The sequence below is a fragment of the Bacillus sp. SM2101 genome (genome assembly GCF_018588585.1).
Taxonomy (GTDB): Bacteria; Bacillota; Bacilli; order Bacillales; family SM2101; genus Nanhaiella; species Nanhaiella sioensis.
In genome coordinates this window covers 1-57,671 of the sequence record NZ_JAEUFG010000009.1, presented here as the reverse complement: position 1 = coordinate 57,671, position 57,671 = coordinate 1, and the positions used below count along the sequence as shown (strand labels likewise).

At 32.7% G+C, this 57,671-nt stretch carries 54 protein-coding genes and 1 pseudogene; 18 read left to right on the top strand and 37 right to left on the bottom strand.

Features of this window, described 5'->3' with window-relative positions:
* The first annotated feature begins 684 nt into the window (after window positions 1-684).
* On the top strand, window positions 685-1,116 hold the full coding sequence (locus JM172_RS10550; RefSeq protein WP_214482263.1) for a hypothetical protein: 432 nt from the start codon (window positions 685-687) through the stop codon (window positions 1,114-1,116).
* Between the two features lie 289 nt (window positions 1,117-1,405).
* Here JM172_RS10550 and JM172_RS10545 read toward each other — a convergent pair whose 3' ends face one another.
* The 6 genes from JM172_RS10545 to JM172_RS10520 all read right to left on the bottom strand — a co-directional run bounded on the left by JM172_RS10545 (window position 1,406) and on the right by JM172_RS10520 (window position 7,216).
* The gene (locus JM172_RS10545) at window positions 1,406-1,807 is read right to left on the bottom strand and encodes a hypothetical protein (protein ID WP_214482262.1); all 402 of its coding nucleotides are present in this window, start codon (window positions 1,805-1,807) and stop codon (window positions 1,406-1,408) included.
* A gap of 313 nt (window positions 1,808-2,120) precedes the next feature.
* Entirely contained in the window at window positions 2,121-2,945 is an 825-nt protein-coding gene (proC, locus tag JM172_RS10540; RefSeq protein WP_214482261.1) for a pyrroline-5-carboxylate reductase, read from the bottom strand.
* A 597-nt stretch (window positions 2,946-3,542) separates the two neighbouring features.
* On the bottom strand, window positions 3,543-3,815 hold the full coding sequence (locus JM172_RS10535; RefSeq protein WP_214482260.1) for an alpha/beta fold hydrolase: 273 nt from the start codon (window positions 3,813-3,815) through the stop codon (window positions 3,543-3,545).
* A gap of 55 nt (window positions 3,816-3,870) precedes the next feature.
* The gene (locus JM172_RS10530) at window positions 3,871-4,578 is read right to left on the bottom strand and encodes an alpha/beta fold hydrolase (protein WP_214482259.1); all 708 of its coding nucleotides are present in this window, start codon (window positions 4,576-4,578) and stop codon (window positions 3,871-3,873) included.
* A 988-nt stretch (window positions 4,579-5,566) separates the two neighbouring features.
* Window positions 5,567-6,022, bottom strand: a complete 456-nt coding sequence (locus tag JM172_RS10525; protein ID WP_214482258.1) for a nucleoside deaminase — start codon at window positions 6,020-6,022, stop codon at window positions 5,567-5,569.
* Window positions 6,023-6,826: 804 nt separating this feature from the next.
* Window positions 6,827-7,216: a hypothetical protein gene (locus JM172_RS10520; protein ID WP_214482257.1), complete on the bottom strand. Its 390-nt coding sequence runs from the start codon at window positions 7,214-7,216 to the stop codon at window positions 6,827-6,829.
* Between the two features lie 1,255 nt (window positions 7,217-8,471).
* Between JM172_RS10520 and JM172_RS10515 the strand changes: the two genes are divergently transcribed.
* The gene (locus JM172_RS10515) at window positions 8,472-9,506 is read left to right on the top strand and encodes a cytochrome D1 domain-containing protein (protein ID WP_214482256.1); all 1,035 of its coding nucleotides are present in this window, start codon (window positions 8,472-8,474) and stop codon (window positions 9,504-9,506) included.
* A 219-nt stretch (window positions 9,507-9,725) separates the two neighbouring features.
* Here the strand turns inward: JM172_RS10515 and JM172_RS10510 are convergent, their stop codons facing one another.
* Window positions 9,726-10,088, bottom strand: coding sequence for a hypothetical protein (locus JM172_RS10510; RefSeq protein ID WP_214482255.1), 363 nt, complete (start codon window positions 10,086-10,088; stop codon window positions 9,726-9,728).
* A gap of 495 nt (window positions 10,089-10,583) precedes the next feature.
* Between JM172_RS10510 and JM172_RS10505 the strand changes: the two genes are divergently transcribed.
* Window positions 10,584-11,612: a YncE family protein gene (locus tag JM172_RS10505; protein ID WP_214482254.1), complete on the top strand. Its 1,029-nt coding sequence runs from the start codon at window positions 10,584-10,586 to the stop codon at window positions 11,610-11,612.
* Between the two features lie 415 nt (window positions 11,613-12,027).
* Here JM172_RS10505 and JM172_RS10500 read toward each other — a convergent pair whose 3' ends face one another.
* Complete coding sequence (locus tag JM172_RS10500; protein WP_214482253.1) at window positions 12,028-12,279, bottom strand: hypothetical protein; 252 nt, start codon at window positions 12,277-12,279, stop codon at window positions 12,028-12,030.
* A 342-nt stretch (window positions 12,280-12,621) separates the two neighbouring features.
* Window positions 12,622-12,912 carry a hypothetical protein gene (locus JM172_RS10495; RefSeq protein WP_214482252.1) on the bottom strand — a complete coding sequence of 97 codons (291 nt, stop codon included), beginning with the start codon at window positions 12,910-12,912 and terminating at the stop codon, window positions 12,622-12,624.
* A 773-nt stretch (window positions 12,913-13,685) separates the two neighbouring features.
* Between JM172_RS10495 and JM172_RS10490 the strand changes: the two genes are divergently transcribed.
* On the top strand, window positions 13,686-14,714 hold the full coding sequence (locus JM172_RS10490; RefSeq protein ID WP_214482251.1) for a YncE family protein: 1,029 nt from the start codon (window positions 13,686-13,688) through the stop codon (window positions 14,712-14,714).
* Window positions 14,715-14,845: 131 nt separating this feature from the next.
* Entirely contained in the window at window positions 14,846-15,364 is a 519-nt protein-coding gene (locus tag JM172_RS10485; protein ID WP_214482250.1) for a hypothetical protein, read from the top strand.
* A 382-nt stretch (window positions 15,365-15,746) separates the two neighbouring features.
* Here JM172_RS10485 and JM172_RS10480 read toward each other — a convergent pair whose 3' ends face one another.
* Both JM172_RS10480 and JM172_RS10475 read right to left on the bottom strand, forming a co-directional pair.
* Entirely contained in the window at window positions 15,747-16,022 is a 276-nt protein-coding gene (locus JM172_RS10480; RefSeq protein ID WP_214482249.1) for a hypothetical protein, read from the bottom strand.
* Window positions 16,023-16,242: 220 nt separating this feature from the next.
* Window positions 16,243-16,713 (bottom strand): hypothetical protein, encoded by a 471-nt coding sequence (locus JM172_RS10475; protein WP_214482248.1) that lies wholly within the window; start codon window positions 16,711-16,713, stop codon window positions 16,243-16,245.
* Window positions 16,714-17,753: 1,040 nt separating this feature from the next.
* Here JM172_RS10475 and JM172_RS10470 point away from each other — a divergent pair.
* On the top strand, window positions 17,754-18,758 hold the full coding sequence (locus tag JM172_RS10470) for a cytochrome D1 domain-containing protein (protein ID WP_214482247.1): 1,005 nt from the start codon (window positions 17,754-17,756) through the stop codon (window positions 18,756-18,758).
* Between the two features lie 561 nt (window positions 18,759-19,319).
* On the opposite strand, the gene JM172_RS10465 is transcribed toward JM172_RS10470, so the two are convergent.
* The 6 genes and pseudogenes from JM172_RS10465 to JM172_RS10445 form a co-directional block, all read right to left on the bottom strand.
* Window positions 19,320-21,287, bottom strand: coding sequence for a GTP-binding protein (locus tag JM172_RS10465; RefSeq protein WP_214482246.1), 1,968 nt, complete (start codon window positions 21,285-21,287; stop codon window positions 19,320-19,322).
* 317 nt (window positions 21,288-21,604) lie between these two features.
* Entirely contained in the window at window positions 21,605-23,092 is a 1,488-nt protein-coding gene (locus tag JM172_RS10460; RefSeq protein WP_214482245.1) for an amidase, read from the bottom strand.
* 98 nt (window positions 23,093-23,190) lie between these two features.
* Entirely contained in the window at window positions 23,191-24,057 is an 867-nt protein-coding gene (locus tag JM172_RS10455) for a GyrI-like domain-containing protein (protein WP_214482244.1), read from the bottom strand.
* A gap of 264 nt (window positions 24,058-24,321) precedes the next feature.
* Window positions 24,322-25,941, bottom strand: coding sequence for an ABC-F family ATP-binding cassette domain-containing protein (locus JM172_RS10450; RefSeq protein ID WP_214482243.1), 1,620 nt, complete (start codon window positions 25,939-25,941; stop codon window positions 24,322-24,324).
* A 552-nt stretch (window positions 25,942-26,493) separates the two neighbouring features.
* Window positions 26,494-26,949 (bottom strand): lamin tail domain-containing protein, encoded by a 456-nt coding sequence (locus JM172_RS24765; RefSeq protein ID WP_352223331.1) that lies wholly within the window; start codon window positions 26,947-26,949, stop codon window positions 26,494-26,496.
* Window positions 26,950-28,134 (bottom strand): annotated as a pseudogene (locus tag JM172_RS10445) (Ig domain protein group 2 domain protein); the annotation flags it as partial.
* Window positions 28,135-28,689: 555 nt separating this feature from the next.
* Here JM172_RS10445 and JM172_RS10440 point away from each other — a divergent pair.
* The gene (locus tag JM172_RS10440) at window positions 28,690-29,580 is read left to right on the top strand and encodes a GNAT family N-acetyltransferase (RefSeq protein WP_214482241.1); all 891 of its coding nucleotides are present in this window, start codon (window positions 28,690-28,692) and stop codon (window positions 29,578-29,580) included.
* 209 nt (window positions 29,581-29,789) lie between these two features.
* Here JM172_RS10440 and rraA read toward each other — a convergent pair whose 3' ends face one another.
* Entirely contained in the window at window positions 29,790-30,272 is a 483-nt protein-coding gene (rraA, locus tag JM172_RS10435; protein WP_214482240.1) for a ribonuclease E activity regulator RraA, read from the bottom strand.
* A gap of 391 nt (window positions 30,273-30,663) precedes the next feature.
* On the bottom strand, window positions 30,664-31,401 hold the full coding sequence (locus JM172_RS10430) for a metallophosphoesterase family protein (protein ID WP_214482239.1): 738 nt from the start codon (window positions 31,399-31,401) through the stop codon (window positions 30,664-30,666).
* Between the two features lie 375 nt (window positions 31,402-31,776).
* On the opposite strand from JM172_RS10430, the gene JM172_RS10425 reads away from it, so the two are divergent.
* The 3 genes from JM172_RS10425 to JM172_RS10415 all read left to right on the top strand — a co-directional run bounded on the left by JM172_RS10425 (window position 31,777) and on the right by JM172_RS10415 (window position 33,858).
* Window positions 31,777-32,703, top strand: a complete 927-nt coding sequence (locus JM172_RS10425; protein WP_214482238.1) for a CobW family GTP-binding protein — start codon at window positions 31,777-31,779, stop codon at window positions 32,701-32,703.
* 185 nt (window positions 32,704-32,888) lie between these two features.
* Entirely contained in the window at window positions 32,889-33,029 is a 141-nt protein-coding gene (locus JM172_RS10420; protein WP_214482237.1) for a hypothetical protein, read from the top strand.
* A gap of 328 nt (window positions 33,030-33,357) precedes the next feature.
* A complete protein-coding gene (locus JM172_RS10415) occupies window positions 33,358-33,858 on the top strand; it encodes a sigma-70 family RNA polymerase sigma factor (RefSeq protein WP_214482236.1) in 501 nt (166 codons plus the stop codon).
* Between the two features lie 179 nt (window positions 33,859-34,037).
* On the opposite strand, the gene JM172_RS10410 is transcribed toward JM172_RS10415, so the two are convergent.
* Window positions 34,038-34,232 carry a hypothetical protein gene (locus JM172_RS10410; RefSeq protein ID WP_214482235.1) on the bottom strand — a complete coding sequence of 65 codons (195 nt, stop codon included), beginning with the start codon at window positions 34,230-34,232 and terminating at the stop codon, window positions 34,038-34,040.
* 373 nt (window positions 34,233-34,605) lie between these two features.
* On the opposite strand from JM172_RS10410, the gene JM172_RS10405 reads away from it, so the two are divergent.
* Complete coding sequence (locus tag JM172_RS10405) at window positions 34,606-34,794, top strand: YkvS family protein (RefSeq protein ID WP_214482234.1); 189 nt, start codon at window positions 34,606-34,608, stop codon at window positions 34,792-34,794.
* A gap of 490 nt (window positions 34,795-35,284) precedes the next feature.
* Here JM172_RS10405 and JM172_RS10400 read toward each other — a convergent pair whose 3' ends face one another.
* The 4 genes from JM172_RS10400 to JM172_RS10385 form a co-directional block, all read right to left on the bottom strand.
* Window positions 35,285-35,458, bottom strand: coding sequence for a hypothetical protein (locus JM172_RS10400; RefSeq protein WP_214482233.1), 174 nt, complete (start codon window positions 35,456-35,458; stop codon window positions 35,285-35,287).
* Between the two features lie 145 nt (window positions 35,459-35,603).
* Entirely contained in the window at window positions 35,604-35,756 is a 153-nt protein-coding gene (locus JM172_RS10395) for a hypothetical protein (protein ID WP_214482232.1), read from the bottom strand.
* Window positions 35,753-36,901 carry an AimR family lysis-lysogeny pheromone receptor gene (locus tag JM172_RS10390; protein WP_214482231.1) on the bottom strand — a complete coding sequence of 383 codons (1,149 nt, stop codon included), beginning with the start codon at window positions 36,899-36,901 and terminating at the stop codon, window positions 35,753-35,755. The genes JM172_RS10395 and JM172_RS10390 overlap by 4 nt, the downstream gene beginning before the upstream one ends.
* 252 nt (window positions 36,902-37,153) lie before the next feature.
* A complete protein-coding gene (locus JM172_RS10385) occupies window positions 37,154-37,324 on the bottom strand; it encodes a hypothetical protein (protein ID WP_214482230.1) in 171 nt (56 codons plus the stop codon).
* Window positions 37,325-37,706: 382 nt separating this feature from the next.
* On the opposite strand from JM172_RS10385, the gene cspD reads away from it, so the two are divergent.
* Both cspD and JM172_RS10375 read left to right on the top strand, forming a co-directional pair.
* Window positions 37,707-37,907 carry a cold-shock protein CspD gene (cspD, locus tag JM172_RS10380; protein WP_214482229.1) on the top strand — a complete coding sequence of 67 codons (201 nt, stop codon included), beginning with the start codon at window positions 37,707-37,709 and terminating at the stop codon, window positions 37,905-37,907.
* Window positions 37,908-38,705: 798 nt separating this feature from the next.
* Entirely contained in the window at window positions 38,706-40,349 is a 1,644-nt protein-coding gene (locus JM172_RS10375; protein WP_214482228.1) for a hypothetical protein, read from the top strand.
* 248 nt (window positions 40,350-40,597) lie between these two features.
* Here the strand turns inward: JM172_RS10375 and JM172_RS10370 are convergent, their stop codons facing one another.
* The 4 genes from JM172_RS10370 to JM172_RS10355 form a co-directional block, all read right to left on the bottom strand.
* Entirely contained in the window at window positions 40,598-41,470 is an 873-nt protein-coding gene (locus JM172_RS10370) for a GNAT family N-acetyltransferase (protein WP_214482227.1), read from the bottom strand.
* Between the two features lie 53 nt (window positions 41,471-41,523).
* A complete protein-coding gene (locus tag JM172_RS10365; RefSeq protein ID WP_214482226.1) occupies window positions 41,524-41,862 on the bottom strand; it encodes an NIPSNAP family protein in 339 nt (112 codons plus the stop codon).
* Between the two features lie 413 nt (window positions 41,863-42,275).
* Window positions 42,276-42,968 (bottom strand): hypothetical protein, encoded by a 693-nt coding sequence (locus JM172_RS10360; RefSeq protein WP_214482225.1) that lies wholly within the window; start codon window positions 42,966-42,968, stop codon window positions 42,276-42,278.
* Window positions 42,969-43,234: 266 nt separating this feature from the next.
* Window positions 43,235-43,633, bottom strand: a complete 399-nt coding sequence (locus JM172_RS10355) for a VOC family protein (RefSeq protein WP_214482224.1) — start codon at window positions 43,631-43,633, stop codon at window positions 43,235-43,237.
* A 194-nt stretch (window positions 43,634-43,827) separates the two neighbouring features.
* On the opposite strand from JM172_RS10355, the gene JM172_RS10350 reads away from it, so the two are divergent.
* Window positions 43,828-44,265, top strand: a complete 438-nt coding sequence (locus JM172_RS10350) for an immunoglobulin-like domain-containing protein (protein WP_214482223.1) — start codon at window positions 43,828-43,830, stop codon at window positions 44,263-44,265.
* A gap of 121 nt (window positions 44,266-44,386) precedes the next feature.
* On the opposite strand, the gene JM172_RS10345 is transcribed toward JM172_RS10350, so the two are convergent.
* From JM172_RS10345 to JM172_RS10335, 3 genes are all read right to left on the bottom strand, one after another.
* Window positions 44,387-44,659, bottom strand: a complete 273-nt coding sequence (locus tag JM172_RS10345; protein WP_214482222.1) for an HU family DNA-binding protein — start codon at window positions 44,657-44,659, stop codon at window positions 44,387-44,389.
* 382 nt (window positions 44,660-45,041) lie between these two features.
* Window positions 45,042-45,626 (bottom strand): TetR/AcrR family transcriptional regulator, encoded by a 585-nt coding sequence (locus JM172_RS10340; protein WP_214482221.1) that lies wholly within the window; start codon window positions 45,624-45,626, stop codon window positions 45,042-45,044.
* Window positions 45,601-46,389, bottom strand: coding sequence for an alpha/beta fold hydrolase (locus JM172_RS10335; RefSeq protein WP_214482220.1), 789 nt, complete (start codon window positions 46,387-46,389; stop codon window positions 45,601-45,603). The genes JM172_RS10340 and JM172_RS10335 overlap by 26 nt, the downstream gene beginning before the upstream one ends.
* A gap of 568 nt (window positions 46,390-46,957) precedes the next feature.
* Between JM172_RS10335 and JM172_RS10330 the strand changes: the two genes are divergently transcribed.
* The 3 genes from JM172_RS10330 to JM172_RS10320 all read left to right on the top strand — a co-directional run bounded on the left by JM172_RS10330 (window position 46,958) and on the right by JM172_RS10320 (window position 50,546).
* Window positions 46,958-47,143: a hypothetical protein gene (locus JM172_RS10330; protein ID WP_214482219.1), complete on the top strand. Its 186-nt coding sequence runs from the start codon at window positions 46,958-46,960 to the stop codon at window positions 47,141-47,143.
* 945 nt (window positions 47,144-48,088) lie between these two features.
* Window positions 48,089-49,375 (top strand): S-layer homology domain-containing protein, encoded by a 1,287-nt coding sequence (locus JM172_RS10325; protein WP_214482218.1) that lies wholly within the window; start codon window positions 48,089-48,091, stop codon window positions 49,373-49,375.
* A gap of 817 nt (window positions 49,376-50,192) precedes the next feature.
* Window positions 50,193-50,546, top strand: coding sequence for a hypothetical protein (locus tag JM172_RS10320; RefSeq protein ID WP_214482217.1), 354 nt, complete (start codon window positions 50,193-50,195; stop codon window positions 50,544-50,546).
* Between the two features lie 63 nt (window positions 50,547-50,609).
* Here the strand turns inward: JM172_RS10320 and JM172_RS10315 are convergent, their stop codons facing one another.
* The 5 genes from JM172_RS10315 to JM172_RS10295 form a co-directional block, all read right to left on the bottom strand.
* The gene (locus JM172_RS10315; protein WP_214482216.1) at window positions 50,610-50,885 is read right to left on the bottom strand and encodes an HU family DNA-binding protein; all 276 of its coding nucleotides are present in this window, start codon (window positions 50,883-50,885) and stop codon (window positions 50,610-50,612) included.
* A 239-nt stretch (window positions 50,886-51,124) separates the two neighbouring features.
* Window positions 51,125-51,712, bottom strand: coding sequence for a TetR/AcrR family transcriptional regulator (locus tag JM172_RS10310; RefSeq protein WP_214482215.1), 588 nt, complete (start codon window positions 51,710-51,712; stop codon window positions 51,125-51,127).
* Window positions 51,713-51,727: 15 nt separating this feature from the next.
* Window positions 51,728-52,042, bottom strand: coding sequence for a DMT family transporter (locus JM172_RS10305; RefSeq protein WP_214482214.1), 315 nt, complete (start codon window positions 52,040-52,042; stop codon window positions 51,728-51,730).
* Between the two features lies 1 nt (window position 52,043).
* Window positions 52,044-52,382, bottom strand: a complete 339-nt coding sequence (locus tag JM172_RS10300) for a DMT family transporter (RefSeq protein ID WP_214482213.1) — start codon at window positions 52,380-52,382, stop codon at window positions 52,044-52,046.
* Between the two features lie 383 nt (window positions 52,383-52,765).
* On the bottom strand, window positions 52,766-53,482 hold the full coding sequence (locus tag JM172_RS10295) for an endonuclease/exonuclease/phosphatase family protein (protein ID WP_214482212.1): 717 nt from the start codon (window positions 53,480-53,482) through the stop codon (window positions 52,766-52,768).
* A gap of 558 nt (window positions 53,483-54,040) precedes the next feature.
* Between JM172_RS10295 and JM172_RS10290 the strand changes: the two genes are divergently transcribed.
* Window positions 54,041-55,852 (top strand): glycoside hydrolase family 16 protein, encoded by a 1,812-nt coding sequence (locus JM172_RS10290; RefSeq protein WP_214482211.1) that lies wholly within the window; start codon window positions 54,041-54,043, stop codon window positions 55,850-55,852.
* A 350-nt stretch (window positions 55,853-56,202) separates the two neighbouring features.
* Here JM172_RS10290 and JM172_RS10285 read toward each other — a convergent pair whose 3' ends face one another.
* Entirely contained in the window at window positions 56,203-56,670 is a 468-nt protein-coding gene (locus tag JM172_RS10285) for a hypothetical protein (protein ID WP_214482210.1), read from the bottom strand.
* Window positions 56,671-57,671: the final 1,001 nt, after the last annotated feature.

Below are 57,671 nucleotides of genomic sequence, written 5' to 3'. Positions count from 1 at the left end.
ATCAATGAACAACATATATTCATCTGTATCATGGATAATGCTAGGTCTTCATATCTGTATCGTATGATCATAGCAAGTTAATGGCTATATGTACTAGAAAAAACAATTTTAATAAAGTTCATGTCTATAATTCTACATCTCTCATTAATTTATTATTATTACTAATTTAACCTTGTTGTTTCTAATAACTGTTTTCGTATTCGATTGTTGTTCCCAAATAGGTACTAAACGTACACAACTATATGAGGGCATTTTTCTCTTATGTACAATGCAAAACGAAGATTTAAATACTATTTCTAACACTGATATTTGGTAACAATAGCAACAATCGTTGTAATATAGTCGTTTTATTTCTAGTCCTCAAATTCGTATAACCTCGTCCTAATTTAAGGGTGAGATCGATAGTTGTTTCATTATAGGAATGATCAAGATTATAGAAATAGAATCATAAAGTTGTTAAAATTATGTTAATCAGAAAATAGCGCTTGTTTGTTGAATAGCATTTAATTAATAAACAGAACTCAACTTGTGTTTTGGGGTACTCAATTTGTAATAACCTTTTACTCAAAATATTAGGAAATAGTTAATTGTTTTCTTTAAGACTCTTTTCGATAAGATTGTTATTTTTATGTAAGTTCTCTATTTTATATAATTTGGTAAAACAATATCAAGGAGTGCGTTGATATGCTAAAAAGAAAAATTTTAACATTGATTTTTGCTTCTTTGTTATCTATTTCACTTATCGCTTTTTGGTTTGTATTCACAGATGGAGAAGAACTGATAGCTTTTTTTCCATTAGCGCTTTGGATTAGTTTAATTGCAATTCCTGTAATATTAATTTATGGGCTTCCTGTATCATTTTTGTCAGAAAAATTAACTAAACAATTTACAAATAACAAACGAATATTTTGGGCTCTTGTTATCCACGTTGTCTTTGGTTTCGGATTTGTATTTATCGCTGGGCTAATATTTGAAACTGAAATGTTAATATGGGATTTCATCCAATTCTGGCGAAAGTATGAAGTGTTTTTATTCCCCTCGTTAGTCACTTCTATATGTTTTTGGGGAGTAGATGAAGTAATCAGGTTTTACTCATTAATAAAAGATACAAAATAAATTTTCGTATCATTATTTATATTTGAGGTATTTTTTAAGCACTCCTTAGCATCTCAACTGTATAATGGCTCGATTTTTGACACAATGAATAAGCACTTGTTCTACTCGTTTAATTCATAACTACTTTCCTTTACCACCGGAAGGCCCAATTTCTCCTCTTAATTTGTTACAGCATTCCCAATTTCGAAAGCAAACAATCTATAAAAAGTAAAACATAGTTCCAATTATTCATTTCTGAAAAACAGGAACTATTCTTCTCAATAATCATTGTGTTGAATAAAATTGTAAGTTAATGTGTTTTACAAGGAACTGTCATCCCATCAATAATCAATTGCCCCATACACATACCATCTGGCCCTTGTACTTGACATGTCGCTTCTACTTTCGTTACGTTTTCAAAGGAAAAAAGTTTGTTAAAACTAACTGTATCTAGCGTTACGGTTTGTACTATACCGTTTGTAGTAAAATTTACGTCTAATTCTCCTCCTTGTACTACATTGCCCACCAAATTGAAACAGACTTCACCATGAAGGTCTACCGCCCTACCATCGTAAATTTGAGCTGTTTGCCCTTGTTGCAGCATGTACATTATAACAGCATCTTCCACGATTAACTGACACGGACAATCACACTTATTTTCTTTTTGAATCGAACTTCCACAACAAGAACTAACTTTCTTATATTGACTCATCATTTAACCTCCAAATTCACAGATTAATATGATATCTTATGTCTATATTCATAACTTGACTGGGTGTATGATGCGTCAATACTTTTTTCATGTTTTATCATTGAACACAGTTTTTAATATGTTTACTTAATAAGAGTCACAATATTCCACAATACAATTACGCGATTACAAGGTATAATAAGACCCCTTAATACTCTAATTTATCCTCGTTTTTCTGAGACGGATAATTCATCCCATTTCTTTTTATATTCATCAGTATCACTTTTTTCTAATTTGCGAACCATGTTTATGAAAAGATGAACTGCTCCTACATTTATAGATACTCTTTATTAATTTCCTTTGATCGTTTTGCAGCTGTTTTGACTGCTTGCTTAATTGCCTTGCCCCCGCCAAATTTTTGTAACGCATCTAACCCAGCTTGTGTTGTTCCATTTGGAGATGTTACATTTTCTCTTAATTTTGATGGAGATTCGTCTCGTTCCATAATCATTTTGGAAGCACCTAGCATTGTTTGAACACTAATTTTTCTTGCTGTTTCTTCTTCTATACCCCCGTCAACTGCTGCTCGTTCAATTTGTTCTATTAAATAGTAAAAATAAGCTGGACCACTGCCGGCAATTCCAGTAAATAGATCCATTTTCTCTTCCTCAATAAAGTAAACTTCACCAAAGCACTCTAATATTTGCTTTACTATCATTACTTTGTCCATTTCAACATTAGATCCAGTAGACACCCCTGTTGCCGATTCTCTTACCATACTAGAAGTATTTGGCATTACTCTTATTACTTGCTGTCCTTCATTTAATCGTTCCTCTATAAAAGCTGTTGAGATACCTGCCATTACTGATAAAATAACTTGATTCGGTTTTATTTTATTCTTTAAAAATGTTAGAGCTGATTCCGCATCTTTTGGCTTCATAGCTAAAACAAAAAAATCTATTTCAGAAAAATTGATATCACCCTTTGTATCTCCACGAATCCCGTATCTATCCTCAAGTGTGCGTAGTCTTTCCATATTACTTTTATTACTTACAATGATATGGTTATTTGGAATCTTCTTTGTATAAATCAGCCCTGATATCATAGCTTCCGCCATTGAACCAGCGCCTAAAAATGCAACCTTTTCGTTTTGTAACATCTACTCTTACCACTCCAGTTTTTATTAAAAATGTTTATTTTAGGTCTCTTTCAAAAGATACAGTTAATAGTCTACAGAACTACTTAAGTTTGAGAAAACGCCATTTACACGCCTAACTAGCAACCTCATTGAATTGAATACGATCATTAATACTCATATGAGCGATTCTTACAATTGCTAGCAAATGCTTCAACATCCTACCAAACATATATTGTAAACGCTCTATATCACCGATATGCCATATAAATGTTTTAAATTTCTATATAAACTAAGGTTCTTTTCGTAAACTTTGTTGCTATATAGATAAAAACGTCGTTTTACTCAACAGTCATCGTTTATAAAAGTAAAGATGCCACGAAACCTAGTTGTATACGAGTTTATTTTTTTGTATAAAAACTGTCTAAACTAAAAAGCAGACCTTCAAAATTTAAAGTCTACCAATGATGTTTCTTTTTATTAACAATTCAAAAGAATTTACGGAATGAAAAAGCCATCCCTATATGGAACGGCTACTTTTATAAAACCATTAAAGAGCTCTGTTATGGTTAATGCAAATTTAAACCTGTACATTTAATAAAGCTCACTCCTTTATATAGTTTATATTTCACCAGCCATTTTCAAAATAGCTTCAATAATTGCATCAGGTTGGTCAAACATCATATTATGACCGCTATTCGGAACTAAAATAAGCTCACTATTATTTGATAAATCGGTTTGTTGTTTTTGAGCATCTTTCCATTGCTGATCAATAATATTCGCCTCTTCTTCTGAAAATCCTAATCCGATTGTACCTAATATCATTTCTCTATCTATATCACTTGGTGTAATAATTAGTAGGGGCTTATCATCTAGGTGTTGAGTATCCTTCAATAGCTTCTCTAATGATCTTAATTGTTTGAATTCTTCATCGGTTATTTTGAAAAAATCAGAGTCGTATTGAACATTGACCTGCTTTTCTGCTGAAAGGTAATCGGGAATTGCATCGCCAAGCATTGCCTCCCCAAATAGGCGTATAAATCCCAAATTGAGATAATATACGATATACTGTTTGATCTTGTGACTCAAAATACACATCATTAAATGTTGTAGCTTTTTCTGTAAAATATTCATTTCGTGCATCAACAAGAATTAATCCTGAAACCTTTTCAAGATATTTATCTGCAAAGAGACGAGAATAAAGCCCTCCAAGTGAATGACCCACTAATATTACTGGGGTATCAATATTAGAATATTCGATAATTTCACTCAAATCATCTATCGTCGTATCGATATTGTATCCATTAGGATGTGGCTCACTCCACCCAAGCCCTGCTCGGTCATAAGTAATTACTTCAGTATGCTTTGCTAGCTCTTTCTGGACGTATGACCAATCATAGGACCATGAACCAGCTCCTGCTTCAATAACAATAGATGGTAGATTCGTTTTTTTCCCTTGAATATTCACATGTATTTCTCTATCTCCTACATCAACCATTTCTCCATCTGGAGGAAAGTTGTTTTTAACATTTTTGTAACTCGTATATTCATACAAAAAACCTGCTACCAATGTAAGTAGAATGATAGTAATTAAAGTTATACCTATTAATTTTAACTTTCTAAATGATTTAGTAGCATTCCTATATTTAATTTCCAAATTTATTACATCTCCCTTAACTAAGCTACTATTTTATAGCTTATTATGCCTCTTATTTCATAACTTTTCTGAACCACTATTTGTTTCACTATCCGTTAGAAAAAGCTCCTATGTACAGTTGCAAAAATACTAATAAGTAATTGTCGCCTTGTTACACTCTTCTTTCGATGGCTAATACTTATTTCTTCGAACAGAATCGTAAAGTTTCAAATCACCATAATCCTTTTAAGAAATAATCGTTCCTACCCTTTCTTTTAGTAAGGCTCTTTTCGTAAACTTTGTTGCTATTATTATCAATTAAATACAAAAAAAGTGGTTATTATATTGTTAGTCATCGTTGTACTGAAGAAAAAATGCCACGAACTCTAGTTGTGTACTGTTCTATTTCTTAATACGAAAAACAACAATCAATCGAAAACAGTCTTTAGTAATTTGCTATCCACCTTTTCACCTCTTTTATATTATTGTTAATAATTATCTATTCTAGAATCTTCCATATATCCCTGTATTAATAGTTATCATACTTCGCAATGTAATCTGGGAATATTTTGCCCTTCTGCTTTGTTATCCAATGATACAGCTACATACTATGGGTAGGATAAGCAAAAGTGGCTATAAAGCGTTAATAAAATTACAATATTAAAAAGCCCAATCTCTCATTATTAAAAATGAGAAAATGGACTTTTTTCGTTACTAAAGAAAAAGTTTAGTTATTTCTGGTTGACGTATTAATATGTATTATTTTTATGGAAGTTGCAATAAGAACATTACTAATTCCACTTTATCAAGAATGCATTTTCTATATAGAATTGATATAGCGATAGCAAATTTTCAAAAAATAACTGACCCTAACAATTAGATTGTTATTTGCCACCTATCTAGTAACAATATAGTTATACAGTCCGCAAACAATAATGTATCGTGTAGAAAACAAGTCTATATTTTGAAGGTAGGTCACTCTGGTATCTTTCTTTTAGATGTTTCTAATTTAAAACTTATATCCTTCAAATACTTTTAATCCCTCTTCATTTAATATTTTCTCTACCACTACTGGTTTTTGAGGACTTTTATCAAATACTTCTTTGCATGATATCATAATGTTACTACCTGCTATTTTTGCTAATTGATCATGAGATACACTGTATACTATTTTTCCGAGATTCGACCAAACCATAGCTCCAGAGCACATTACACAAGGTTCACAACTGGTATAAAGACTATATTGTCTTAGATCAAAAATATTATGTTCAGAACAAAATTTTCTAATAAGTCCAATTTCAGCATGGTGAGTAGGATCACACAAAGTATTAATTTTATTTTCCCCAATCATCACTACTTCATCACCTTTTACTAATATAGCTCCAAAAGGTTCATTTCCTGCCGTTCTAGCTTGAAAAGCGATATCCAGTGCTTGTTTCATAAAATATTCATCATTTTTCGTCATTTTATTAAACCTCCATCCAAATGTTGAGAACTACTTATTTTCTATTATGGTTTCCAACGTCAATTTTTACTTAAGATTTATTAATAGAATATGTAAAGTAACTAAGGGTTTGCTCTAAGATTAGAATTATATAGTTCTTCAAGCTCTTATCTTGTCAAAAATTTCACTCACATGACTTCCTGATGTAGGGTTTGTGTAATATGCTAGCTTTTATTAAATACCCATACATCATAAATATCATTATTAACATCCTAGGTCCTTTCCAAAAAAAAACTTTTCATTAAGGGCCATTTCGTAAAAAGCGCAATGTTAGTTCATTCCTTCAATTTTGCGAAAACTCAATAATTAATCCATTTAGTTACGGTATAAAAAATTTCTTTCGTATTTGGGTCGTGCTCTAAATATCCTCCATAACGTCAAACTAATAGACCATAATCAAACGTTCTACTAAAAAACCAAATATCGTAATAATTTATACTTTCTCATAGAACTTGAAGGTTCTTCATTATCCAGTTTCCATCCTCAATAAATATTGGACTATTATCTATACCTAAATAAAAGTATGATTCATTGAAAACAGTGTATTACTTCTTGTCCCCATATGTATCACTAAAATGAAAAAGAGGCTTACTTTTTTTCATTTTAGCACTATAAAGATGAGGCCAGTCAGTCATTTCTGTTTATAAATTCTTTTAAGCTATTAGTCTAAAAGTAGCAAAGATAGTATTACATTCTTGTGCACGATAATTGAATGTCATTATATTTTTCCACACTGACAAAATATAAATATGGTAATCTCCTACCCTATGATAAAGAAACCATTAAACATAATATAAATGCAATACTTGATAAAGGTGTCATTACATATCTTTCTTTTTTACTCTTGGATATTAGATTTTTTATCGTATTTAAGCCAAGATAAACTGTTATTACCCAAACTAAAATATTTGTAGGAAAAAAATTAAAGATATTCAAAAAGTTAGTATGCTGTAAAAAAACAACTCCCATAAACAAAAGAATGATAGCATTGATAAAACTTATAATACGTAATTTTTTAGGTAAAACTTTATAAAATCCACCCATCGCAAATTCGCCTAACGGTACCCCTAGTGCAAGTAACACTTGAAAAACAGCAATAAAAGCAAACATTATAGCAACAATAATGGATAATACGTAGAAAATATCCCCGTCCATAAAATTCTCCTCCTCCAAATATTATACTTCCTATAATACTCAGATTCTTCAGCTGGCAGACTAAAATAATACAAATTCCAGTAACAATTCAGCTTATGAAGTTGGATCGACACTTTTTGAAAAGAAAGGACACGCCTCTATTTACAGACACGCTCCATAGTATTGAATAGCATTTAATTATTAAACACAACTTGTGTTTACTTCTACCCAATTTAACAATAACGAATAACAAGTTCTTTAGATATATTTTTCCCAACACCCCCTCTGTTCCAGATTCTTTGAACAGAGGTTACTAATTTTCATACTCCTAAAAGGAGCAAAGGGTGCTTCGCTTCAATATACCGCAAAGTAGATTGATGATTATGTAAAAATTCTTCATTACTGAAGTACTGGAACTAATCGACTCACTAATCATTGAGTCTTAAAAAGTGTTTTTTGACCTATCACATTAATACAAGCTTAAATTAAATACTTACATAACATAAAGTACACCCTTTATTATCACTCTCCCCTCTCTGGTTGGTTCATTCCTCCTTTTGTGAGCCATAAGGGAAGGCTACTAATTTTCTGGAACTCTTTATTTGTATCTATTTCTGGCTGGTTGACATTTAGGTATCCAATTTCAATTATTAATGATCTTTCTATTAACAAAGTAATGGAAGCAAGAAAAATCCCACTAATACTAAAAAAATCTTATCTATGATACTTTATGTCATCTCTCCCTATTGATTCTACTGTTGCACGTTTTTTCTATAGTATTTTTTATAATTCTATTTTTACAATTCAATTAATTGTTTAACCGTTTTCATTTTATTTTTTACACTCAAAAGAATAACTACTTGTTATGTACTCGTGTATCTCTAGTACCACTTCTCCACCAGATTCATAGCACTTTGAAGTCAGTAAACTTATTTCCTTATTATTAAAATAACCAAATGAAATAATTAGAAAAGATACTACCAATATGAGGATTACTAGTATTATTAATAACCCTATAATGTGTCTGCTATGTAAAATTGACATTTTACATCCCTCTTTTACGATAAAATAATGGATCAATATTTTTGTTTATTGAAGCGGTAATTCATGCATATACCAATGCACCTTTAATGGCTTATCTTGTATGTTGGCACCACCATGTTTTCTATAATTTTTTATAAACATAATATCACCATTGTTTCATAAAAAGTATCACCCACACTAACTTTTTTCATATCTATATAGAAAGTATACTCGATGAGAAAGAGGCGGTTTTTTGACGACAACGGTAATTGATGTCAAAACACATAACGTGATCACTACTATACCTGTTGGAGATAATGTTGTATCTGCCCAACCTATCTTTACTCCTGATGGAAAACTGGCTTATATAGCTAATAATGATTTAGAAACTGTTTCTGTCATTGATGTGAAAACACATAGTGTAATTGCTACTGTTCAGGTTGGAGACAATCCAGAACTTGTCGACTTTACACCCGATGGAAAACTGGCTTATGTAATTAATGAGCGGGGGAACTCTGTTTCTGTCATTGATGTGAAAACACATAGTGTAATTGCTACGGTGCAGGTTGGAGAAGAACCTAGAGATGTCGCCTTCACTCCTGATGGAAAACTAGCTTATGTGGCTAACATGGATGAAAACACTGTTTCTATCATTGATGTAAAGACACATAGTGTAATTGCTTCTGTTCAGGTTTTGGATGAACCTAGAACTGTTAGCCTAACACCTGATGGAAAGCTTGTTTATGTAACTAACCGGAACGAAGATCCTGGTCTTATTTCAGTTATTGATGTGAAAACGCATACCGTGATTGCTACTGTACAAACTGTGGGAGACTCTAGAGATGTCGCCTTCACTCCTGATGGAAAACTAGCTTATGTGACTAACCGCCTTTTCAATAATAACATTGTTTCTGTCATTGATGTAAAAACACATAGTGTAATTGCTACGGTGCAGGTTGGGGAAGAACCAAGAACTGTCACCCTAACACCCGACGGGAAACTTGCTTATGTGGCCAATCGAGACGATGTCTCTGTGTCTGTCATTGATGTGAAAACTCATAGTGTGATTGCTACAGTGAGGGTAGGGGAAGAACCTGGTGTTATCGCTTTTACACCCGACGGAAAACTTGCTTATATAATCAACCGGGACGATGATCCTGGCACTGTGTCGGTCATTGATGTAACAACGCATAGTGTGATTACTACTATTCAGGTTGGAGAAAATCCAGGAGTTGTCGCCTTTACTCCAGATGGAAAACTAGCTTATGTAGTTGAGGGTTCCTCTTAATTAAATGCTATTGTTTTTTGCTCTTGATTTTTGTTAAAACAATAAACAAAATAAGACTTATAACTAAATCATTCACGTCTTCATCCACAAGGTCTTAGCTAATTCTTATAGCACGTGTTGGCTGCTTTTCCTAAGTATAGAATTTTAAAAATCCCACTTCTGTAACGAAGATGGGATTTCATTATTTTTCAGTATATTTACAGGAGAAATCCAACCTTCTCACTTGATACAATAAGAATCAATTCTTTGCAGTTCATTTTTATCATTAAAAATATAGACATCACAGGCTGAAACAAAAGATAATTGTTCACCATTACGAATAAATTCAGCTGTTCCATTCACTGCAACGCAATTTTTTTCAGAAATTACATTTAATGTAGTGAATTTAGTGGTAATCGTTTTGAAATAATTTGAAGTTTGCTTGCATTCATCTAATACAGCCTCCCTACCTACCAAGGTTTTGTCACCTACGATATTCCATTCAATTATTTTCGCTAGAAATGGAAAAGCAGGCTCAAAATTACCATTAGAAAACGACTCTGCAATTTGTTTTTGTGTGAGAACATGACTTTCTGAAGCCATAGTTCAATTCCTCCTTTAATAATTAGTTTAGCTAACATTTAATAATTAGTTTAGCTAACAGATGTCTTACCACTATTTGCTGTATTAAATTAATACACAGAAAAGGAATCCTTTTTGATTCATTTAGCTGTTTTATAACTTCCATAAATTCATCATAATTACCTTCATTTATAAAATAATTGTTGTATAACTCTTGAAACTTTTTCGGAATTGTTAGAGGTTCCTATTATAAATACTAGAAAATAACATACTGCTATACTGTACAGTCATGATATACAATCAAAGTAATTACATCAAATTTGATATCCGATTATTTTATTACTTTAAGGTGTATGTACATGATGGACATTTTGCTTGATATACTTCCCCTTCTTTTATCATCTAAATATCCCCTTATCAAACACAATAATCTTTAGTTTATTAAAAACGTTGTATCAAACGAGTTATTTTTACATATTTTTGTTATACGAATTAATTTATTGAGGTGATTTTATTTTGACAACCGCTGTAATTGATGTAAAAACCCATAGTTTGATAACTACAATACCAACGGGGTTTAGTTCTTCATCTGCCTTTACACCTGACGGTAAAATTTTTTATGTGGCTAATGGCTCTAATTCAAATTCTGTTTCAGCTATAGATACAAAAACTCATTCAATTATTGCTTCCATTGCAATCGGTAGTATACCAATAGTAGTAGCTATTACTAAAGATGGAAAACTGGTTTATGTTATTAACCGTGACGATAATACTCTTTCTGTTATTAACTTGAAAACTCATTCTCTTATTTCTACAGTTTTAACCGATGAACAGCCTGAAGGTATTGTTTTCTCTCCAGATGGGAAATTAGCTTACATTGTTAACTCTAATCCAGCCGGTACCATTATTGTCATGGATGTTAGCACACATTCTATTATTTCTACTGTATCTATTGGTGACATTCCTATTGGTGTTACTTTCACTCCTGATGGACAGCTAGCATACGTGACTATTCGTGACTCCAATACAGTTTCCGTTATTAATGTAACTACTCATTCGGTTATTGCTACTACCACTGTTGGTGTGCAACCGAATGTAGTTGCTTTTACTCCCAATGGAAAAATAGCTTATATTGCTATTTCTAACATTAATGAAAATCTTTATGTCATTGATGTTAAAACTCATTCTGTTATTGCTACTGTTCAAATCGATGGTGATCAAACCGATGTTGCTTTTACTCCGGATGGCAAACTTGCTTATGTTGTAAGTAATTTTACTGGTATTGTTTCTGTTATTAGTGTCAAAACTCATTCTGTTATTGCTACAATACCTGTTGGTACCGAACCGATATTTGTCGTCTTTACTTCTGATGGCAAGTTAGCCTACGTAAGTAATAGTAGAGGTAAATCCGTTTCTGTCATTGATACTAAGACACATGCAATTATTGCCACCATTGACATGCCTTTTAATGAATTATCTGGTTTTATTTCCTTCACACCTGACGATAAATTAGCCTACGTCGTCGAACTATCCGATGAAGCATAGTTAATAAATAACAGGTATAACTTACATTATGTTTACTAACCATCAACAAATTAGAAATAACTTATAATTACTAAGTGTTATTAAACATGTTATAAATATCCATATAGCGGTGTATTATGTCAGAAAAACCTCCTAACAAAGAAATTTAGAACCTTAACATAGAGGAACTTACAAACACTTCGTCTATTTCTTATGTTTTCATTCTAGTTTTTTCCTTTTTATTGATTTTTTTCCTTTTGAGTGACTAGGTTTATGAAGATTAATCATTAGTGTATTTTTTTGTTTAGGAAGCATAGCTTTTTGTAAGGATCTGTATGGCTTTCATCAACAATTGACTTAGTTCATGTTAGAGAGTAGGTAATTTCATAACCATTAAAATAATAGTTTTATATACAGGATTATCGCGCTTGTATACTCAATGTACATCTTTTTCAAGTGTACTTTTGTTATAATAGACAATATGTTTATTTTTCACATCAACTTTTTTAACAGGAGTGTGTTTTAAAATGAGATTTGATGCATTTACACCAATGATTGGGTTATTTTTTAATTTCCTTTCTTTTATAGTCGGAATGGTTATTTTATATTGGGTGATTAAACTTGCTGTTAAGAACGCCATCAATGAATCAAAAATTAATAAATAGAAAACAAGTAGCGTTTTTTTCACCTTCAGATTTTTTTAGGTGTTTTTATCAAACATTTTTGCTATTAAGTCTGATAAAACTTGTGTGTTTCATCTAGTACATACATAAGTTATTTGCATAACATATTGTAAGGCCATCTACACTCATATATGAACCTCCCTAAGGCAAGCCTCCTTTCTCAGACCGGAATAGGGAGGTTACATATTTTTAAAAGGGATATGACATTAATACAATTGTTTTTTAGCACAGTTTCATATAGAGTAGTAAGTCCTTTTTATTGGACATCATCTCTCTACTCATCTTCCGCGTCCAGAGTAGAGAGTATTTTTTAATTATGATGAGGTTTATAATACTAACTACGTCAATTATGGTTTTTCCACGTATGATATGTTACAAATGTTCGTTAAAAACAAGTTCCCATTGTTTGACTCTGTTTTTAATACATTGTTTGATATCTCTAAAAAACTATGGTTATTAAGTTCGTCTCCGCTGTTTGTAGAAACATTTATTGTATCTGTTGCCATGAAATTATCATTGATCTCCGTGATCATACCTATTGTACAACAATCGCAAATAGTTAGTTCATCGGGAAATTCACATTGGCATATACAAGTACATGTTGGACAAGTTCCAGAAAAAAATATATCTTTTGACAAGGTATCACCCCCTCTAATGACTAAAATATCTTATGCTATACAAAGTATTTATATATGGAGCCTTTATATTTTTTAATTTGACTGTTTTTGTTTGTTGCAATTGTTATCCAATTAGTACCAATAAAAAGTGGTTTTACATGGTTAGCCATTGTTATACAAAAGAAAGTTGCCACGAACATTAATTATGTACATGTTTGACTCTTTAGTACGAAAAGCAACAATTAATGAGAATACAGCCTTTAATTAACTCCATGCTTATTTAGTTTCATAAATTCACACATTAACTTACTTGATTAATCCAATTCTTCATTAAAGCTAAATATTTCAAAGGAATTTATTAACATTTAAAGAATTATATAGTGATGAATGTAAAGAAAGGACTTTATTAAATGTTTAATTCTCTCGAGAAAGTAGCCACCATTTTTCTTAGCCTGTGGGGAATTGTTATCATTATTGGATTCATTTTCAACCTAGGAGTAACAAATTATCCTATATTCGATAACCCCATATTTGGTTTAGTTTCATTATTTTTTCTTGTGGTTTTTATATTTTCAAAAATAAAAAAGTTGTTAGTTAAAAAAGACAAGGAACTAAAAAGCCTATAATTTGATTTTATGGGCTTTTTCATATTCAGTTATACATGCTTGTTATCAAGTAACCTCAATTTACTCTTGTGTTTCATAAAATTTTTTCCTAAAAATATATTTTTGAATTATCCCAATAAACTCCTCATACCTTGTAATAATAACTACTTTGAAGAGGGTGGATTTGGTTTGACTACTACTGTGATAGATGCAAAAAACCATAGTGTGATAGCAACTTTACCTGTTGGAACAGCACCTTTTTCTTTTGTACAGTCTGTTGCCTTTTCCCCTGATGGAAAAGTCGTTTATGTAACTAATAATGACGATCGTACAGTTTCTGTTATTGATGTCAAAGTTCATTCCGTGATAGCTACTCTTTCTGTCGGAAACAACCCCTCTGGTATCTCCTTTTCTCCTGATGGAAAATTTGTTTATGTAACTAATACTGGAGATAACCCTGGTACTGTTTCGGTCATAGAAACCAAAACACATTCCGTTATTACTACCATTTTGGTTGGGGGAAATAGTCCATTTGTTGTATCCTTCTCCCAAAAGGAGAAATTCGCTTATGTGACTAATCCCGAAAGTGGAATAGTTTCTGTCATTGATACCAAAACACATTCTATTATTTCTTCTATATTGATTGATAATGCACCAGTAGATGTAGTTTTCTCAGCTGACGGAAAATTTGCTTATGTCACTAATAATGTTGACCCTGGTACTGTTTCGGTCATTGATGTCAAATCTCACTCACTAATGTCTACTATTTTGGTTGGAAACTTTCCACTTGCTATCGCGTTATCTCCAAAAGAAAAACTTGCTTATACGGTTAATAACGATAACCCTGGTACAGCTTCAGTTATTGATACGAAAACACAGTCTCTAATTACTAGTATTTCAGTTGGAAGTTTTCCACGTGATGTTGCCTTCTCCCCTGATGGTAAACTCGTATATGTCACTAATGAATCTGGCACTGTTTCGGTCATTGATGTGAAGACTCATTCCGTGATAGCCACTATTATAGTTGGTGGGAGTCCTATTGATGTTACGTTCAACAATGAGGGGAAATTGGCGTATGTTACTAATTTTGGCGATAGCACTATTTCGGTCATTGATACCAAAACTCATTCCGTAACTTCCTCTATTTTTGTAAACACTCCTGTAGCTGTTGCATTCTCTCCTGATGGTAAACTTGCTTATGTAGTTGAAGGGAATTAAGTTCATTAACCTTAATTACTCTCAAGTATCCTTAAATAAATATGTTTGTTGTAATGGTCATTTATCAGTTTCATCTTCATACTTTCTGCATTTACTAATAACAACTAATTCTGTATAGGGACTGATTAACTATGACTAACTGTAAATGTAAAGACGATAAATGCCCTGAGTTATTAAAAGTTCAATCCAATCAAGAAATTGACTACGAAGAAGCTATAAATCCAATTGATTTACTCCAATTACCGGTATTGATTAAATCTAAGAACACTGAAGTAAAACTTGATTCAACTGTTGAAATTTTCACAAGTATTATAAATCGTGACCGAGATAATATCGGTTTTGCATCTTTCTCTTACGAATATATCCTTCAACGATCAACAAACGGTGGTAACTTCACAACCCTTGCAACTATGACTCCCGCACAGAGTCTCAATGTAATACCTGCTTCGGGCGCCGGACCAAGTAACTATAGTGGATCTCTAGTTACTAATCTTACATGGGTAGATAAACCAGAAATAGGTTGTTATATATATAGAATTCTTATAGACAAAGGACCAGCACAAACCTTTATAATCCAGGCCCCCGCCGATCTTTCCCGCATGGTTAAAACCCGTTCTCTAAACGCTTCGGTATTTACTCACCAAACATAAATTTTGTTAGTAACCACAATACAAAATAAGTCATATCCTTCACGGCTTCATCCACAAAGTCTTAGCTGTTACTTATATACCTAGTTTGACTACTTAATCTGAGGAAAGAACTTTAAAAATCCTTCTTCCTATTACCGAGATGGGATTTGATTTTTTTATAGTCTGAACAAGCTAATTATCCTACTAAATATACTGCAATTTATAACCTAGTAAATAATTAATCAAAGAAATTTTTTGTTCCACAATATGGCCCAAATCATAAATAACGGCGCATCTCATAAAGAAATGCGCCAGTTCTGTTGAGTTAATTAGTAAACAGAACTTAACTTGTGTTTAGTAGTAATTAATACAATAGTATACTTCTGTATCTCATTAAAAACTATTATGGTTTATTTATTGATTTATTGGGATCTAATAAAGTACATATGGAGTACCTAAATTCTACATTACCCCCTGAGTTATTAAACACCTTGATTTCCTTTATATTTTCAAAAGGAACTGTTATTGACTGATCATTATCTAAAGGTACAGGTATTTCAATTCCAACAGTCAGGACAAAAGTTAGATTTATAGCATCCCCTCCATCTTTCTTCTTAGATACCATTCCTGTTTTGCCCTCACCAAAGATATCCTGGAAGTTAATATATGTTGTGCTCAAATGAAATTTAGATTGTTAAAGGAATTCTATATAGAATTGATCAGAGAGGTGAAATGAATCTAATCGGTCAGTTAGGTAAGTTGTTTATCTGAGGCTGAAATTGCATGTTTAATTTACTGTGCACGGTCAATAATGTGATGATTATTCATTTTTTAATCCTCTTCTTTTTTCCCTAAGTTATAATAATCTGAGGTTTTTTCTTCTACACTTGATCACAAAGTTAATTTAGCAATAAGGCATTCATTGATCTACTATTTATAAATGCTCCAGCCACACCACCCTGCGTCTCAACTACAGATGCCATAAGCACAAGGTCTCCTGCTGCACATGGTACTGAAACTGTAAAATTTGGATTTGTGTTATGTTCTACATTAAATTCAGCAGGCTGTTGTACTCCACTTACAGTGTCCAATAATAAAGGAGAAGCCGGTGTATAGTTTGCTTCAGTTGATTCAACCATAACTTGATAAGCTACTTCATATTTGTATGATAGACTTGACTGCTCTGCTGTATTTTCCAAACCAACTACAAAGAAATTAGACTGAAAAAAACCATCAAGCTTTGTCTGTCTTCCATATAAATGTTTAGGTATTCTTAACCTTAGTAACTCAACTCTAGTTCCGTCTAATGGTAATTCTATGGGCTTGGTCTCTTGTGTAGAGAGAAATTCTGTACAATGATTTTTTGTCATTTTTCCACCCCCTGTCCCGTTCAAAATTTGCAAATTTCCATAGTGTATAAACTGATTCATTGGAAAAGGTTCTCAGAATATGATATTCATAGAAATACGCAATGCTTGGATTAACTTCTTAGATCATAAATGGAAAAATATCAGAAAAGAAACTCACTTAACCTTTAATTATCTAATAAGATAAAAAAAGGTTAATTTAAGCTGAAAATGAAATATGAGTGATAACATTAAAGTAGATTTAAATAACGTATACGACTACGAAGAATTCCCAGACAAGCTGGTAGCAGCTGTAATAATTGCAAATCCACTAGTTTTAATTGCTCTGTAGAAGAATTATTTTTTCATACGTGTGTGTATTAATTATGGGAAGAGTTTCTAACCCTAGATAATAGAGCTATTTTAAATAAACTATGGTTGATGTAAATAGAACATAATCCACTTTTATATATCCCTCTATAAGGAATGGCTTATAATGCGCTATTTTTATTTAGCCACTCTTCATTATTCTATTCAAAAGGCTGTCCTTTCAGGCACTATCTCTGATAAACCGTCATCAAATGAATTTAGGATTCCCCCATAATAGTTTGGGAGTCTAGGGTCTATGCAAGTTCATTATGATAGTCGTTATATTCTCAATTTGAACAGTCAAAAACATATAAATCAAATCCTTTACACTGTATATCTGATATGAATTTATCTAGTATTACTCCATATTAACTTAACTGAGCCATTTTGCAGAAGGTGTCTCCATAATTCCCTCATTAATACATTCTTTAATCTTACATAATTAGATCACAACTCGTATTATTTCCCCTTCTTAAATATAGGAATTTAGAAAGCATCCATATTTCATTGCGGATTTGATAAATTTCGTGTAATCGAAGTTACATCATCATTAAATTCTCTTGTATTCTATAAAAATATTCGTTGGTTTTAAATAGGTTGTAATCACATTATTCCTAAGTTTCATAGTTAGCGAATTAACTAGTTCACTTTTCCATATCTTTGTTATAACAAGTATTGAAAAGAGGTGGTTTTGATTGACAACAACCGTGATTGATGTAAAAACACATAGCGTGATTGCAACGTTGCCTGTAGGTGATACAGATGAATCCTTTCCTGTTGCGTTTTCACCTGATGGGAAACTCGCTTATGTGATAAACATTAGTGGCAATATTTCAGTCATAGATGTAAAAACTCATTCTGTTATTGCTACATTGCAAGTTGGAGGTCTTCCAAATCGTGTCGCTTTCACATCAGATGGGAAGCTTGCCTATGTGACGAATACTGCAATCGCTAATGTATCAGTTATAGATGTAAAAACTCATTCTATTATAGCTACTGTGCAGGTTGGAGGAGTTCCAAACGATGTGAATTTCACTCCAGACGGGAAACTCGCTTATGTGACGAATACTGATATGCCCACTATATCGGTTATAGATGCAAAAGCTCATTCTGTTATAGTTACTGTCCATGTCGGGGTAAATCCACAAAATATCTCTTTCACGCCAAACGGGAAACTCGCTTATGTGACGAATTTTGATGATGCCACAATATCGGTTATAGATGTAAAAACTCATAATGTGATTACTACTGTGCGGGTTGGTAATGGTGCAACGGATGTTGCTTTCACTCCGAACACGGAACTGGCTTATGTGGCGAATGAAGGTGATGCCAATATATCGGTTATAGATGTAAAAGCTCATTCCGTTATTGCTACTGTCCAGGTTGAGAACCAACCAAAATCAGTCACCTTCACACCAGATGGGAAACTCGCTTATATAACGAATTCTGGGGATGCTACTGTATCGGTTATAGATGTAAAAACTCATTCTGTTATTCATACAGTGCAGGTTGGAGAAGATCCAAACGATGTCGCTTTCACGCTAGACGGGAAACTCGCTTATGTGACGAATACTGGTGATGCCACTGTTTCAGTCATAGATGTGAAAACACACTGTGTGATCGCCACAATACAAGTTGGGCTTTTTCCATGTATTGTCGCTTTTACACCTGACGGAAAAATCGCTTATGTAACTGAATAATGAACACAATGACCTTGTGTCTTATAGAATTTTAAAAATCCCCCTCCTGTAACGGAGAGGGGATTTGAAATTTAGTATTTAAGTGTAAGCACGTTAATTAAGCATGTCTAGGTTTAGGAACATTCCTGCAATTTTAAATCTACAAAATGATTAATTTTTATTTATATGACAGTTGTGATGTTAGGTAAATTATATCTCTTTCTGTCATTTATTCAGGTAGTCATTAGAAAATATGTCATTTATTAACATCATCTTACATATGTGATGTTCGTCTACTCATTGACTTTGTAAATAAGGGTTTTACCCCACCTAACTGAAACCACCTAGAGGTTGGGGGTGAAATAAATTCTACAACTAACGTAAACAACAAAATTTAATTAATATGATGTAACTATAATTTATAAGAATTTTTTTTGTTCTAAGAAATGATCAAATATACAATAAAGACTGGGATATTTCCCCTTCATACTTCCATGCTCCTATTTAACAAAGTTTACAAAAAGAGCCTTACGATAAAATCCTTAAAGAAAAATAAATTATCGGAAACTTAATTTTTTCATGTTACGACAATGCCTTCCTTACACTTAAAATATACTTGGACTGATCTAATGGATTAACTCCTCTTCGAGTTCTTGTAGCTAACACTTCTTCGGGACATTCTTGATAACTATGAAAATGAGTCGTAATTGTCCCTTGGCCTTTTGTATAAGACGCTAATTGAACCGCATATTCCATAGAAGTTGCCAAAGGTATTATTCCTTCTATGATCATTCGATCTTCAAGTTGATTTGGTGAATCAAATGTTGCACGCATTAATGATAGATCATGAAGAACCTTTCCTCCAAATTGTTCTGGCACAGATATTCTAAAGTTCAACATAGGTTCTAGTAACTTCGTACCTGTATTACTTAACCCTTGCATGATACCCATAGGTGTCGCGACAGCAAAATCCAGTGGATGTGTGTGGACAACATGATGTTCTCCTTCAATTAAGGTAATTTTTAGATCCACTACATTCCAACCACATAACCCTTGCTCCAAAGCCTCTGGAATTCTTCTGGCAACCTCATTTTGATAGCGTTCTAATAACTCTTCTTTACGCACAACTGAATGATAGGTTACCCCACTTCCTCTTTCGCCTGGCTCTATTTTAAAACGCAATACAGCCCAGCATGGTTTAGGCATCGTATAGCGGATAAGTCCTTCACCTGAATTTTTCGGTGTCTCCTGATAAATAACAGCAGGCTGTCCAAATCCAACTTTCAGCTGATATCGGTTTTCCATAATAGATTTAAGTATCTCGAGCTGAATGTTACCCATCACTTTAATATGTAGCTCTCGATCCTCTTGTTGCCACTGTAGATTTAATAAAGGATCCTCATCAACAAGTTCCTGAAACGCTTTTACAACAGCAGGATAATCCTCCACTTTTTCCCATTCAACTTTTACAGTCAGAAGAGGTACCGCCATACGAGGATGTTCTGGAATCCCTTTTGTATCCCCTAATATATCACCTATCATCACATGATTTAATCCAGTGAGCGCAGCTATATCACCTGCTTGAAGCTCTCGTAAATCTTCACTTTTGTTACCCCTGACTTTACGAATTTGAGTCACTTTCTCCTCAATATTTTGAGTAACATTTGTGATCGTATTCCGATTTTGTATACTTCCTTCAAAAAGCCTAACGTACGCTAGTCTGCCTAATTTCTTATCTCTTTCTATTTTAAATACCACCCCAGCCAAAGGGGCATCCTTTGATCCTTTTGGCTGAGGTAGGTAATCGACCATGGCATCCATAAGTTCCTTTATCCCAATACCTTTATTTGAGGCACCAAACAAAATAGGAAATAAATCACAGCGTGCAGATAACAAATTGATTTTCTCTTTTAAAAGGTCGTTTGTTATTTCTTCTCCTTCTAAAAATTTATGTAAGATCGAATCATCATGTTCTGATACAGCTTCAACAAGCTGCTCATAAAAATCATGTTCATGGTTCATTAGCAAAGAGGTGATACCTGTAAAAGTGTGTTCATACCCTTGCACAAACTGTATAGGTACACAAGAATTAGTTAAGTTACGTTGAATTTCAGCCATAACTCGACGAGGATTTGCTCCAATTCTGTCAAGTTTGTTAACATAAATTAATGTTGGAATGTTAAGCTTCCGAAGTGCATGCCAAACAACTTCTGTTTGAGGTTGAACACCTTCTACTGCGCAAATGATAAGTATTGCTCCATCCATAACTCTTAGGCTACGTTCAACCTCTGACAAAAAATCAACGTGACCTGGAGTATCAACAATATTTATAACCGTATCTTTCCAAGTCAATTCCGTTGCTGCAGCAGTAACTGATATACCTCTTGCTTTTTCAACTTCTAGCCAGTCAGTTTGGGTTGTGCCTGTATCAACACTCCCTAAGGAGCGGATTTGACCACTTTGATATAACATCTGTTCTGTTGTAGTTGTTTTCCCGGCATCAATGTGTGCAAAAATACCGATATTTCTTCTTTTCTGAGAGGTTAACAATTCTAGATCACCTATTTCATCATCTTATTACTTCGCTGTTATCACATGTATCGTTGTTCTTAAAAGAAAATTAATGTATAAAGCGTATATTTTAATAGAAATCGTGGACTCTTTTCTTCATTAAAACGATGAAACTTGCATCAAATCCTATAATATAGAAACAAGAGCAACAAAGTTTACGAAAAGAGCCTTTGACTAATATATCTTCATTTCATATTGTATCAACAGTTAGTAGACAATGTCATTGTGAAACAGCTTCATATCGGTATTTTTTCTCTTCTAAATTTCCTATTAACCTAACCTGTGTATCCCTTGTTCTAAAATGAAACTTTGGGAATATCTATATTTAACTCCATCACAAGCTGTTTTATGATGTGTAATAATTGATAATCATTCCACCTTTTCCCCACACACTGTACGCCTATCGGTAGGTTTTCATCACTTAACTGAAGAGGAATCGTAACTACTGGATTTGCTAAAACATTAAATAAATTCGTATATGCAGTTGTTGCTTGCCAATATTCCATCGGTTTGTCATCAACATACACAGGTGTTTTATATATCGGTTGATACCCTATCATTTTTTCTTTTGTAATATGTTGGAATGCTGGTGTAACACTAACAGGTAAAATAAACATATCATAAGGGTCAAGAAACATATCAAATGATGTAATGAGATCTTCTCTTTGAGTTAACGTTCTCATATAGTTTTTAAAGTTTAGTGGCATCAACTTACTAGATGTCGGGTATTTCCGTTGAATTTTTTTAGTAATTAAATGTTCAAGCATCCTTAGTAAAGCAGGTTGATTTGAATTCAGTTCAGCATCGATGATTTTCCCCCACGTTTCCCAAACTTTAATAGTATTGACTGGAAACTGCTCTATTTTAACAGTTTGTATGCCTAAGGATTCTAGCTTTTTTACATATTGATGGATGGAAGTTTTCACTTGCTTACTGACAGGAACATCTGGTAGTTCATCCATCCAGGCTATCTTAACGTTTGCTAGCTTTACATCAACCTGTTTTTCAGTAACTAAATTGGGTACCTTCACGTCATTACTGTCTGTCCCAGCAATAATACCATAAGATAAAATTAAGTCATCAATAGACCTTGCTATCGGTCCGTAACACGCTAAATGCCTTGAAGAACGATAATTTGGTTGCGTTTTTACATTTTCCATAGGTAAGTGGCCGAAGGCTGACACTGAGTGCTCTGTAGGTTTTAAGCTATACACTCCACAAAAATGTGCAGGTACTCTTAAAGACCCTCCTATATCACTTCCAATATCTAAATAGCTAAAACTAGCTGACACTGCGGCAGCTCCACCACCACTACTTCCCCCAGGGGTACGTTCCAAGTCCCAAGGGTTATTGGTCCTTCCGTAAATATCGTTATCTGTTTGTAAATCCATTAGTAAAGGTGGGACATTTGTTTTACCTATAATAATGGCTCCTGCTTTTTTTAACCGACGTACAACAGTAGCATCAAAATTTGTCTCATAATCTTTGAGTGGAGTAAAGCCACTTGTTGTTTTCATTCTTTTGACTGCATACGATTCTTTTAATGTTATTGGAACACCATGTAAAGGTCCAAGCTTAGTACCTTCTTTCATTAGTTGATCTGCTTTTTTGGCATCATTTATAAGTTGATCCATATTTACATTCACAACTGCATTTACTTTCACATCAAATTGTTGAATTCTTCGAATGATCGCACGTACCACCTGCTCAGAAGTCAACTCCCCATTTGCAATTAATTTAGCAATCTTATTTGCTGATAAAAATAAAAAATCATCTCGTCTCATGTTTCTCTCTCCCTTCATATTAAAGATAAAGGTTACAAGAAACAAAAACTTGATGATTAATGCTAAAGTGACCATATTATGCATAAGTATAAGGCACGTTACTTACTTGTAATTGGAATACATATTTGTATCGCATGCTTTGTACCTTCCTCAAAAGAGCGATATCTCTCAAAATCATATAAGCCATTAGCAACATATTTAGACTTTGGTAACCATACACCATAAATGTATTCATACGATAGTGGTAACGCCTCTGCGGATCCTTGATGATTAAAAATGAGATAAGTACTTTTAGGCAAGGTAATCTCCTTTAATTCTTGATTAGGAAGTTGTGTAATTTCATCTTCCTCCACAGCAGCTATATATTCAAAATCAATTTCTAATCCAAATGACTCAGGATAGTGCAAAACGCCATAAAGATACGTATCTGTTTTATCATATTTATCGATATCCCTACGTAGTTTAGACCAGCTTGCATATATTTCTTCGTGTGATGTATTTGATGCCATATAGCCTTTAACTCGAAGATCTTCCAACGTGACTTCCTCAATGTCTCCTAATAAATTCTTATTTTTATTTGTAAGATATTGTACATCAATTGGATTTTTGTAGATAAATTCTGTTGTTACTCCAAGTTGTCTAAATTGATACGGACTCATTTTATACCTTTTATTGAAAGCCCTAGTGAAAGCTTCATGTGATTCATACCCGAGCTCTAAAGCAATTTGCAAAATATTCATAGAATCGTTCACTAAAAGGGTTGCCGCTTCGGATAATCTTCTATTCATGATATATTGACCTACAGTTTCCCCAACCACTTGATGAAAGAGTCTTTGAAAATGAAATTTTGAGTAACCGCTATAATGGCTAATATCTTCTATCGTTAATTTGTTTGTTAAATTATTTTCTATGTAAATAATAGTTTTTGAAAGGTTTTCTATATATTCCATAAACAATCCTTTCATATAGAATTTTTTTATATGAATTTATCAGCAAATTATGAAAGGTTGGTTTTTATTAATTTTTATATTTCGTAATAAAACACTAAACACGTATCAATTTTACCTTCACACCATCTTTTTTTATTTGAATATAATGGTTACCGATACAATCACCAATTAGCTGTGCCAATTTAGTTTCAATTACAACAAGGTTTACGACAAGAACCTAAAGAAAAAAAGGATAGATGTTTATATTTTATCTATCCTTTCCACTCCTATCTTATACAATTATTTATACATAGTTGCAATTTGACGTTGCAACTCAACATCTTCAATATATTCATCAAAAGTAATTTGTTTATCGACAACTCCGCTCGGTGTCACCTCAATGATGCGATTTGCAATCGATTGAACAAATTGATGATCATGTGACGTGAACAACATGGATCCTTTAAAGGCAATGAGGCCATTATTGACTGCTGTAATAGATTCTAAGTCAAGGTGATTCGTTGGCTCATCAAGAATTAATACATTTGCACTGCTAAGCATCATTTTTGACAACATACAGCGAACCTTTTCTCCTCCAGATAAAACACTAGCCTTTTTCAATACTTCTTCACCAGAGAATAGCATTCTACCTAAAAAACCGCGTAGGAAACTTTCACTTTCATCTTGTGGTGAAAACTGACGTAGCCATTCAACTAAATTAAGATCACTGTTCTCAAAAAAAGCTGAGTTATCCTTAGGGAAATAGGCTTGTGAAGTAGTTACTCCCCATTTAAACGAGCCGCTATCAGGCTCCATTTCACCCATCAGAATTTTAAGTAATGTCGTGTTTGCAACTTCATTACGACCTACTAGTGCAATTTTATCATCTTTGTTCATTGTAAAGCTAACGTTATCTAGTACTTTTTCACCATCAAGTGTCTTTGTCAAACCTTCTACTCGTAGCAGATCGTTGCCTATCTCTCTTTCTGGAGAAAAGCCAACAAACGGATATCTTCTAGATGAAGGTTTAATATCATCAAGTGAAATTTTGTCTAATAGTTTTTTCCTAGAGGTAGCTTGTTTTGATTTAGATGCATTTGCACTAAAACGTGCAATAAAGTTTTGTAATTCTTTAATTTTTTCTTCTTTTTTCTTATTAGCATCCTGAGCCATTTTTAAGACAAGTTGACTAGATTCATACCAAAAATCATAGTTCCCTACATAAATTTGGATTTTCCCAAAGTCTAAATCTGCCATATGTGTACAAACCTTATTTAAAAAGTGACGGTCATGTGAGACAACAATCACGGTATTTTCAAAATTAATTAAGAATTCTTCTAACCATTGGATCGCTTTCATATCAAGGTGGTTAGTAGGCTCATCTAGTAATAGAACATCAGGTTTACCAAAAAGTGCTTGCGCTAGTAAAACCTTTACTTTTTCTCCACCTGCTAAATCACTCATTTTCTTTGCATGAAGGTCTTCACCAATACCTAGGCCATTTAATAATGTTGCTGCTTCTGACTCTGCTTCCCAACCATTTAGTTCAGCAAACTCACCTTCAAGCTCTGCCGCCTTGATACCATCTTCATCTGAAAAATCAGCCTTCATATAGATAGCATCCTTCTCCTGCATCACTTCATACAAACGTTCATGCCCCATAATAACAACTTTTAAAACTTCATGTTCTTCATACTCGAAGTGATTTTGCTTTAACACCGCTAGACGTTCACCTGGTGTCATGTGTACATCACCAGTTTGTGCTTCAATTTCTCCAGATAATATCTTCAAAAAGGTTGATTTACCCGCACCATTTGCTCCAATTAAGCCATAGCAATTACCAGGCGTGAATTTTATATTAACATCCTCAAATAGCTTACGGTCACCGTAACGTAAGCTTACATTTGTAACTGTAATCATTTACGTTCCTCCATTTTATAATACATCCTTACTATTATATCACCGTCAGTTATAAACTACTAGCAGTGATATTAAAAAAGACGATAACGCTAATAAAATATGCGTTATCTACGTATTTCATCAATTAAAGGTATTTTTGATCTTTTCCGCACTTAGTGTCGTTTCCTTCATGATAGTAACAATCTTTTGATTAACTGTAGTTAATGTTTCAATCGTAACACTCATTTCCTATAGACTCTAGCATTTAATCCCATAACACTAATGCTGAAAAAAAGTAATATTTGTAGCTATTTTCATTATTGCAAGCTTCATAACACTATATCCTTAAACGCAAAGAATAAAAACACTTTAGTATTTTTTGAATATATAGATTACTCGATCGTTTATTGTATACGTGTATTTTCACCTTAGGACAGGTAGAACAAATGTAACCTTTCATACAAAATTTTCACAAAAAAATAACCACTTAACCCCGTATATAAGCAAGGTAAGTAGTTATATCTATTAAGGTTGTTTTTCATCTTAACATCCTATTTATTTCACAATGCTTGATTAATGACTTCCGATATAACCAAATGTATTTGAAGGGTAGAATGTCCAGTCGTTACTATTATAAGTAGCTGCACCAGATGTTATATCACTATTCCTTAGCAACGTTTTATCTTTTGCAAAGCTAGCGCCTTGAACACCAATAACATCAATAATAACGCCATTATGCTTTAAGACAATTGAATCATCACCATTAAAAACCATATTTGTTTCAGTCATATCTGCTTCTACTAAAATAGTTTGGTCCGCGTTAGGGTTTGCAATAACAAAAACTTCCCCACTGCTTATTGTACCAGTTAATGAAATACTACTAGAAAGATTGGATAGCTCAATTGTATATTGTGATAGATCAACAGCAACACCTGTTCCATTATAAATTTCTAGTGCTTTATTATAGCTGCTTCCTTCAATATATTCAGAGAAAAACACATTGGATGTAGGGTTTTGATCACCTTCCACATAACCAAATGACCCTTTCGCAAAAGTCGATTGATCCCACCACTTATAACCTGGGTCAGGTAAAGACCATGGCTCAAATTCAGGCTCTGTGGAATTTTGTGGTGTTTCAAAATGTAATAATGATGTTGGTTGATCCAGTTCGAGTCCAGATATATCAGCAAAGCTTGTATAGCTTTCTTGAACCGTTAGCCAATTTACCATATTCACAAGAAGCTTAGCGTCATCAACTTCAAGAAAACCGTCATAGGTTCTTTTAGATGATCCATTTTCCTCACGTGCATATTTAGGTGTTGCATCTTCTACTGGAGATGAATCTCCGATAAACGCAGTTTTTCCTAACCCATACTTCCCAATCGCTGCATAAGGGCCTTCTTCGATTCCTCCACCATTATATACGCCCTGATCTACTGCATAAGACCATTTTTGGTTTGTGCTTGGTAAATATACAATTCCCTTTGCTTTTGTTGGATCTATTATAGCTAAGGTTGACCCAGCATGCATAGCCACGTTGTTTACCCCTTCTGTAATTCCGAAGGATTGGTCTGGTGTTACTATTTGATTAGCGGTAACATCACCTATAGCATTATAACGAAAACGAATCCCAAAATTTTCTGAGAGCCAATCAGAGCTCGTTACATCCGTCATCGCTGTTGAATTACGCTCTTCAGTACTCATCCCTTTTGTTGGATCATTCCACGCACCACGACGATAACCGTTAAAAATTTCAGATGAATCCCAACGGTTTTTATTTCGGTCAGCATTATAATGGTCAGATATGAAAAAAATACTTCCTCCATTTTCAACATACTGTACCATGACCGCTTGCTCAGAACTTTTATAAGGTATATTTGCCTCAGGTATTATAAAAGCATCATATGTAGCTATGTCTTCATAAGTAATTGGGGTAGATTGTCTAAGTTCTTTAACGTAATAGCCGTTATCTGCGAGAGCATTCGCAAAATCTGAAAATCCCCCGTCTATTACCCAATCAGCTGCACCGGCAGTTTGTCCATGAGTATTGTCAAATAAAATCCTCTTCCCATTTACATTACCTCTTGCTTCAATTTCTGGTGCTGGATCCCCTACTCCTTCTGCAAAAATAGCAACTTCTACTTGTAAAAAAGCAACAACGGTCAATAAAGCGATAACACTAATACAAATCCTTTTTCCAACTTTTAAAATCATAAACAAAACAAACCTCCTACCATAATTATTCTCCCTTTTATAGATTATCATATTAATATGAAAATTAAGTTAAAAATCGGAATAATATTAAAAAACTATACATTCTGTAATGAGATTAATAGAATTACTTTTTTCAGACTTACATTGTAAAAACAAAATTTCATGTAAATTCTCTTTTGCTAACAGGAGACTTTTGTCTATTACCTTTTCTTCCTATTTTTAAAATACAATATAAAAAAAGGATTTTAACCGACCTTATCGAATAAAAAGAATGTCATACTTTCACAAAAGCGTTTTTCACAAACTTATGATACAAACTAAAAAATTATTATTGACCTTCCATCGCTTTATTAAAGAAAAGATGCTTTGAGAACTATGCTGTACCTTGTTTAATTCTAAGTTTGTATAGCATTCAATCACATCAAATGTGTATCTATGGAAAGAAATTTTACAAAGGCAAAATATACACACTGTCATATGTGGCATGTATAAGAACCTACCATAACCTCATATAGGATTGTTACCTACATCTAAACTAAGGAGAAAGAATACAATATGAATACATTACAACTAATTAGTGATTATAAAAATAATTCAACGTATAGAGAGAGTTTTATTAAGCTAGCTAAAGATGTTTTCGGCATAGATTTTCAACAATGGTTTGACTTAGGATATTGGGATGATAGCTATATATGTTATTCATTTATTGATCAAAAACAAGTTATTGCCAACACTTCAATAAATAAAATGAGTATCACGCACAAAGGGAAAGAGTTTAACGCGATTCAAGTTGGCACTGTTATGACACACCCTCAATATCGAAACAAAGGCTTAGCTGCGAAACTAATGAAACATATCATTGCAAAATATGAAAACGATTGTGATTTTATTTATTTATTTGCAAATGATTCTGTATTAGATTTCTATCCTAAATTTGGATTCAATAAAGCCTTAGAAAGTAGCTTTACTATACAGCGCGCTGACTTAAGTCTTAAACCCATAAATCCTTTAACGATAAAAAAATTAGATGTGAATAAACAATCACACCTTACAATTATTGAAAGATTAGCTAGCACAAGAGTTCCTGTATCAAACACCTTTGGGGTAAAAGATTGTAAACATCTGCTAATGTTTTATATTATTTTAGCTTTTAAAGATGCGACTTACTATATTGAAGAGGAAGATAGCATTATTATTTTTGACCAAAATGATGGCGTGTTAAATATTTACGACATCATTAGTAATGATAAGATTGATGCTGTGAACATTCTTGGTAATTTGATGTCAGATGAAAAAGCTATTCATTTTCATTTTACTCCGGACTTCCTAAAAGATCTGTTAAAAACTGAACTCAAATCAACCATTGGTAATGATACGTTGTTTATGCGTCCTTTAAACAAGGATTTTCCTAGCCATTTTTTATTTCCACTTACATCTCATGCTTAACCTTGCTATTAATACTTGTAACCGTATTTGTTTAATCTACATGAACGGCACTAATTGAGGAGGAAATAATACCCCTTAAGTTAATTAGGCTTAAATAGAGTTATGGTCTAGAAACAAAGGATTGATCCAACTACATGTTAAATAATAAAAGTGTGTTGCCTAAGTCATATAAATGCTTAGGCAACACATTTTTTTCAACTTAAATGATTTTACAGCTTAATTTGCCGTAGACTAACTACGACCCCGTCCTCATCAGCGTAAACAAAATAGCCAGGCTTCCATTCAATTCCACCAAAGTGTAATCGCTCATTCCTTTTCCCCTTCCCTTCCTTTTTACTTTTCAAAGGATGTGTTCCTATAGCTAAAATGCCGATATTAAGTGTAGCAAGTTCTGCAGAATCACGGACACACCCATTAATAATAATCCCACTTAAATTACGCGACATAGCAATACCACCTAGTCTATCGCCGAGCAAAGCACAACTTCTCGAGCCAGCACCATCTACTACTAAGACCGATCCTTCTGGAACTGTCTCCAATGCTTCTCTAACTAAGACATTGTCCTCAAATACTTCTACCGTTGTGATTGGACCAGAAAATATGTGTTTTTTTCCGAAAGAACGAAATGCTGTTTGACAAATTGATAATTCAGCTCCAAATTCATCACATAAGTCTGCAGTTTTTACCTCCATAATCACATCTCCTTTTTTTACTTTTATTTTTTGCTTATTCGACAATCCGCATATAAAATCCTGTATTAGGACATCATTATTGCCCGCTAGCACTTTTTCTGTCAGTGAAAGTGGGAAATGATAGCTCTCCAATGATATTTAAGTCTGTTTTCACAATGATTGCTCCTTTTCGTTGAAGATATTTACACGTATATAGATGGAGATCGTGCCATCTTCTCTACTTTTACAATTTTTTGACCTCTCATAAAACTCTTCATATTGTCCATTTCTAATTAATAGAAAAGACCCATATTTAAAAAACAATTAAAAACAAACGAAAAAACCGTGGTCCATCATTTGATGAAACACAGTTTTTCTACTGTAACTTAGATACTTGTACTTGCTATTTCATTCATTTTTTCAAACCTCTATATGTTGCTGTTCTCAGCTCATCAATATAAGGCTCAAGCTCTGGCATTCCTTCTTCTCTTGCTTGGCGAATGGCAAGCTCAATATCGTATGGTACTCGAACTAACTGAATCGCAAAGGAGCTTTCTACATCAGAACCGTTGTCCCCTTCTAGGATGACATAAGATGCCTGTGTCATATCTAAAGGATTACCTACACTTCCAACGTTTATAAGCACCTTCTCTTGTATATGGTGGATAAAGGCATAATGAATATCTCCATAACAAACAACGTCTGGCTTACGTCCATTTAATCCACCAGTTTTTTCAGTATTCGTAAACATTTCCTTCCGCTTGTCTAGCGAGTCCCAAGGATAGACTCGGTGATGAACGCTCGTAGATGAAGCATGAAACAGCCGGATTTTTCGACCACTCATCATAAAATCATGCGAAAATGGTAAAGATTTTATATACGAAAGTTGTTCTGAATTTAAACGATGCTGATACCATTGAATATATGTATTATTTGTTTCATTTGGAAGAAAGTCATCCCAATTACCTTGTACAACGATATCACAGGTGTCACGTATGATATCGATGCTTTTCTCTGGATGTGGTCCCTTCCCAACCAAATCACCTAAACAATAAATTTTTTCAATGCCTCGTTGTTTAATATCTAACAATACCGCTTCTAGCGCCGGAATATTCCCATGTATATCTGAAACAAGTGCAATCCTCTCCATCAGCATCCCTCCATAAAGCTCATTATGGTTAAAGCCCAATTCTGTTGGGCGAGTTTAATTGAAATTGTACTATAAACTTCCTATTAGTACCTAACAAAAACAATTCCTAGTTAACTTTGAGATCATTTGTAAAGGCTGTTTACGCATTGATTATTGCTTTTCGTACTATGAAATACACATATCCACTATATTTTCAGCATCTTTTCCTTCTATCCAAATATGAGTATGACATTAATCGCCTTGTGTTATGGTTATTTTCATATAAATAACCATATTACAAAATGAGCCTATGTTAACCTTTACATAAATCATTGACGAACTGAAATTCAATAAGCTACGATAGAATGTACGTGACCTTAAGGAGAGAAAAAAACAGTGAAGAAAAAAATAGATATTATCATTTTGTCTGGATTTCTTGGTAGTGGCAAAACGACACTACTTACAAATTTGCTACAACAAGAAAAACAACTTAACCGTAAAGTTGCTGTAATTATGAATGAATTAGGCAAAATATCAATTGACTCACAAGTAGTCCCTGATAACACACCTTTGAAAGAACTCCTAAATGGCTGTGTTTGCTGTACGATGCAAGGCCAATTAGAAGCACAACTTCAAGAACTATTATTAACCCAAAACATAGATGTTATTTATATAGAAACAACTGGAGTTGCACATCCAATAGAAGTGGTTGATGCGTGTATGTCACCTATTTTTGCAGATAAACTAGCAATACAAGGTATTATTACACTTGTTGATTCAAAAAGATGGTTTGACCGTGATAAGCTTTCTCCACAGATGCAGCAATTATTATACGAACAAATTCGTCACGCTGATACATTACTTTTAAATAAAACTGACCATTTAACAGATGCTGAACAGGCAAATCTAATATTTTCAATTCAAGCCTACAATACTCATGCGACCTGTTTGTTAACTACTTTTGCAAATATCTCATTACAACAAATTCAGGCAGTTCCAAAAAACTATCGTATTTCAAAACAAACCACTCATGTTCAACATGATTTAAAAGTAAAATCATACGTGTACCAGTTCATGCATCCATTGGACATAGATGCTTTTGAAAACTGGCTACGGGAGATGCCCGAAACTATTTTACGGATTAAAGGCTACTTGAAATTTACTCATTCTGAATCGATGTTCTTATTTCAGTATTCGTATGGGATGCCGATTTATATGAAAGAACCAGTACAAATGCCGATGAATCTCGTCTTTATAGGTGAAAATTTGAACACATCATGGCTTGAGAACGAGATGATTAAACTTGAGCAAAAGAATCTATAACATATATGTTTAAAAATTCAATATTTTCAGAAATTAACAATAGTTATTTTCGCATATACCCTTTATAATAAAATTACAAAGCTTTGTTATTACTTCAAAACAACTGGAGGTGTGGCGCTAAAGCGATTAATGTAGACTTCAAATCGTATGTTGCTTGTTTATCTTTGTAAAAAGGAAGTGATTGTATGCGATTATTTAAAACGTTGAAAATACTTCTGTTAGCAAACGTAGCGATTATCGTAGTTTTTATCTTCCTTCCTGCTTTATTAATAAGTGACATTAGTGTCCTAGAATCAATCCTTGAAACATTAAATAACAATGATTAACACTAAGAAATTTTAAAAAGCCTGTACACAGATTTTTTGTGACAGGTTTTTTTATTGTAAATTTGTTATACATAAGAATATTGCTGCTTTGGGGCATGGACGTGTCAGAAAGTTCCTCACTTTTGCACATATGAAATCTTGCGAATTTAAAATTTCACCCAGCTTTACTTAGCGCATATATATAATCTGCTAATATGAAACTTTATTTTCTAACAACTCATATAGCATAATACCCTTCATTCAGGCATTTGTACATTTAAGCTGTTGTCAAGTAAGTTAGTGTTACCGCGGAATAATAGTCAAAGCGCGCTTTCGATAGGAAAATTCGATGAGCGATAATACACAGTTTGAACAAATGATCCATCAATACCGACCGATGATACTAACAATAATGAGAAAACTTCATCTTTACAAAAACTTTGATCACTATTATCAAAGTGCCTTAATTGCTTTATGGCAAGCTTATGAAAGATACGATCGTGAAAAAGGAATTTTTTCAACTTATGCTTATGCAACAATTCAAGGAAAATTATTATCCGAATTGACAAAAGAAAACCGTGTAGAGAGTCATTTCATCTGTATGAGTGATGAAAACCTTCAGTTTCTTGCCGGTTCATACGTGGATAAAGAAACAGAGCTTGAAAGTCTGCTCATGTATTGTGAAGTATTAACAACGAATCAACAAAAATGGCTATTAGGTACTTTTCTTCATGGTAAAAAACTACAACGCATTGCTAGTGAAGAAGGTGTTTCAATTGCTGCAGTTAAATCATGGCGAAGACATGCTTTAGCAAAATTAAGAAAGAATTTCGCTCCACCCTCCAATTAACCTTTCATATATGTTTCAAGTGAGTACCTTTGTTGCTTAGTTACAAAGAGCAGATGTTGTATATACCTTCTGATGATGATCGCATTAACAAACAATTCCTGGTAGTTTACATGAGTAATATCGAAAAATTATTATTGCGGTAAGAACGGCATAACACGATTATTAGAGACACCCGGAATTTAACTACGCTCTTCTGTTAGATAACGATATATGACGTCCCCACCTCTTTGAGCAATTCCATGAAAATGCTTAAAGTCACTGCGACTAACTATTACGTTTCGATAAGTATAGAACTGTTCCTTACTAACTCTAAACTCATTTAATTCTCCATCACGCAGTTTATCTAATATTTCTGTAATATATTGTTGATCCATATGGACATTCCCCCTCTAATCATAACCTGTTGTCAAAATCTTATTGTTGGACATAAATGATGAGATCTATATAATCATTGGTAACAAAACTAAAAAGTATGTAAGCTAGCCTATTACATGGTAGTAATACTTCAAACCAGATATTTTAGTATTTTACATGTAAAGTTATTTAATGTCTATATGAGAGCGAACCTAGTAAAAAATAACCTTACTAAAATAGTCATATTGACTCATTTATAATGGTAATTTAATACAAATATAAGATCAAACGTATGAACTAACGATAATAAATGTCAATTATCCAAAAAATTGCTTTACTGATTATCTATTTTAGGGCAAAATTGGAAGTATAAGTTTTTAAAGGAGAGATAACATGAAAAAAGCAGAAGTGGGGAACATCATCGAGTTCAGAGGTGGGCTACAAGGTATCGTTGAGAAAGTGAATGAAAACTCTGTTATTGTAGACTTAACTTATATGGATAATTTTAATGAACTAGAGCTTGAACACCGTCGAACAGTTATTAACCACAAAAACTATAAAGTTATCGCTGAAACAAACTAGATCTTTATATCATTACTTACATATTCTTCTCCTCTACATACAAGAGCCATTTCACTTGAAGGTTATTGCCTTTATGTGAAATGGTGCCAAAACCTCGGACCCCAATTTTCCTTTTAAGCATTGACAACATGCACATCAATATTGCATCCCTAATAGGTATGCTGTTTGGTATATTTTCTTAATCATTATTGTGTTCTCCTGACTTTCTAGTATTTCAAAAAAGCCCCTTAGTTTTGAAAAGCTCAACTAAATTTTTCAACTTCCCTGTCTCTAAGATTCTCAATCTTCCATCCATTATCATAACGAAACAAAAAACGCTACACTTTAGTAACGTTCAAAAATAATACAACTACGTAGCAGGTAGAAATTTGTTTTATACAATCATTTATAATAAAATCAAAATCATGATTTTTTCTTGAAAGGTCTGTTTGAAGAACATTATTACATTTTACTATTGTGTTTGTGATTTCGAAAGAGTTTACAAATATATTTATTTATCAAAGGGATCTTTGAGAATCAAAGAATCTGTGATGTGTACGTCTTTTTCTAACGCTATATCTGCTTCCCAGCACGTGTTTAAGAAAGCATTCTCATGAAAGATGTTAAGAGTTTGTTCAATAATATTTTCTATTTCTCTTTCAATTTGTTTTTGACGTTCAGACATGCGACTTCACTCCAATTATTAAACTTATATGTAAATTATTTACATTTTCGCATTTTCTTTTTCTTGTTGTAGTTATTCCGAGCCCCTAAAACGAAGGATGGACAGTGCTCATATAGAACACTGTCCATCTTAAACAATATTAAATTTAGTTCCCATCAGGGTCAATTACGCTTGACTTAAAAGTTATTTTAGATTTTTTTTCTAAGTTATTACTGGCTACTTCCTCGCTACCTATACCAGCACTAGCAGTAACTATAATAACAGCAATTGCTGTAAATGTTAATAAGAGTTTCTTCAATTTATTGGTACCTCCTTGTCTAATTGTTTTAATTCAAGCATTGGTAACTGTGCATAATGTAAATCACCAATTGCTTCAAATAATATAATTGATTGTCTTAAATGATCTCTTTTTGAAGACAGATCATTTGCTATTAGACCTTTCATAAAACTAATAAATGGAGCCTCGTAATCTTCGTATGTAGCATGTTTAATCAATCGCTCAGATTCTTTGATTAAACCTTTTTGATAAAAATAATATGCACGGTCAAAATCAGATGTATCACCTGTTGCATTGTCTAAATCAACTTTATGATAACATTTTGCTATAAACAAGTGTGACTCAACAGCTTGACTATCTCTAATCATACCACTTTTTTTAAATAAATATGAAGACTTTTTTAAATTTTCTTCACATTTATCAAAGTCAGAAAAGAACTTGGTTAATGCTGAAGTAAAGTATGCTGATGCTTTAATTCTATCTCCGGCATCACTGCTAATAATAGTTTCTGAAATTCGGTTGACTTCATCATATTTTAATAATTGTATTTTGGCCCTTCCCAAAAGTTCTAAGCTACGCGTTGAATAATTCAGCTTCAAATATTTATTATTAATTGATTGTGCCTTTTTTATTAGCGCCTCACTTTTCACTTCTAACTCACTGAAATTACGTGCTTCTAATAGTACCAAAGTTTCTATCATGGATAACAAAAAGATATTAACAGGGTCACTAGAATTAACTAACTTAGCCTCTAAGATGATGCTCGTCCACTTTTTATTTTGGGTCTTTTTTATCCTTAGCAAATCATATAATGTAGCAGCTTTTTGTAAATTTTGACTTTTCCCTTCACACCGTTTAATTAAGTCAGCCAAAAAGTCAAACAAGCTATTATCATACGCAAAATCCATTAATTTTAGTAGATTAGTTGCACCTATATCATTTTTTCCAAAATCTTGGACAATGGCATCGATATTAGTAGAATTATTAGCATATAGCCTAGCTAACGCTAAAATATTTTCAAGCTTCGGTTCATTTTGAGACCGATTTTTCAAATAGTTTTTCATATTTGCTATCGTTTTATCACTTACTTTTATGGCTGCACCTAGCTCAACATTACTACGTTCATCAAAGATCATTTTATCATAGAGATTTTCCAATGTTATCAATAGAAATTACCTCTTTTCGAAAACATTTGTCAATAAACTATCTTTTGTTACAATATTCAATCATTTTCATAGCTAAAAATGTGAGATTTTGTTTATGATTTAACTAATAATCTCATTTTTTTACATAAAAGTAAATAGGAGCTTATACATAACTACTTCATTTTGATAGTGATTTTATATTAATAGTCTCTTTAAGCATCACAAAAAATTTGATACATGTCTCTACTACATAATGTTTTATTACATATTTTTTTATCTAGTTAAGGCATAATACAACACATAAATCCAGCTTAATAGACCGTGTATACAAGCCCAAATAATTGATTTATGAAGACTCCAAGATATTGCAATTGCTAATGCTGACCCAAATGTAATACCTGTTGATACATAATTTGACTTACCTTTCTCTTTCACAATCTTCATATGCATCACCTTTTCTTATCAATTTTTAAGATATCCAGAAAAAATGTTCTTTTCATTATTTTACCATACATAGATCATTTACTTCTTAATCGTGAAAAATTTTGCATTAAGCAAATTACCTATCACATTATTATTATAAAGTAAGCAATAATATATCTTGAACTAAAAAGTATAGACAAAATTAGTTCGAAAATTGATTTCTACAGCAAGTAAATAATAAAGCCCTTTCTTCTTGAAACTTTATGTGGTACAATTATTTCTGTTATTGTTGTTCCAATATGATTGTTAAAAGGAAATATCTGAAAGATTTTCATCTTTAATATATATTTGGAGTAAGAATAGTAATATAATGTGGAATTATCCACCCAGGAGGAAGCGAAAAATGGCACAAGGTAAAGTAAAATGGTTTAATGCAGAAAAAGGTTTTGGATTTATCGAAGTTGAAGGTGGAGATGATGTATTTGTACACTTCTCAGCTATTCAAGGTGACGGATTCAAAACATTAGAAGAAGGTCAAGAAGTATCATTCGATATCGAAGAAGGTAACCGTGGACCTCAAGCTGCTAACGTACAAAAGTTTTAATAAAAAAAATCGTCTTTTATAGACGATTTTTTTTTATTCTTTAACATTCTGTTTGAGCTTGTACTAACAGAATGCTACAGCCAGGAAGCAAGAAGGTCTTCGCTAATTCCAATATTCTTCATTTTGTTTTTGTTTACGTACTAAAATCCCTCATACTTGTAACTAATTTGTTAAATATTCTGATTATCCAATATAAAAAAAGTATTTTGCTAAACTTCCAAGCATAATGCCTCCTCTTTATCCATTTGTTTGAATCCACCCCTAAAACTCTATCCATTAATCCATGTGAAATGACAATTATTTTCTCCATATCCTTTATACAATTAAGCCATTTCAAATTCTTATGTAGTAAAAGAAAGTAGGTTTTTATTGTCACTGTCTACAGAAAAGACGTCGTTTCTCAAATAAAGTACTTTTAAATATGATTGTGTAAATCTTTCTTTGACAAAATGAGCTGTTCATTGAAGTTCTTACAATAGGTATTGAGAGCTAAATGATTGGATTCGACGTATCTCCAAGTCTCTCTCTTGAAGTTGATATTCTTTATCAATAAATTGCCGAACATGTGGGCTCTTGTTGAAGAACCATGACAATATAGGCTCCATATCATGCGCAGTTGCAATACCACTTTTATCATGTAGGCAGCTCTTAACATATTTCTTTATATTTGTATCAAGAAATTTCACAAAAACCCGGATATAATATATAAAATATACAAATATTAACAAATAAATATTCATTATATTAATACCTACAATATTGTTATCTTGTAATTCAATTACATTGGAGGAAATACTCTTGAAAAGATTCGTGTTTGTAGTTATTTTTATTTTTTTTCTAGGGTTTTATTTAGAATATGGAAAAGGTAAACAGCTTACAACGACCTCTTATATTGAATTTTCTGAACAAGAACATATTCAAAACATTATGATTAACGAGAAAAAACATGGCTTTGAACAAACTGTTACAAAAGAACAGGTTTATTTGAACAGTAAAGATACAATTTATACTTATAAGATACTTACTAGTCCAAATTCTTTTCTTAAAATTACAAAAAGAACTTTGGATAATGGAGATTTTTTTATCTTTACCTCACTCGAAAATAATAGTACAAACCCAATAGATGTGACTGTCACATTTCCCATACCAGAAGTATCACACTATACATTACAGCCATTCGACCAATTTTTGGCAGGACGTAGATACAATGAAGATATAGGTTTTGATCTAACCACTAACCCACTAGGTTTATTAACCACATACAATGGGAGTGAATATTACTCAAATGTTATGATTAGTAAAATATATCATTCAAAAGAATTATCTCAAACCTACGAAGATGAAAGAGAAAGTATCGTCAGAGAACTTATATCTGAGAATCGGGATGTTGATGTGATTGTAAAAAAAGACCAACTACAAATAAAATTAGATATGGAGTCTTTAGGAGAAGACATTGTAGATCATTGGTCTCTTTTTTCTGAAAAAGAATTATTTACTTCTGATCATTCTTTTGACGAATGGATAAAAAAATCAAATTACCATAAATGGAAAACTAATAGCTGGTATACTGCTAAAGGACCATATAAAAAACTAGTAACTACTGTTGAGCCTCTACCAGAGTCTAAGCTGAATTACGGAAGGAATTTGTTGCTCGTAAAGGATTTTTCTGCATTAGAGGAATATAAAGAAACAAAAGAAAGGTACTTTTACGATTTGGTTCTAAATTCAATAGCAAACTTAACAGTTTTTAAAGGAAATAAGGAGTTTTGGGAGACTGAAATTACAAGCACTTGGCTTAAAAGGGAATACGGTATAGAAGCTCCTTATATTGATACACGTCATAATGAAGGGATAGCTCTTTTCCTAGAAGAAACAGGAGATTTACTAGAAATTCCAGAATTAAAAATTGCCTTACTAAATTATGCTGACCTCTTAGTGGACCAAATTGAATCTAGAAAAGTTCTTAAAATTGCATCAGATGCATTTTTAATTAGCGATTATTTTTCATTTTATCAAGATACACTACCTACACACAGTTCACTTAATCATGTGTTAGGGGGGTTAAACCTGTTATTAAAAAGTTATATTGAAACAAAAAATGAAGAATATTTAAAATCTGCATACTATATTCAAAATGCAATAGACATTATTGGAGAGAAATGGTTAACTGACGAAGGTGATACATGGTATCAAATTGGACCCGATATGACTTTTCAAGGTGAAGATTATACTTTACTTACACTTAAGGACCTTTTACACACTTACGAACTTTGGAAGGAAATTGACTCTAAAAAGATAAATACTATAGAAGTTCTTGTGACTTCAAAAGCTTCTTATTTGATTAATAAAGAGATAGGGTTATCACAAGAAATAGTAAAATTATTAATAAACAATGGATTCGATGAAGTTATTAAGAACTATAATAATATCCTTCCATACTAAGTAAAATTTTTTTTAGTAATATAACATTTGCGAAGAGTTGTTGACACTTCCACCTCTATAGAAGCAAGCCGATAGCCTTACAACGGTATTTGGACTTTTGAGCTCATAATCCAAAATGCATGCTATTGAGATGTGAGCTTAAGTTTACGGTATATCATTCTTCTTAAGTCAGTGCACATAGTAATATTACAAAAACCTGGCAAAACTAATGACAATTTTTCATTGAGAACAGCTCTACAAGAGTTACCTTAACCAAAAATTTGAGCCGCAATGCCGAATAATGTATTGTTCCTAGGTGGCAAATTTTCAGAGTTAATGACCATTATTGGTGGTTCACTAACTTTGTTAAAACCACTTTGCTCTAGAAACAACATAAATTGATCATTACTCTTTGGAACATCAATTCTTAATGTCCCTTGATGTCCAAATGCTAGCTTGTCTAGTATTAAAGCAGCTGTTTCATGATCCGGAGCTACTATAGGTCCTAGTATTAAATTTACGGAACCTCTTATAGATATACCATAACCCATAATTTTGCCGTTGTTATCTTTAGCTACTATACATTGCTCCGATTGATTTATTCTATTGTTAAGAAAATTACTTCTTTTATCTCCAAAGGCAGCTTTATCTAAGTCAACAATTCTATTAAAATCAATTTCATTGATAGCTCCAAGGGTAACATTACTTTTAGTTAATAACTTAAGATTATTAGTATAGTTATCACAAAGATACTTATGAACATAATTTACAGTTCTAAAACCCATTTTTTCATATAAGGTTTTCCCATCTTCTGTTGCGATTAGCATAATTGTTTTGTCATTAGAACAAGCATCTATACATTTTTGAGTTACCTCTTTCCCTAGACCTAACCCTCTAAATTCTTTAGAAACAATAACCATACCGATAGAAGCTACATTTTTATCATACGGGATTATAGCTGCGCAAGAGACTACTTTCCCTAAAGCATTTTTGTGGCCAAATATTGTACCAGTTGACAAAACTGTACCTATTTCATACTTATCATAATCCCAGCCAACTGAAGTAGATAATTCGATTAAACTATTGATATCATCAGTATTTAATTCAAAAAGTTCTAATTTTATTTCATCGTATGTAGCCATAAAAGTCACCCTTTAAAATACAATTTAAAATTACTTTAGTTTAATTTCTATACTTAGTTTGTTACAGTTGACTCTAAAGGTTCGTTTTTCATTTCTAATATGTATTCTTTAACACGTTCTCGTCCACCATATTTTGCAAACCAATCTGTAATACGCTTAACATGAGCAACATCACTCGTTACCTTGGATTCAATCTGTAAATAATCTTCATAACTATCATATTCCCAAATAGCGAAAACCTCTACCGTGCCATCATTATTATTCTTCATCCAACGACCTACTAAACGAGAACCGTATTTTAATTGGTTTGGTAGATTAATGTCATTGAAAAGCTTATTGAAATCTTCAACTATCTCCCGTTTAACAATATAAGACTTTCTTCTATAAAACATAAAATCTCTCCTATCACAGACTTATATATATGATCTTCTATACTATCTTCTTATTAGACTAATCAAACACGAAGCATTTATGGTAGGTTAAATGCAGGTTAAATAGACAATGCTAACTATTAAAAATTTATTAATTTATGGTTCTAAATACTTGTAATGCAACTATTAATTCCTCTTACGTATATTGATGCTTACCTTCATATAAAACAATTCTTTTACTAGTTTGACGGTAATCAACTAGATTTAGTTTCTATTTTGTTCAATAATGCTCTCATTTTCTTATTAAAATTACTTAATCATTTATTTACTATAATAACTTTCATAATCAAAAAACAATGATTTTTGCACTTCGAGCTAATTGAAAAAGATCCATCAAGTAATGCTAAACCGTTCAACAAAGAAGAATAATCTTTCTACATCTTTATATGTCTTAGCCATTGAGACGCTATATTCTCAATCCAATCATTTAAGGTTTCACAGCTTTCAATTTCATATAATGTATACTCAGGATAATTACTGAAAGAAATTAAATGTTCAAAATTATGGTCATGAGCATACATTAGAACTTTTCCAGATATTTTATGATACATGGTAATATTTCCATTAGCTTCAAAAGCAAATGAGATGAAGTCACTAGTGTTAACCTTTATTTCGACTCCTTCTTCTTCACAAAGCTCTTGGAATATATCTTCCATACTACCAAACCCTACTTTAATATTCTCATATGTTAAAGCATTATTTAAATTTACTAGCCACGTATCTAAAGGTTCATTCCACCGTTCTGTTATTCCTCCAAAGTTTTGCAGCAATACTGAATGGTTTGGATGAAGTGACTTATTAATATTTTGTCCTTTTAAAGGCTCTAAACAAAGCCATCCAAGCGATTGAGATGACACATTATGCTTCCAACCAAACAATTCATAATTCACATTACCGTATTGTATTACTGTTATTCTAGCTTTGCTAAGTAACTTTGTTAGCTGTGGAAAAGTACCTTCAAATTCTGCTGAACATTGAAATGATTTTTCACCAATTATCTCAATTTTTTCTCTTTCCTTAAAACACCAAGTTATATCTGACAAAAACTCTTCTACGTCTTTGTTCAAAATATTCACCTCTTGCACAATTATTTATGTATGTAAAAAAACTTCATTCCGGACCCTATTTGAAACACTTTTATAGGTAAAAAGCATATAACAAGACGCTCTTTATTCAAGATAGGCAAATTTAGTTGAATATCGATTTAAAATCTCCTTTACAGCACCTTCATTATTAAACTATCCTATTCTTTCACTTACGCTATTTAGTAAATGTTGTTGCTATATGTGATTAAGGAACTTCTAACTCCTCGAAGTTCCCTTTCTTACAAGTTTTATATTTCTATTGTTCCCAATATTGTTTTAATACGTTCTTGCTCTTCATTCTTATCTAAATATTCAAAAAATCCAATTCGGTTTCCCCACGGGTCAGTGAATGTTCCCCATTTAACTGGAATTTCTGGTCTTGACTGTATTTCAAAGCTATCAATTTTAAGCTCTTCTACAAGTCTATCTCTTTCAGCTACAATATTAGTAACTCCTAAACGTAATGGTCCGTTACCCTCAGTAAGAGTTCCTTCTGCGACCTGCAACCAACAACCAGGAATTAGTTCCCATTCTGCAAATCCCTCGTGTGGAGTAAAATCAGGCTTCTTATTTAGCAATGTTTCATACCACTTTTGCCCTTCTTTAATGCTAGAAACTCGAACCTGAGTAGTTATTTCTAGGATCATTTGTAAACCTCCTATATATGTATAATCGAAAATTATTATACCTTAATTTAGCAATTAATACTGTATAAATTTTCAAGTAGCTCCCAACATCTGAACTATTGTATCATTTGATTGTTGGTAGGCAGAAATAATTGTTAAATAATATGACGCAATGTGGTGATTAATTGAAAAGATATATATGGTTATTATTCTATATGGTAATAAGTTTGACATTATTGTCAGGATGCGGAAGTACTAATTCTGATTGGGAACCTACATTATATGAAACTGTCAACAACTTCGATGGTGTAACTATGATTGCACTAGAAGAAACAGTCTCCTCTACTGGCTTGATTGTGGCATTTGAGAATACCTCCGACGAGGAATACACCTATGGTGAATATTTTTTGTTGGAAAAGAATATAAACGGAAGCTGGTATCAAGTCCCTGTTGCCTTTGATGGTAACTATGGATTCAATGATATTGGCTATAGCTTGCCTTCTTCCGATGTTAAGGAATGGACTGTTGATTGGAGTTGGCTGTACGGAAATTTGAATACCGGTAAATACCGTATAGTGAAAGATATACTGGATGCTAGAAAAGCAGGAGATTATGATAAGTACCATTTGACAGCAGAATTTACAGTGGAATAACCATCAAATTAGAATATATATTAGATTGTGAAAGGTTGTCTTAGAGCACAGGTGAGCTTTATGAAATAACAACCAAAGAAAAAGCCTATCATCATGATAAGCTTTTTCTTTTGGCATCTATTTACTTTACAGCTTCCTTTAATTCTTTTCCTGGTTTAAATGCCGGTGCTTTACTTGCAGCGATTTCAATTTCTTCACCAGTTTGTGGATTACGTCCTTTACGCGCTGCTCTTTCACGTACTTCAAACGTTCCAAAACCAAGTAGAGAAACTTTGTTACCATCCTTTAATGAGTCACTAATAGCACTGAATACAGACTCTAGTGCTTTACCGGCGTCTTTTTTACTAAGCTCTGCTTTTTCAGCTATTGAATTAATGAATTCTGTCTTATTCATTTCACTACCACCTTTCTATGTAACAATCTATATTTTACCAAATACAATGTATAAAGGTAAATAGCTACAACTAATCTTTTTATACATTTAGTTAAATCGATATAAATTTAATATACTCTATGTCATGCATGTGTACAAAGCTTCTAGTTCATGGTATTACTGTGTTTAACCCTTTTTCAAACTTTGAGGCACTTTTTTAATGATGATAAGGAACGGTTAGATACCAATGAATAAAATTGCTAGTCAGTTAATTATCTATGGCACAAATTAAGAATTTCACTAAAATAGATATTTTGAGATTTTCGTTTTTTAATGTTAGCAACGATGCCACAATATCAAGTTATTATTACTAAAATAACAAGTTATGCAATAGCAGCCTCATCTAATTACAAAACTCTTTTATTACCTCATTCTTAATTTTTTCTAAAGGATAAAGGTTAGGGTATGTCGAATACATGAGCATGATTCCTTGAAGGGTAGATGAAAAATGTAAAGATTTTATCTTGGCATTCGATACGCCAAGCTTTTCAAAGATCTCAGTTTGTACCTCAAATTGCTTCTCATACTCCTTTTGTAATTTCATAGTATATTTTGAAAGTACTTTATCTCCTTTAGCTTGAGTAAGTAAATTTATATAAAACCGAAAAATCATCGGCTGTTCACGAACATTTTCCAAAGAACCTTCAATGATAAATAACAATTGTTCCACAGGCGTCTCCTGTAACACTGCAGTCTTCATAACCTTGATAAGTTCACCCACTCGCATTACAACCATAGCATCAATTAGATTCTCTTTCCCCTTATAATAATGATAAAGAAGACCTTTAGAAATATCTGCTTGCTTTGCTATTTCGTCAATTGAAGTAGAATGAAAGCCTTTTGATATAAAAAGCTCCATTGCTGCTTGTAAAATTTTTTCACTTGTAATCCGACGGATTTCTTCATTTGTTTCTCTTGTACGTGGCATCCTTACTTAATCCTTTCTGTAAAAACAACATAATTTCATAAGCTATTTCTTTTGGATGAGTTAAGGTTAACATATGATCAGCACCTTTAATCATAAAAAAATGAACTAACTTCACTTTTTTGAAGTGATCAGCGATTCGAGATTGGTCACTCCATTCTTTATCTCCTTGAATAAAGAGCAAAGGTACCTTTATCTCATGTAATCTATCAATAGCATGTGGAACAGGCCAAATAATTTCAAAGTTCTCCCATTCTGAAAATACTTTGGTCATATAGTGGATAGTCATTTCATAGAGAAAATCCTTTTGCTTACTTGACATCGTTATACTGTAATTAGGACCACTTAGGGACAAATTAGCAAGCTTTTTAATATTTGGGGCAGCTGCGTTTACCTGCTCCATCCATTCAGTAAATTCACGTGAATATTGAAACCCTGTTAATGAAGGAGCAATTAACACGAGTTGTTTAACTCTTGATGGAAAGGTAAGCGTAAAATCGGTTGCAATTTGTCCTCCCATTGAATGACCAACAAGAGTAGCTGTATTTATGCGTAGGTAATCCAGTAATTTCCTTAAATCATCTACAAAATTAGATGGTGAAATTGGTGCGGGTGAATTCCCTGTACCCCGCACGTCGAAAATAACGACCTGATTAGTCTGAGATAAATATGGAACAATATACGTCCATTCACGCATGTCTACACCAGGGCTATGAATCATCACAATGGGATCTCCGACACCATGAACTTCATAATTTAAATCCATCTGTCACCCTCCTTATAAATAAGCCTCAATCAATATACTTAATACGGAGCTTTTCATTCAAAAGACACTGTTGTTATTAACATTATATCTTTGACTGAACATACAGTCAATAAAAAACGATAAGCGATTTTTCGACAAACTAATACTTTATACGTGCTCAGTTTGGACAACAACCGTTTACGAAATGAATTCCTATTACAAGCAATTTTTACTACACATTAATAATTCACATATCATTCAATTTATTACCATTTTTCTCAAGCTATCTCATTTTATAATTACTATATAGACTATTTTTCATTCCATTCATAGTTGTTTTTCAAAAAAAGAATAAACACATATGTAATAATGCTCGTTGCACCTTGTCTTCAATTACGACAGGAGCTTAAATATTCACACGAAAGAGAGGTGAGTAATTTGGAGCAAGTAGACTACAGTATCCCGCAGTTTTTCTCGGATTACTTGTACAGCTATAATAAAACTACGCGTGATTTTGATCTACAGACAGTCGATTCTAGTGAACTGTATAGTACAAAGTTCATTAATAAATATACAAAATTTTCATGCCATGATGAATTTTTTAATAGCTCTCCGTTTGCTAAAAAAAACAAGTGTTAACATCAATAATTTAACTGAAGCATTTATTAAAAAGCTTGATAAATTCACACAAGAAAACACGTCCTTTAACTCATTTGAAGACATGCACGATACTGCCGTAAAATATTGGGAAGAACGAATTTATTTGGGTGACTAATTTAAGGTCACCTTTTTATTATTGCACTTCGACTGAAGTGAGAGAAGTATACTGTTCGATAAAAGGTAATTGAAATCCTACTGTTAGAGGTTAAATATCTAGACCACTCACAATGCTAACTGGAATAAGAAATGCTGTTAAGATAACTAGAAGTATGAAAAACAACACTAAGAATGTATATATGATTCTCTTTCTCAAAAAATATCCTCCACAATAATTATGTTGTTCTATCTAAGGTAGCATGAACTTAGCATTGTTAATTCGCATTTTCTGTCGGTACCCCTATCTTAAACACTACTATGCTATGAGTTAAGAGAACTGGGTTATAAAGCTTTACTAAACACAAAGATTATTGAGATTACTAAGGACTAAAATGGAGTCCTTTTTTGTTGCTGTTTACAAAAGAAAAGGTGTCACGAAAGTTAGTCGTATATTCTCAGCAAGCTCCATACATAGGGCATCTATGGCATAATTGGAATACAATAGCGGATATCTAAGGGTGGTCACCTTCATTCTCCATGAGAGGGGGTGAGGCGTATGGCAGTATTTGAACATTAATGTTTGCTTTAGCATTAGCTGGGCTAATCATTTCGATACTGTCCTTCAACAAAAACAACAAAAAAAGCATAATTAGTAGCTTACTTATTGTACTTTTATTCGTTATACCATTTGCAACATATATAATTTATCAGAATCAATTAAACGGACTTAAATGAGAACAGTCATATAGGAATGAAAGCTCTTGAACAAATTTTAGTATATCAGTGGTCGGCCAATTAGCTATAAAGATTTGATCCTTTGCCAAGTGTTTATCTATACCTTACTGGCTCTTTTATATATGAAAACTTAGTTACATAAATTGAGATTTTATTATTGACTTCTAGGATAAAACACCTAATAATGTTTAAGTTGGAAAATTTACCAAAACTAAAGGGGATGCATAGTTTGGAAAATCAAAACTCATTTTGGAAAATGATTGTTATTTCTATGTTTGTCGGTTTAGTACTGCAAACCAATCCTACTATCGGTCATTCAGCAAATGACGACTTAAAGGCTAAAGGTTCATTCACTGATGTAACACACGATTATTGGGCAGTCGAAGAAATTGCATATCTAACTTTAGAAGGTATAATTAAAGGCTACAATAATGGGGAATTTGGTCCAAAAGATAATGTTACCAGAGGACAGGCTGCAGTAATGGTTACACGTGCCTTGGAAATAAATACAGAAAATATTACAAATCCGAAATTGCCTGACGTAAAAGAGGACCATAGCGCTTATAGAGAAATTGCTGCTGTAATTGACCAAGGTATTTTTGATTTAGTAGACAGTTTTCACCCAAACGAGCCACTTACAAGAGGAGAAATGGCAAAAATTCTAGTTCGAAGCTATGACTTAAAAGGTGACTATGGAGAATACTTTACAGATGTTTCACTAGATAATGAATATTACCCATACATAAACAAATTATTTGCAAATGGAATAACTACTGGATTTCCAAACAAAACATTCAAACCGAATCAACCAATTACAAGAGATCAATTTGCTGTATTTTTTGCTAGAGTATTAGATAGTAAGTTTAAACCATCTTTAATTAATAATAATTTTTTAGAATTAGCGAAGAGTGGGATATTAAACGGATGTAATTATTCGTTAAATGGTTATGTAACGTCAAAAGACATTCTTGGTGACAATGGTAAACCTGAAGAGGAAGGTTATATGTTTGGTCTCAAAAGAAAACTCTTTGGTAATTGTTATTACTATACAGTGGATTATAATGATGATTCAGACGAATTAATTACTGCAATTGATTATTATACAGATGAAAGCAATTTAACAATACAAGATATTAAAAAGTTTCTTGGTGAACCCCATGATGGTGGTTACGATGAACATAATGGTTTAAGTACCATGATATATAGAGATGAAGCATATTTTCTAACCTTTATGATTAGTGATGAAAGTTCAAAGCCATCAGTTATTTTCTTTACATATAAAATGTCTGAAGAAAAAGCACGCTATCACCTCTTGAATGAGCTAGGGTTGTTAAACAACCCTAACGTATTTGTAAGGCATGAGGCTACACATGATGAAAGTTCAGATGAATATTATTTTGAAGTCTGCCAAGATGAGCAACAGACTGAAGAAGAGGCTCAATGTGTACCGATAGGGTTTTATTATGTAGATAAATTTATTGGGGATATACGACAGGAACTTACTATCATTCCATAGTATTAGCAGTGCTTACAATTATAAACTATATCTGTGTGATACAGCATGAAGGTGTAGCTACCCTACACCTTTTTCTCACTTCGTTCAATAATTTCTGCCACATTATTCTTAATCTTTCCAGACTCAATTTTTTTACGAATATGTTTAAGAAGTACTCTCTGTTTCTTATTTTCTACAAACTTATCACCTAATTACGTTACTTCATATTATAAATTCCATTATATATAATTTATTATATTCAATGACTATTCCTTCTGAAACACATCAATGAAAATCCAAAGTTTTCATGTTTTAGGTTACTAAAATGATCCGAAATAAACGTATAAAGTGTTAAACAAGTAGCCTAATTCATAATTTCATACTAATAAATAATCTAGGAAGTCGAAAATAGCTTTGACTCCCTGTAATAGTATGCAGAGCCATACTCTATACTGGCAATAGTAAGATGGTAAGCCTCTCCTAATACAATTTACGCAATGTTTCTAAAATTTCACAGATGACTAGAAATAATATGATCCATTAATAAGTGTATTTTTTCATTAACAGTTAAACTATTCCATACTTTTGGACAAATTTTCATGTTGTCAGCCCCCTTTTATCATGATTTTTACTTTGTGACCAAGCAAATGTACCATTAGTGAGCCTCTTAGTTGTTTTTCAATCAATATATATCCCCATTTTCAAAAATTATGCAAACTAAACCAAACTTTTTTAAGTTTAAGCACCTTAACATTATGGACAACCTAATATTAACCGTTAATTACCTTTTACAGATGATTAGTGAATGACAAAGTAGACAAACAAAGGAGCTCGAAGTATGAAGATTTTAATGATAACCATTGCTGTTGTAGGGATACTTTATTATGCTGGTTTATTAAATGATAAAGGTGAAAAGCTATTTGAGGATTCACGAGAAAAAGTGTTTGAAGTTGCAAAAAACGTTAAGATTGATGATCAACGCATCATTGATATGTCTTTAATAGATATTTATCATTCACTAAGTACAAAATTTAAAGATGGCAACATAGAAAGACATAATGATGGTTCCGTACAAATACAGCTTAACGGAAACGAAGTCATTTATAACAGCACTACAGGAATAGTTGAAATCTTACAAACGGGAGATGAAGAATCTTTACAAGAAATTCTTCATATTTTCGAAAACAATTGAGTTTGCAAAAAGTGAAAAAAGCCTATCGTGTTAGATAGACTTTTTTTATGCTCGAATATTTCTTTAGTTTTTGACAGCGTCTTTTAATTCTTTTCCTGGTTTAAATGCCGGTACTTTACTTGCGGCAATTTCAATTTCTTCACCAGTTTGTGGGTTACGCCCCTTACGCGCTGCTCTTTCACGTACTTCAAATGTTCCAAAGCCGAGAAGAGAAACTTTTTCACCATCTTTTAGTGTTTCACTAATCGAGTTGGTTACTGCTTCTAATACTTTACTTGCGTCCTTTTTGCTAAGTTCTGCTTTTTCAGCTACTGCGTTAATAAATTCTGTTTTATTCATTTTTTTTACCACCTTTCTATGTAACGAACTATATCTTATCAGATTTCCTATCAAAAGGTAAACACTATCCTGCAATAAAAAGAAAATAAAGGCTTTTTTCGTAAATTTTGTTGCTAATGTTACGAAGATAGAACCGCAAGAAGTAATTTCATATGGTAGCCTTCCGTACATATTCTACGACCTCTCGTTATGTACGGTGTAAATGAAACTACAAACCATATGAAAGGATCTAAAAAAAATCAATATGTAACTATACCTCTCCAAAAAACTTCCCACGTATTATTGAGTCTTTTTTCATACTCTTCATAAGAAAAATTTGCTAAGTAAAAGAGCATCCCATCCAACATACAAAGAAAAGAGTTAACAATCTTCTCATCATCAATAAATTGACTGTTGTCTGAATGATTTTTTAGTATAGTATATAGTAATTTCCTTATTTCCTTTTCGCATTCATTATATTTTCGGTTTAGTAGGTCTTTAAACTTATCTGGCGGAACAATACCATACCTTTTAATAAAAAGACCTAAGCTGTTATTATTAAAATATTCATTTAGTTCATGTAACAAAAAATACAGCCGTTCTTTCGTAGGAAATTTTGCTGTAGCTACCTCTTGCTCTTTAATAAAATTGATATACTCTGACATAACATATTCAATTACACTTATAAATAATTCTTCTTTACCAGAAAAATATGCATAAATGGAGGGTGCTTTAATGTGAATACTAGTCGCTATATCTTTTAAAGATGTCTCTTCATAGCCCTTTGCGGAAAACAAAATTAAAGCTTGATTTAATATTTTTAATTTTGTCTCTTCTCCCTTACTCAATTGACCACCCCGCGATTAAGATACTAGTTTTAGCCCTATAATACTTATGATGATACCACTAACCAGTGCCAGTTTTCTGTAATCTTTAGGATCATTAAACGCAAACATACCAATTAATACACTTCCAGCTGCACCTATTCCTGTCCATATACCATAGCCAATACTAATAGGAATTTCTTTTAATGACATTGAAAGGAATATAAAACTTAAACTCATGAAAAGTACAAAGAACAATGAAGGTTTTAGCCTTGTAAACCCTTCAGATAATTTAAGAAAAGTTACTCCTCCTATTTCCATGAATCCAGCGAGTACTAGTAGAATCCAACTCATATTATGCACTTTCTCCTTTTGCTTGTTCTGGTATTAATTTCAACCCAATAATACAGCTAATTAAGGTTATTAATAAAATGATTTTTAGGACACTAACTGCGTCATTTAAAAACAGGATCCCAACGATGGATGTACCAAAGGCACCAATTCCAGTAAACACTGCGTATGCTGTTGAAACAGGTAAATATTTAAGTGATTTTGAGAAAGCCCAAAAGCTAAAAATCATAAGTAAAACCGTCGGTATAACGAAAGGGATATTTGTAAAGCCTTCCGAAAATTTCAAACCAAACGCCCAACCTACCTCTGATATACCACCGAGAATAAGATATAACCATGTCATGATTTATATCCTCCTTATTAACATCTTTAAGCATCTCTAGGATAATTAGTGTTTCCCACCTAACAATACTTATATCAATTCCAAAACGTAAGTCTATAAAAATAAAAATATAATCTAACTAACGTTAGTTAGATTTTAGGACAAATCAATTAAATATGCAACTATTTCGTAGTTTTATTAATATGATTAATGTGTGTATCCTCTCTTACTTATAAATAATAAATTTCAACAGATTTTTCATAAGAAGATTCAAAAAAACATATTTCAACTCCGTTCTACACTATACCCAAAGTAAAGAAACGATTAATAAAATGAAAACTATACAAAGTAAATCATATGCTATGTAACAGATAGCCTTATTGTGGCTATCTTTCGTTAATCGTTCACAACGTGAACGTTGCAGTAACAGGAAAATGGTCAGAAAATCCATCAGAGTTATCTACTGTAGCTGCTGTAACTGATGTCCCAGAAAGAGTAAGAACCCAATCAATCGCTGCTCCACGTTCAGTTGTTGATGGTTTTGGATCACCTTGATTTGCTATATCCCATGTGTCTACTATATTCATTGGATTTGGTGTACCATCTATCGGTATTTGATCTAATAAATATTCCATAATAGCATTATTTCTTGTTGCATTAAAATCTCCTACAACAATAGCATGACGGTTGTTATTTCCTACTTGATGTTGATTAATTAGGGACACTAATTCAATTGCATGATCCTCTTTACTCGAAGTAGGGCTTACACAATAATGATTATTATAAAAATAAAACTCTTCACCCGAATCAACTTCTCTTAGCAATAACCAAGTTATATATCGCGTGTTGCCACATTGAGCCGCTTCAACAAAACCAGAGTCTAAAATAGTAAATCGATTACTCCTTATTAATATAGGATTGCCGTAATTAACTGGAATATTAAATCGTATTAAATCATACATGCCAGATAACCCTGCTTCTAAATCTCTTCTTTGTGTTGACATAGCTTCTTGAAGCCCTACTATATCAGGATTAATGTCTATTATTTTATTAATTATACCATCCCTGCGATTTCTCCAAGTTCTCCTATCAGCTAGTATATTGAAGCTCATTGTTAACATATTTTCCCCCCTCTCCTACATAATTACTATATTATATGTAATAACAGAGAAGATGCTTGTACAGGTAACATGTATTTGATCTTTTTTAAAGGCTGATTTTGTCTTAATAGTTGCTGTTCGTAATAGGTTGTTCACAAATTAATTGGTGCTTTTCGTAATAATAGCAAAACTCGTATGTATCTAACTTTCGGGGCATCTTTTTTTCAATAAAACTATAATCACAGTACATACCAGTTACTCAAATGCAAGTGAAAAAAGCAACAAAGTTTCAGAAAGAGACTTTTCGAATGCACTGACACACTTTTTCTATGCTCTAAATGTAATACCCTATTCATTTTTGCTTAGTTTTATAGGTAACAGCCTATAGTATCGTTCCTTCAACTAAATAATGAATTTAAAGATTATCTATTTAAATACTACTTCTACAATTTTTCTACAAACAAATAAAAATAATCACAATACAAAAAAATGTAACCGTTTCCAAAATAACATACCTACCTAGTTGAAATTAGTATTATTAAAATAAATAATATAAAAAACTAATTTAGGAGGTTTCAAATGAAAAAATTACTAACTTTTTTATTATGCTTACTAATTAGTATCCCTACTCTAACTTCTGCAAGTAGAGCAGAAAGTCAAATGAATGTACAAGCAGCAAACAGCTCTGAATGGAATCTTGTGTGGAGCGACGAATTTAATGGAAATGAGATTGACAGGACAAAATGGACTTATGATTTCGGAAACTATCTTGTTGATGAAAATGGTAATGTAATTACTGACGCACCAGGCTGGGGAAATAATGAAGAGCAATATTATACAGATGCTCCCGGGAATTCATATATTAATAATGGCAATCTAGTTATTGAAGCAAAGCAAGAGCAAATATCTGATGAATATGGTACATATGACTATACATCTGCCAAGCTTAAAACAAAGGGATTATTTGGGCAAAAATATGGAAAATTTGAAGCGAGAATAAAATCCCCAAAAGGTAATGGATTGTGGCCAGCATTTTGGCTTCTTCCAACTGATAATGTTTATGGATCATGGCCTGCTTCTGGTGAAATTGATATAATGGAAGCTTCTGGAGGTAAACCCAATGAAGCTTCAGGTACGATACATTATGGTGGTTTATGGCCAATAAGAGAATACACAGGTAAAGCATATCATTTCCCTGAAGGTGGAGCGATTACAGACTTCCATACTTATTCAGTAGAATGGGAACCTGGAGAAATTCGTTGGTATGTTGACGGAAATTTATATCAAACTTTAAACAACTGGTTTAGCCTTAATCCTGCTGAAGAACTGAATCCATTTCCAGCACCGTTTGACCAAGAATTCTATATCATTCTAAATCTAGCAGTAGGAGGCCAATTTACAGAAAATCCTGATGATCCAACTGCGTTTCCAGGAAAAATGGAAATTGACTATGTGCGCGTATATGAATCAAATGACGAAAATGGTTGCATTCCAACAGTAGATAGGAACTTTGACTTTTCTTGTGGCTTAAGCGATTGGTCACCATATGTGCATCATGATACAGTAGCTCAAATATTAGCAGAAAATGAAGAAGCTAATGTTGTTATTTCTGAACAAGGTAACGAAGAATGGAGCGTTATATTAGAGAAAAGAGGGTTAAATTTACAACAAGACCAGGATTATCTCGTATCCTTCGATGCAAGATCAACAATTGATAGGGATATGGTCGTTTCTATAGAGAACTCACAATATAATAGATACTTGAGTGAAACAATTAATTTATCCAGCAATATGAATAATTACAGCTTTCAAATGACAATGCCACAGTCTGATGCAGTCAGTCTAAAATTATTAATGGGCAAATATGGCGCAGGTGCACATAATATTTTCATAGATAATGTGGTCATCGAACCCATCGGAGAAAACCTTTTAAAAAATGGCGATTTTGCTACAAATGATGATTTTTGGACAGCATGGTGGGGAGATCAATGGACGGGTGTTGCAGAGGGTAATAAATCAGTTGTAAATGGTGAATTAGCAATTGAAATGCAAACAGTTGGTAATGTAGCTTATTCTCCACAAGTGTACCAAAACGGTATTGAATTTAACAACGGTAAATTGTATACGGTTACATTTGATGCTAGAAGTGATACACCAAGAAAGATGAATGTTAATATCGGTAAAGAACTTACAACAGATCCATGGTTTATACCGTATGCCAATACAGAAATTTTTGATTTAACAACCGACATGCAGACATTTACCTACTCTTTCCAAATGACAGAGCAAACATATACTAACGGAAAGATAGTATTTGAACTAGGAAATATCGAGGGGGGAAATGCTGCTACAACAGTTTATATCGATAACGTATCTATCGTACAGCATTAACAACGGTTATGAAATGATTAACAATGTAGAGAAAGGATAACTCGACAGTTATCCTTTCTTTAGCTTAATTTGGCGTTTTCGCATAAAATTGCTGCTTTTTAACTACTAGAAATCACAAATACAATTATTGTTCGTGGTTCTTTTTTTCGACAAAAACTTCAACAAAATATACTTTCTCTAACGGTTCAAATTTTTTGTATTAACTGTTTACCAAAGAAGCTTTCAACTTATCTAGTAAGATATAGCATATTATGTTGAACATAATTAGACAATCGCTTCTCCCTTTGCATATATTATTATGGCGTCTTTCGAGATTTTTATCTTGGCTATCATTTGTACTTTAAGTTAGCTTAAAACAAAAGAGCATTCATCGATCTAGTATTTACAAAAGCGCCTTCTACACCCCCTTGTGTTTCAACAACAGAAGCCATAAGCACAAGATCTCCTGCTAGGCAAGGTATTGAAATTGTAAAGTTTGGGTTTGTGTTATGCTCTACATCAAACTGTGCTGGCTGCTGTACTCCACTTACTGTGTCTAATAATAACGGAGAAGCCATTGTTAAATTAGCTTCTGCTGATTCAACCATTACTTGATAAGCTAACTCATATTTATATGGAAAACTAGAAAGTTCAACATCATTCTCAAAACCCGCTACAGCAAAATTCGACTGAAGAAATCCATCAAGCTTCACCTGTCTTCCATATAAATGTTTTGGAATTCTTAACCTTAGCAGCTCTACTCTAGTTCCATCTAATGGTAGTATAGCAGGCTTATCTTCTTGTGTAGAAAGAAATGCGATATCATGGTTTTTAGTCAATTATTCTCCCCCCTATCTATCCTAGAATGTCATAAGTTCTGTGAGAATCTGAGTCCTATTCATTAGACTACAGAATATATTATTCAACTTAAAGCAGCAGTGCTTGGATAAATTTCTTATGCAAGACAGAAATGCTATAAAAAACCAAAAAACCTTCATACTGTTTCAGAGCATTACTAAATGAATTTTAGATTTATACCGTACAATACTACTTAGATTCTTAATTAATTTGTATGATAGTTTCATTATAGAGAGTAAAAAAGTATTTAGCCTTCTATAAAAGAGACTTGGTTTTTGTGTAACAATCATGTATATAAGTAGTTTAGGAATAATACCTTACTCTCCATCATTTTCCCATTCTCTTTATGAGCCACTAAAGGACGTTTTCTCCACTCATCGAATTCAAACACCTTATTTGGCAATCCAGCTTGACTTAGATATACATACTCTTCTATTAAGCGTATTTAACTTTTTTATCTGAGGTACACTGTTTTACTAATTTCATAATTGATTATGTCCCTATTAACAAGAATTTCATCTACATAACGATATTGTATCTATTGTAATTCTTCTTCCCTTCTCACTTACGTCGCAAAACTATAAATGAAAAAGAAATAAAACGTTACAAATAGTAACGTTTTATCTACAAAATTAATGCTATATAAGTGCATTAGGGGGAAATCGATTTCTATAATTATTGTATCAAATTTCGCAAAAGTATGATTTTGATCTGAGGAGGGATTTATTGATATTTGATTATATATCCTTTTAAAATGCTACGAATTTTACCATTTTATATAAATATATTTATTTTTATAAAAACCATTGTATTTAACACGTTACCTAGAACATCCATAAACTGGGTATTGATTTCAATACACATTTTATTCGTTAATTACCGCTTTCCAAGTAGGAAATTTAATATGATATGCTCCCCTTAAGGTAGACAGATTAAAAAATAAAATCTGATTACCTTAAGGGGGCTTTTTTATGTCCAATAA

Excerpts from the sequence above, each read along its gene's own strand:
- JM172_RS10440 (WP_214482241.1), top strand. The coding sequence starts at position 28,690 with ATGAATACATTACAACTAATTAGTGATTATAAAAATAATTCAACGTAT.
- proC (WP_214482261.1), bottom strand. The coding sequence starts at position 2,945 with ATGTTACAAAACGAAAAGGTTGCATTTTTAGGCGCTGGTTCAATGGCG.
- JM172_RS10510 (WP_214482255.1), bottom strand. The coding sequence starts at position 10,088 with ATGGCTTCAGAAAGTCATGTTCTCACACAAAAACAAATTGCAGAGTCG.
- JM172_RS10545 (WP_214482262.1), bottom strand. The coding sequence starts at position 1,807 with ATGAGTCAATATAAGAAAGTTAGTTCTTGTTGTGGAAGTTCGATTCAA.
- JM172_RS10320 (WP_214482217.1), top strand. The coding sequence starts at position 50,193 with ATGAAGATTTTAATGATAACCATTGCTGTTGTAGGGATACTTTATTAT.
- JM172_RS10350 (WP_214482223.1), top strand. The coding sequence starts at position 43,828 with ATGGTAATAAGTTTGACATTATTGTCAGGATGCGGAAGTACTAATTCT.
- rraA (WP_214482240.1), bottom strand. The coding sequence starts at position 30,272 with ATGGAGGTAAAAACTGCAGACTTATGTGATGAATTTGGAGCTGAATTA.
- JM172_RS10450 (WP_214482243.1), bottom strand. The coding sequence starts at position 25,941 with ATGATTACAGTTACAAATGTAAGCTTACGTTACGGTGACCGTAAGCTA.
- JM172_RS10330 (WP_214482219.1), top strand. The coding sequence starts at position 46,958 with ATGATGAATTTTTTAATAGCTCTCCGTTTGCTAAAAAAAACAAGTGTT.
- JM172_RS10340 (WP_214482221.1), bottom strand. The coding sequence starts at position 45,626 with ATGCCACGTACAAGAGAAACAAATGAAGAAATCCGTCGGATTACAAGT.
- JM172_RS10415 (WP_214482236.1), top strand. The coding sequence starts at position 33,358 with ATGAGCGATAATACACAGTTTGAACAAATGATCCATCAATACCGACCG.
- JM172_RS10525 (WP_214482258.1), bottom strand. The coding sequence starts at position 6,022 with ATGACGAAAAATGATGAATATTTTATGAAACAAGCACTGGATATCGCT.
- JM172_RS10460 (WP_214482245.1), bottom strand. The coding sequence starts at position 23,092 with ATGAGACGAGATGATTTTTTATTTTTATCAGCAAATAAGATTGCTAAA.
- JM172_RS10405 (WP_214482234.1), top strand. The coding sequence starts at position 34,606 with ATGAAAAAAGCAGAAGTGGGGAACATCATCGAGTTCAGAGGTGGGCTA.
- JM172_RS10300 (WP_214482213.1), bottom strand. The coding sequence starts at position 52,382 with ATGACATGGTTATATCTTATTCTCGGTGGTATATCAGAGGTAGGTTGG.
- JM172_RS10355 (WP_214482224.1), bottom strand. The coding sequence starts at position 43,633 with ATGATCCTAGAAATAACTACTCAGGTTCGAGTTTCTAGCATTAAAGAA.
- JM172_RS10385 (WP_214482230.1), bottom strand. The coding sequence starts at position 37,324 with ATGAAGATTGTGAAAGAGAAAGGTAAGTCAAATTATGTATCAACAGGT.
- JM172_RS10550 (WP_214482263.1), top strand. The coding sequence starts at position 685 with ATGCTAAAAAGAAAAATTTTAACATTGATTTTTGCTTCTTTGTTATCT.
- JM172_RS10430 (WP_214482239.1), bottom strand. The coding sequence starts at position 31,401 with ATGGAGAGGATTGCACTTGTTTCAGATATACATGGGAATATTCCGGCG.
- JM172_RS10345 (WP_214482222.1), bottom strand. The coding sequence starts at position 44,659 with ATGAATAAGACAGAATTCATTAATTCAATAGCTGAAAAAGCAGAGCTT.
- JM172_RS10365 (WP_214482226.1), bottom strand. The coding sequence starts at position 41,862 with ATGTTTTATAGAAGAAAGTCTTATATTGTTAAACGGGAGATAGTTGAA.
- JM172_RS10410 (WP_214482235.1), bottom strand. The coding sequence starts at position 34,232 with ATGGATCAACAATATATTACAGAAATATTAGATAAACTGCGTGATGGA.
- JM172_RS10295 (WP_214482212.1), bottom strand. The coding sequence starts at position 53,482 with ATGTTAACAATGAGCTTCAATATACTAGCTGATAGGAGAACTTGGAGA.
- JM172_RS10305 (WP_214482214.1), bottom strand. The coding sequence starts at position 52,042 with ATGAGTTGGATTCTACTAGTACTCGCTGGATTCATGGAAATAGGAGGA.
- JM172_RS10315 (WP_214482216.1), bottom strand. The coding sequence starts at position 50,885 with ATGAATAAAACAGAATTTATTAACGCAGTAGCTGAAAAAGCAGAACTT.
- JM172_RS10455 (WP_214482244.1), bottom strand. The coding sequence starts at position 24,057 with ATGAAAGGATTGTTTATGGAATATATAGAAAACCTTTCAAAAACTATT.
- JM172_RS10475 (WP_214482248.1), bottom strand. The coding sequence starts at position 16,713 with ATGACAAAAAATCATTGTACAGAATTTCTCTCTACACAAGAGACCAAG.
- JM172_RS10335 (WP_214482220.1), bottom strand. The coding sequence starts at position 46,389 with ATGGATTTAAATTATGAAGTTCATGGTGTCGGAGATCCCATTGTGATG.
- JM172_RS10485 (WP_214482250.1), top strand. The coding sequence starts at position 14,846 with ATGACTAACTGTAAATGTAAAGACGATAAATGCCCTGAGTTATTAAAA.
- JM172_RS10290 (WP_214482211.1), top strand. The coding sequence starts at position 54,041 with ATGAAAAAATTACTAACTTTTTTATTATGCTTACTAATTAGTATCCCT.
- JM172_RS10400 (WP_214482233.1), bottom strand. The coding sequence starts at position 35,458 with ATGTCTGAACGTCAAAAACAAATTGAAAGAGAAATAGAAAATATTATT.
- cspD (WP_214482229.1), top strand. The coding sequence starts at position 37,707 with ATGGCACAAGGTAAAGTAAAATGGTTTAATGCAGAAAAAGGTTTTGGA.
- JM172_RS10520 (WP_214482257.1), bottom strand. The coding sequence starts at position 7,216 with ATGGACGGGGATATTTTCTACGTATTATCCATTATTGTTGCTATAATG.
- JM172_RS10420 (WP_214482237.1), top strand. The coding sequence starts at position 32,889 with ATGCGATTATTTAAAACGTTGAAAATACTTCTGTTAGCAAACGTAGCG.
- JM172_RS10370 (WP_214482227.1), bottom strand. The coding sequence starts at position 41,470 with ATGGCTACATACGATGAAATAAAATTAGAACTTTTTGAATTAAATACT.